We start from the raw sequence: 57,671 nt of genomic DNA on the forward strand, positions 1-57,671 counted from the left end.
GTCACACCCGTTCCCATACCGAACACGGAAGTTAAGCTCTTTAGCGCCGATGGTAGTTGGGGGCTTCCCCCTGTGAGAGTAGGACGTCGCTAGGCGCAAAAAGTCGCTGCTGATACACTCAGTAGTGGCTTTTTTTTATTTCTATAAAAACAATTTATCAGAATTTAATAGAACAAAAAAAAGAGACATTTCACCAAGGATAGGCGAAATGTCTCTTAATTATTTAAACAGTTATTGCGCGCAATTCCACACGTCGGATTTTACCTGATGTTGTTTTCGGTAGTTCATCAATAAAGACAATACTACGAGGGTATTTATAAGGCGCTGTTAAGGCTTTAACGTGCTCCTGCAGCTCTTTCGTTAATTCTTCCTCATCACGATCACGGAAGCTCTCACGTAGGATTACAAATGCTTTAACAATATGACCTCTAATTTCATCTGGTGCCGCGACAACAGCACATTCTTGTACAGCGTCATGCTTATTTAAAGCATCCTCTACTTCAAATGGACCAATTGTATAGCCGGATGAAATAATAATGTCATCTCCCCGTCCTTCAAACCAGAAGTAACCATCTTCATCACATTTTGCTTGGTCACCAGTAATATACCAATCACCTCTAAAAGCAGCTTGTGTGCGTTCAGGTTCACGATAATACTCCTTGAATAACGCTGGAGATGATTTATGGACAGCGATATCTCCAACTTCTCCTACAGGTGCCTCATTGCCCTCATGGTCAACAATACGCACAATATTTCCTGGAGTAGGAACACCCATGGAGCCAGGTCGTAATTCGGTGTTTTCAAGTGTACCAATTAATAATGTATTTTCCGTTTGTCCATAGCCATCGCGTACTTTAAGGCCAAAATTTTTCATAAATGTTTCGATTACTGGGCGATTTAACGGCTCACCTGCAGAAACGGCACTTCTTAATGCAGCTAAATTGTAATCTTTTAGATTATCAATCTTTGCCATAATACGATATTCAGTAGGTGTACAGCAAAGTACATTTACTTTTTCGTCCTGTAGAAGCTGAAGATAAGTATGAGGATCAAAACTACCATGATAGACGAAAGCAGTTGCCCCTAACATAATTGTCGATAAAAATGGACTCCAAATCCACTTTTGCCAACCTGGTGCTGCTGTAGCCCATACTAGGTCACCTTCACGTACGCACAGCCACTTGGAAGCTGCTGTTCGAATATGTGCATAACCCCAGCCATGAGAGTGAACTACTCCTTTAGGTTTGCCCGTTGTTCCTGAAGTATAAGAAAGAAACGCCATATCATCACGTTTAGTAGCAACAGCCTTAAAGCTTGTTGATTGCTTTTCAGCTAATGCATCTAAAGATACCCAATTGTTTGAAGCATTGCCAATGACTAATTTATTTGTTAAAGCCGTTACGGAAGAAGTAATTTGATCGACCTCGCCAGTAAAAGCCTCGTAGGCAATAACTGCCTTAGCAGAAGAGTGTTCCATACGATATTCTAAATCACTTGCACGTAACATCTCTGAACAAGAGATAGGAACGATACCCGCCTTTAAACAACCTAGGAAAACAAAATATGCTTCTGGTAGACGTGGAATAATGACTAAAACACGATCACCCTTTTGAAGTCCCTGTTCTGTAAAGGCATTCGCGTATTGATTCATTTTTTGAATAAGGTCGGCATAAGAAATTGTACGACGATTTTGCTTTGTATCTAACCATCTTATTGCTTGACGATCACTATCTTGAGAAAACTTCTCTAATTCCTCTGTGATGTTGTAAAGTTCTGGTGCAATTAAATCATTAGTTACCATATATGAACATTCCTCCCCAAAACAAATTTAATAGAAAATTCTTAAAACTATTTTTATTTTAGCAATTACAATAATATACAGCAAGAATATTTGGTGCACAAAATAGAAATATTAGATTTAATAGAGAACTATTGTGCTTTAGTACCTAAAAATTAAAAATTATGCAATAAATTAAATAATTTTTTCGAAAAAGTATTGCATAATTTAGAATGCTTGCTATAATAATAAATGTACTTAAGAGGTTGTTAAAACCGAATTGAATAGTATTGTTCCGAAGTAGCTCAGTTGGTAGTAGCACCTGACTGTTAATCAGGTTGTCGCAGGTTCGAGTCCTGCCTTCGGAGCCATTTTTTTGCCCTTTTTTAATTAAAAGTTTTTTTAAAAAAGAAATTATTAAAAAAGACTTGCATCATATTGAAAATGATGTTAATATAAATCTTGTCTTGTTTGAGACATAATAAATGGCCCCTTGGTCAAGCGGTTAAGACACCGCCCTTTCACGGCGGTAACACGGGTTCGAATCCCGTAGGGGTCACCATTTTCTAAGCATCGTAGTAATGCATAGGCTTAAAAAGATAAATAAACTGTGAAGAAATAAACACCTGTTTCTATGGAGGATTAGCTCAGCTGGGAGAGCATCTGCCTTACAAGCAGAGGGTCGGCGGTTCGAGCCCGTCATCCTCCACCATATAGTGTTTTTTCGGAGGGGTAGCGAAGTGGCTAAACGCGGCGGACTGTAAATCCGCTCCTTAGGGTTCGGCGGTTCGAATCCGTCCCCCTCCACCAGTTTTATTTATACAAATGAATGGGGTATAGCCAAGCGGTAAGGCAACGGATTTTGATTCCGTCATGCCCTGGTTCGAATCCAGGTACCCCAGCCATTCATTTCTTAATTTGAGCCATTAGCTCAGTTGGTAGAGCATCTGACTTTTAATCAGAGGGTCGAAGGTTCGAGTCCTTCATGGCTCACTTTTCTATAATTCAAATTCAAAAGTGTAACATTAACTACAGATACTAATCTCTTGCTGAAAACAGCAGGAGATTTTTTTTGCTATTTTAAAATGTATAAATATACAGTTTTTTGTTGGGTTGAGCCAAGTACATTGTAGGCTTTACAATAGTCTTATTAAAAAAAGGGGGTATAAAATAATGAATAAACATCAAGTATCAATTATTGGAGTTCCAACAGATTACGGACAAACACGAAGAGGAGTCGACATGGGGCCCAGCGCAATCCGTTATGCGGGCGTTGTCGATCGATTAGAAGCAATTGGTCACAAGGTAGAGGATCAGGGAGATATTCTTGTTAGCCAAGTACAAGAGAGTAATGAAATTGATAAGCAGCTATTAAATTTAGAAGAAGTTGTAGATGTTAGTACATCGTTAGCAAATCAAGTACATGAAGCATTAGAGCAAAATAAATTCCCACTTGTATTTGGTGGAGATCATAGTATTGCAATCGGTACACTTGCAGGACTAGGTGGGCATTTCAAAAACTTAGGCGTTATTTGGTTTGATGCACATGCGGATCTAAATACACCTGAAACTACACCATCAGGTAATATCCATGGTATGCCACTCGCTGTTAGTATTGGTTTAGGGCATGAACGCCTTGTGCAAATCCGTAACTATGCACCAAAGGTTAAACCTGAAAATGTAATTATTATTGGGGCACGTTCAGTAGATCCTGGTGAACGTGAGCTAATTCGCCAGCAAGGAATTAAAGTATATACAATGCATGAGGTAGATCGCCTTGGAATGACGCGAGTAATGGAAGATGCTATTGCTTATTTACAAGAACGTAAAGTAGATGGCTTACATTTATCGTTAGACTTAGATGGTCTAGATCCACTTTATACACCAGGAGTAGGTACGCCAGTGCCTGGAGGTATAACATATCGAGAAAGCCACTTAGCGATGGAAATGCTACAAGAATCAGGAATGCTAACATCTGCTGAGTTTGTTGAGGTAAATCCAATATTAGACGAAAAAAATAAAACTGCAGATGTGGCTGTGGCATTAATAGGTTCTTTATTTGGTGAGACACTAGTTTAATTCCAAATTGTGAAAATATTGTTTATCTCCACATTGAATAAAAATCTTTTGTTATAATTGAATATAAATTGAAACTTTTCTTATAGTCGGGCCGTATAGTATAAGACAGTTGTAAAGGTGGAGAAATAAACACAATGGATGCGTTAGTAAATAAGAGAATAAAACAAGTGCTTAAAGGCGATCAAAACGCATTTGCCGATATTGTGAGTCTCTATCAGCACAAACTGTACCAAGTATGCTACCGAATGTTAGGAAACAAGCAAGAATCTGAGGATATTGCACAAGAAGCGTTTGTTCGCGCTTATATGAATTTGCATACTTTTGATCAAAAAAGAAAATTTTCGACGTGGCTTTATCGAATTGCGACGAACCTCTGCATAGACCGTATTAGAAAGAAAAAGCCGGATTATTACTTAGATGCGGAGGTAGCTGGTACAGAAGGACTGGATATGTATTCTCAAATTGCAGCAGATGACCAGTTACCAGAAGATCAGTTAGAGCAGATGGAGCTACAAGATCGCATTCAATATGAGATTGGACGTTTGCCGGATAAATATCGTTCAGTTATAGTATTGAAATATATTGAAGAATTATCGTTACAAGAAATCAGTGAAATTTTGGATATGCCTCTTGGGACAGTGAAAACGAGAATTCACCGCGGACGTGAAGCATTACGAAAGCAATTAAACAATCTGTAGGAGGGGGAGCGTCATGAATATTTGTCCAAAGCATATCATAGATTATATGCATGATTATTTAGATGGTGACATTAGTCGTGAGCATGAACAAGAGTTGAAACAACATTTGCATTCATGCGGTGATTGCAAGCAATTGATGCAGGAATTGAGTGAAACGATTGCCTTTGTGAAGAGTGCTTCCCATATTACAGCACCTCCAGATTTTGAAGCTGCGGTGATGGCTCGTTTACCAAAACCCAAAAGTCGTGTAGGTATGCAAAAATGGATTCGCCGTCACCCGTTCTTTGTTGCGGCAGCAGTTTTCTGTTTATTTATGAGTGCTACTTTATTGGGTAACTTTATGGATGATCAGCATTTCTCTGTTACAAAACAACCAAACCTAGTTGTTGAAGGACAAACGGTTATAGTACCAAAAGGTGAAGTTGTAAAGGGCGATATTGTCGTTAAAAATGGCGACTTAATTGTTGAGGGTGAAGTAGATGGCAATGTAACGATTATTAACGGCCAGTATATGGCATCTTCTGCAGTCGTTTCAGGTAAAATAGAGGAAATAGACGAAGCGTTTGAATGGCTATGGTATACCATCAAAAATTCCGTTAAGACTGCAATGACATTTGAGGAAAAAGAAACTAAATAGAACTCTATACGTCCTACATGGTAGTGCACGGGAGAGGATGAAAAGTCTACTCATCTGGGTAGACTTTTCTTTTGAAAAAAGTTACATTTGAAAAGAATGTGCTATACTTAAATGTGTATGGATTCGCAATGAAAAGTGGGGGATGCCACGTGCAAATTATCGAACAATTCACGGATTTAACACCAGTGAATATTGTTATTAACTTCATAGATGTACTGCTCGTTTGGTACGTTGTTTATAAAATTTTAACCCTCATTAAAGGGACGAAGGCTGTCCAATTATTAAAAGGCATTTTCGTCATTATTATTGCACGCATTGCAACAGACTTTTTGGGGTTAGAAACATTAGGATGGATGCTGAAACAAGTAATCGAGTTTGGTTTCTTGGCCATCATAATCATCTTCCAGCCTGAAATCAGACGTGGTCTTGAGCAAATTGGCCGAGGCAAGCTGTTCCAACGTTCAACAAGTCAAGAAGAAGAAGAGCAAACTAGACTGATTGAGGCTATGAAGAAATCTGTTAGTTATATGGCTAAACGCCGTATTGGTGCGTTAATTTCTATTGAAAAAGACACAGGCCTAAATGAATATATTGAAACGGGAATCGCTTTAAACGCGGAGGTTTCATCTGAATTACTTATAAATATTTTCATACCGAATACACCACTTCATGATGGGGCTGTCATTATGCAGAAAGATAAGGTCACAGCAGCTGCTTGCTATTTACCGCTTTCTGAAAGTCCGTTTATTTCGAAAGAGCTTGGAACACGACATCGTGCAGCTCTTGGGCTCAGTGAAGTAACAGATGCCATTACGATTGTCGTATCTGAGGAAACTGGAGCAATTAGTATTACGTTAAATGGTAATCTACATCGCAATCTTTCTCTAGAGGAATTCGAAACACTATTACGTAAAATGTGGTTCGGCTCAGTACAAGAATCTAATGCAGCCTCTAAGTTGACTTGGAGGGGGAAAAAGAATGGATAAAATGATGGATAGCCCTTGGGTATTGCGAATCATTGCGCTTTTTCTAGCGTGCTTACTATTTTTCTCAGTTCGGACCGAATTATCTTCTACAGATAAGACGGCGATGAATGAACAGATGGAAGTGATTCAAGATGTTCCAGTTGAGGTTTATTATGATGACGATAATCTTATTGTAACGGGTATACCAAAAACAGTTAATGTTACGATTAAAGGACCAAAGCAAATTGCTTTAAATACAAAGCTAGTGAAGGATTTCTCAATATTTGTTGACCTAAATGATTTATTAATAGGTCAACATAACGTCAAACTACAATACGAGAATATTTCTGATAAATTGCAAGTGACACTCGACCCAGCGACAGTGAATGTGAATATTGAGGAAAAAGTCACGCAAGAATTTCGAGTGGATCCTGAAATGAATAACCGTTTAATTGATGAAGGATATTACCTAAAAGGAATGTCTGCCAACCCAGCGACTGTGTTTGTAACAGGGGCAAAAAGTGCTATTGAGAGCATTAGTTACGTGAAAGCAACTGTAACGGGTGAACAAGGTTTGAAACAATCCTTCTCTCAAGAAGCGGCAGTTAAAGTATTAGATCGCGATTTAAATAAATTAGATGTGACGATAGAACCGGAAAAAGTGAAAGTGCGGGTAGATATTGCAGAATATAGCAAAGAACTACCTGTCTCGATAAAGGAAACTGGTAAAGCAGCAGAAGGTATTACTATAAATCAATTAACCCTGGCAACGCATACGCTGAAGCTATTTGGGAAAAAATCGATTATTGATGTTTTAACCGAAGTACCTGTTGAAATCGATTTATCAAAAATTACCGAATCAAAAACGTATGAATTTGATGTCAAATTACCAGATGGTGCGACTAAAGTATCTGAACAAAAAATTAAAATTAAAGCAGATGTTACAAAGGTAGAGAAAGCCGACAAGGTAGAAAAGGTAGAAAAAGTAGAAAAAGAAACGCCTACAAATGCTGAAACGAAACCAGAAGAAATAAATCCTGATTCTGTCACAGAAGAAGATATTGATTCTTAAACAATAACTGACTATAATTTTAACTTGATTCATTAGAGATTCCTGTCTCAACAAATCGTGCTTTCTAGCATATATAAAAATGCTACGAACAAGTGAGGCTCAGGCTAGCATTAGTACAAGTGTGATTTAGTTAGATTAAACGTACAACGCCTGAGCGCTAATAACTTGGAGCTGTAGAGCCTCTGAAAGATAGTTAAGAGGCCTACTACTACATGAATGAAAAAAAGACTTTTCCAAAAGTAAGCAGACGAGCCGTCCGATTGTTCACAGGAAACAGCATGATGCGGTCGTCTTGCATTGAAGGAGAGAACAATTAAAATGGGTAAATATTTTGGAACAGATGGCGTCCGTGGCGTCGCGAATAGTGAATTAACACCGGAATTTGCATTTAAACTAGGCCGCGTAGGTGGCTATGTTTTAACGAAGGATGCAACAGGGCGTCCAAAGGTATTAATTGGTCGTGACACACGTATTTCAGGCGAAATGCTTGAAGGTGCATTGGTAGCCGGACTATTATCGATCGGCGTAGAGGTAATGCGTCTAGGTGTAATTTCTACACCAGGTGTTGCTTATCTTTCCCGAATTATGAGTGCAGATGCAGGCGTCATGATTTCAGCTTCACATAACCCAGTTGCCGACAATGGCATTAAATTTTTCGGTCCGGATGGTTTCAAACTAACTGATGCACAAGAAGCAGAAATCGAAGCAATTCTTGATGCACCAGAAGATACATTGCCACGTCCAATTGGTGCAGATTTAGGTATTGTAAGTGACTACTTCGAAGGCGGACAAAAGTATATTCAATACTTAAAGCAAACGGTAGATGAAGAATTTGATGGTATTCATGTAGCACTAGATTGCGCACATGGTGCAACATCATCACTAGCGACTCATTTATTTGCTGACTTAGAAGCAGACATTTCTACAATGGGTGCTTCACCAACAGGTCTTAACATTAATGACGGAGTTGGTTCAACACATCCAGAAGGTCTTGCTACATTTGTGACTGAAAAGGGTGCAGATGTTGGTTTAGCATTCGATGGTGATGGGGACCGCCTAATCGCAGTAGATGAAAAAGGTAAAATCGTTGATGGCGATCAAATTATGTTTATCATTGGTAAGCACTTAAATGCAGTCGGTCGTTTGAAAAAGCAAACGATTGTATCTACTGTGATGAGTAATATGGGCTTCTACAAGGCTGTTGAAGAAAACGATATGCACAGTGTACAAACTGCTGTAGGTGATCGTTACGTTGTAGAAGAAATGCGTACCAATGAATACAACCTAGGTGGCGAACAATCAGGTCATATTGTTTTCTTAGACTTCAATACAACAGGTGATGGCCTGTTAACAGGTATTCAACTTGTCAATATTATGAAGGCTACTGGGAAAAAACTATCTGAGCTTGCGGCAGAAATGACGATTTTTCCACAACGTTTAGTAAATGTACGTGTAACAGACAAGCATGCAGTGACGGAAAATGCAAAAGTTGCTGCCGTAATTGCGGAAGTGGAATCTGATATGGCTGGAAACGGTCGCATTTTAGTTCGCCCTTCAGGTACAGAACCACTAGTTCGTGTAATGGTAGAAGCTGCTACAGAAGCGGACTGTGAACGTTATGTAGAACGTATTGCAAATGTAGTACGTAGTGAAATGGGTTTAACAGAATAATTGTCATGTAACTCGATCTCTCATTATTGAGAGATTGAGTTTTTTATGTTTGAAATAGAGGGGAGAGGGAAGAATACTATTGAGTCACAATAACAAGGGGTGTTTTATTGATATGGCTAAAATTGCAACAGTAATAACAGATATGTTTGAAGATGTGGAGTATACAAGTCCAAAGGAAGCGTTAGAAGCAGCAGGTCATGAGCTAGTAACAATTGATACTGAGGCTGGAAAAGAAGTAAAAGGTAAACATGGGGAGAAAGTAAAAATCGATAAAGGTATTGATGAAGTCAAAGCGTCAGAATTTGATGCATTGTTCATTCCAGGTGGGTTTTCACCAGATATCTTACGTGCAGATGATCGTATTGTAGCTTTCGTCAAAACGTTTATGGATGACATGAAGCCAACCTTTGCGATTTGTCATGGGCCACAGCTTCTAATTACAGCGAAGACTTTAAACGGGCGTGATGCGACAGGCTATAAATCCATAAAGGTGGATTTAGAAAACGCAGGTGCTAATTTCCATGATGAAGAAGTATTTGTTTGTCAAAAGCAATTAGTAACAAGTCGTACGCCGAAAGACTTACCAGCTTTTAATCGAGAAATTGTGAAATTACTTGCAAGTAAAGAGAGCTAATTATAAGGCACTCTAAATAATCAAAACGTAAGATGCAACCTGTGTGAAACATGTTGCGTCTTACGTTTTGTATTGCTTCTAAAGAATCTTATTCATTAGTATGAGGTTTGTAATACTGATAGAATCTTGGCGAAGCCTATTTTTTACGTCTTTGCTCTAAAATCGCCTTAAAAAAGGAGAAAAAAAAAGAAGTTTTTATAACGAAAATTTGACGAATAGCATATGATTGAGTATTATGGAGAAGCTGACGGCTTGGCTAGAACTTGTCCGCTTAGCAAGTGCAAAAGGAGGAAAGACAGCACATAAATCGGAAAACAATTATAGCGCCTGAGCTGAGGAAATTGGACGAAGACATCTTCAGCAGACGAGGTGGAGGTTTATCGAAAATTCGGCGGATGCCTCCCGATCGACATACCCGATTGTCATTTTTCATTTTGAAAGCATTTAAGTGATTGAATGTACAGAAAATGGAGAAGGTATAAGTAAAGCAATAGATAAATAGGAAAACTTCACATATCGAAGCAAAGCACTATTTTAGATGGCTGAAATAGTACGAGGATGTGCGCGCATAAGTATGCTTATTTTTGAGATGAAAATAAGTAGTACGGTTTACGCCCACTGAAAAAATTTCGATAGGCTGAGGTCTAGTTTGTCATTGCGTTAATATGACAATATCGGAGGAAAAGTAATTATGTGTGGAATTGTAGGATATATTGGTGGATCAGATGCAAAGGAAATTTTATTAAAAGGGTTAGAAAAGCTTGAATACCGTGGCTATGACTCAGCAGGTATTGCTGTACGCAATGAAGAGGGCGTAACGATTTTCAAAGAAAAAGGACGTATCGCTGACTTACGTGAAGCAGTAGACGAGGACGTTGCTGCAAAAGTTGGCATCGGTCATACACGTTGGGCTACTCACGGTGTGCCAAACCGCTTAAACGCACACCCTCATCAAAGTGCATCAGGTCGTTTTACGATTGTGCATAATGGTGTAATCGAAAACTATCATTTATTACAAAAAACATATTTAAAAGGTATTCCAATGAAGTCTGACACAGATACAGAAGTTATCGTGCAGTTAGTTGAGCTATTTGTGAAGGATGGTCTGCAAACAGCAGAAGCATTCCGCAAAACATTATCACTATTACACGGCTCTTACGCACTTGCATTATTAGATGCTGAAGCGGCCGACACAATTTTTGTAGCGAAAAACAAATCACCACTTCTTGTAGGTGTAGGTGAGGGCTTTAACGTAGTTGCATCAGATGCGATGGCAATGCTACAAGTAACAGATCAATTTGTGGAATTACACGATAAAGAAGTTGTTATCGTACACAAAGGCAGTGTGGAAATTACAAAATTAGATGGCACAGTAGTAGAGCGTGCACCATACACAGCAGAGCTTGATATGAGCGATATTGAAAAAGGTACGTACCCTCACTATATGTTAAAAGAAATGGATGAACAGCCAACGGTAATCCGTAAAATCATTCAAGCATACGAAGGCGAAAATGGCGATTTAACAATTGATGCAGATATTTTACAAGCATTGCAAGCTGCAGACCGTTTATACATTATCGCTGCGGGCACAAGCTATCATGCAGGTTTAATAGGTAAACAATATTTCGAGAAAATGGCTGGCATTCCTGTTGAAGTGCATATTTCAAGTGAGTTTGGCTACAATATGCCATTACTATCAGAAAAGCCGCTATTCATCTTTATTACACAATCAGGTGAAACAGCGGATAGCCGCCAAGTACTTGTGAAAATTAAAGAGCTTGGTTACCCAACATTAACAATTACGAACGTACCAGGTTCGACGTTGTCACGTGAAGCAGACCATACGCTATTATTACATGCGGGTCCTGAAATCGCAGTAGCTTCTACAAAAGCATATGTAGCTCAAGTCGCAGTACTTGCAGTAACAGCATATGTGACAGCAAAAGCAAGCGGTAAAGGCTTAGAATTTGATTTGAAACAAGAGCTTGCGATTGCGGCAAACGGTATTCAAACAATCATCGATTCAAAAGATGTATTAGAAGATATCGCAGAAGACTATTTAAAAATTGCACGCAATGCATTCTTCATCGGTCGTAATATCGATTTCTGCGTAAGTCTTGAAGGAGCTTTAAAACTTAAAGAAATCTCATATATTCAAGCAGAAGGCTTTGCAGGTGGCGAACTAAAACACGGTACAATTGCCTTAATTGAAGAAGGGACACCAGTATTCGCCCTTGTAACACAGGAAGCGGTAGCATTGAATATTCGCGGCAATGTTAAAGAAGTAGCTGCACGTGGGGCTTATCCATGCATTATCGCAATGGCAGGCGTAGACGAAGACGGCGACCGTTTAATCATTCCGCATGTCAATGAATACTTAACACCACTCGTTTCAGTAGTACCTTTACAGTTAATTAGCTACTATGCCGCATTACACCGCCGCTGCGACGTTGATAAACCTCGTAACTTGGCTAAATCAGTAACAGTGGAGTAAGTCTGGAGAGCTGTTGTGTTGAGATGTAGACCTGAAAAAAAGATTGATAATACGTAAAAAAGATTGATAATAAGCGAAAGAGATTGATAATACGTAAAAAAGACTGATAAAAAACCTCCTGCCAATAAAATATTTGCAAGGGGTTTTTTAGTGTTTATGAATAAATTTGTGAGTTATAATTAACCTTGTCACAACTTATAATTAATTTAGTCACATAATTATAATTGAAAGTGTCATCAATTATTACCTTGATACAGCTAGAATGCTTGCTGTATCAAGGTTTTCTTTTTTCTTATTGACCTATTCATAATAGTCATAAATTATAAAAATAATTATAAAACTACATAAGCTATTTATAATTAATATTGACATAAATCCACATTCATTAGTTGGAAGAAATTTAGAAATTTTCATTAACAAAAAAATTGATAAATGTCATTGCTATACTTTTTTAATCATCCCTATATAAAGCAGAAACAAGCGTTCTTATTCAATTGATGATGAAACGGATATAAAAAGAAACCGAGATCGTGGTACGATTAAATGGACAGACAGCGGTGATGCTACCTGAATATGTGTAACCACTGCGTGAACGGCAGGCTGAAGATAATATTGTATCAGAGCTAAAACATGATGAATATGGCTATAAAGAATTCGAACATTAAATCCAAATGGCTGGACAAAGGCATAGTATTGTTAGAATTCAGTATTGGAAGAATGGCGATTCGTATAGGTTGATGGAACAATCAAGTAATTGACCATGAACAACACAGCCTATGTCACAGTTCTATCTCCACAAGGAATAAGCAGATTTATATCCCACACATCATGAAAATCCATTTATATGCCACGTAAGCCGAGAAAATATTAGCTGGTAATATTTTCCTAGCTTTATTCAACAAACGGTCCAAATTGTGGAATAATTTTTATGTGAAGGTAATCAGACTGAGTATAAAGAAGTGAATAAAATGTAAAACCGGCAGAAAAAATCTGCCGGATACAAAATTAATTTGAGTTATTACAATAATCTTTACTTGTATTTGTACTAGAAGCTTGACTTTTGTTAGCTTCAGCCTTTTCGATTTGTTGTCTTACTTGCTTCACGTCAGCTTCAGTTCTGAATTCTACGTTGTTAGTTGAGTTCATTAAACTTTGATTTAAAAAACGGCTTTTGTTAGTTTCAGCCTGCTGAATTTGTTGTTTTATTTGGTCAACTGATTGGTTCTTGTTTCGAATTTTTGGCATGGATTTCACCTCTTCAAATTAGTCTGTACAGAAGAGGTTTTATTCTTAAAAGCCGTGAATTTCATGCTTATTTCTGACATAGGTACATATTACAAAACCATAGTCATTTCAAACAATTCCCTCTTAAACAACCGTTTCTTTACTGCTTTGTCTGTTATAAACTATTAATCCCATTACGCCGCTGAGGAATAGTAAAGTGGAAGCCAAAACAAAAACAAACGCATAGGGAATGGTTTCCGACAGCCAGCCTGTCAACAACTGAGAAATTGGAACTGCCCCGAAAGCCGCTAGCGAAACGATACTCATCGTTCTGCCGAGCCTTGCCCTTGGAACATGGGCCTGAATCTTTGAAATGATGATGACACTTGATATACCATTCAAAATCCCTATGGCCGCTAAAGATAGCAACACGACCCATATGGAAGGAATAGCTACCAAAAACAAGAGCAGTCCCTGTATAAGTTCGAGCCAGTAAAACGAACGAAGTGTTTTATATTTTTGGTGTAATTTGGTAACAAACATCATGCCTATGACCGAACCAGCTCCAAAGGCAGCCAAGACGAATCCCATCTGTGAAGGTGCCAGATCGAAGCTTTCCTTTGAATATAGCGGTAATGCGATCTGCATTGGACCGACTACTACCAGTCCGCCCACTAAATCTACCAACAGTACTGTACGGAGCCACTTGGTTGTCCACACTTGCTGAAACCCATCGACGAAATCTTTCACAATACGCGAGTCTTCCACTTTAGGTGAGCTTTCCTTGTTAACGCTGACTTTAATCCCGGTGATAGCGCCAATCAAATAAGACATGGCATTTATGAGAAAACCAGCCTCTATTCCGTAGAGCCCCACCACTAATCCAGCAAGAGGAGGACCAATGAAGATGGCGGTTTGAGAGATTGATTGAACCCATGCATTGGCATTTTCTAAATCCCTTGTTTCTACGATGGAAGGAACGATGGTATTAAATGCCGGAAAGAAAAAGCCGCTTGCCACACCAGATAAAGAAAGTAAGAGGTAAAGCAGTGGAAATGACAAGGCATCAAAGAATAAAAATGAAATCAAAACGGTCAAAATCACAAACCGAGCGAAGTCTGAAATCCAAATAACGTGTTTCGCACTTAACCGATCAACTGCAACGCCTCCTACCAGCAATAGAAGAATACGGGGAAAGACCGAAAAAAATAGGGAAAGAGCCATTTGACTGCCGCTTCCACCCATCTCAAAAATCAAGTAAATCAGGGCGATCTGCTGGAATCCATCTCCTATTGTCGAGAAGGACTGTCCAAAGAAAAAATAGGCGAAATTCTTATTAGAGAATAGGCTGTTTTTAAATAGTCTTCTCATTGTTCTGTTTCTCTTTTCTTAGATTTTGGAGAAACTATATGAAAAAAACTGCTGAGCGTGTAGAATTTCCGATTATCTGTAGGTGTTTGTTTCATGGAAGAATTATTCATAATTTGATCGATAGCAGATAAATGCTCCTTAATAGAAGCTATTTCTTCGTCTGTTAACCACGCGTGTTCCTGAGTGATGAATGAGTTTGGAAGGAAACCTTCATGATAATCGACACTTTCGATGAGATTCCGGTAAGTTTCATGAAAAGTAGATTCGTAGAGCATATGTTCATCGGATTTGGCCAATTCAAGAGAAGGAGAAAGTCGGAATGAACGGGCTGAAGCCGTATAATATTTTTCGATGATGGATCCTTTTACTTCTTCTCTTGTAAGTCGAATAATGCCAGCGTTCTGGAGTTCCTTTACGTGAAAGTGCACTTTAGGTGCAGACTCTTTAAGGGCATTTGAAATTTCCTTATTTGTCATTTCATCAAACGTAAGAATGGTTAAAATACGCTGTCTTAGTGGATGGGATAGGGCATGCAGCTGCTCCGTTGTTTCAATAATCATTTCATAATTCATTTTATCGTCTCCTTTTGAATCTTTAATTAATATATTTTTATCGATAAATTATAATTTATAAACTAATTATATTTCCTTTTTTTAAAATTGCAACCTATAAATCTAAAGTTTCAGATTATTTCTATAGCTGGGTGAGGAATGTAAAAGATAAACTGAGTGAAACCACATTGGAATTTATAGCAAATATAGAATTAAAGGAGAGCATTCTGAACTTGCTTTTATTAGCATGTTCTAAAAAAGATAGTATGCATGGTTTTTTAGAGTGGATTTGGGATGTATCAGTTGGGAAGATATATTTGAGCAAGTTTCTACTTGGACTCATGAAGAGACAAATGACTTGCGTATATTAATGAATGGCGTTCAATATTGTTCAATTACTATCTTTACAGTATGGAGAAAAAAGTTTTAAAAGAGTTGTTTAATATATAGGATTAGCCAAAAGTACAGTTCATTATCATATGGTTAATCTTCGAACAGCTGGATTAGTCCGTGTACACGTCTATACCTAAGGCAGAGAAAGGTACAGCTTGAGAAATATAGCACTAAACAAATTTAACAGTGCTTTAACCAGCTACTTAAGTTTAGATAATTAAAGTTGGACTGAAGGTGATGAATGAGGGATTGAAAAATATGAAAGATTTATTTAGAAATCGTTCATTTGTCTTTATATTGCTGGGGTAAGCAGCAACCTCATATTATGTAATTTTATAACTAAACTACCATTTATTAACTCTTTAGGAAATAAAAATGATTGACCGAAACCTAAAACAATAGTACCTAATATCAGTAAATGAATCGGGGAGAACTTTTAAACAAGTAAGTGCCGATTTATATTTATAGTACTAGATATCAGCATAAATTAAGCCCAACACTTGCATGAAGTTCATTTTGAGCTCAAACTTGTTGGGCTTTATTTATATACTACTTATAGTAAAGACCGAATTGATTGCTCGATATCAATTATAGAAACATATGGCTCAAAACGAGCAACAACATTCCCTTTACGATCCACTAAAAACTTTGTAAAGTTCCAACGAATATTATTACCAATCAAATAATCTGGATAATGTTCTTGAATTCCATTGAATAACATTTTTTGTTGCATTGTATTTTTTTCAAATTCCGGTGCATCAACTTCATGTTTTAAATAATTAAATAAAGGATAAGTATTATCGCCATTCACATAGATTTTATCAAAAACCGGATAACTAACACCAAATTGTCCCTTACATTGGGCAGCTGTCTCTAAACCGTTTTCCGGATTCTGATTGCCAAATTGATCACATGGAAAAGAAAGAACTGTAAACCCATCTTGTAGGTACTTTTCATATAACTTCTGTAAGTCTTCGTACTGATATGTAAACTGACATTGACTTGCGGTGTTGCAAATTAGCATTACTTTATCTTTATAAGTTTGCATAGAGAGAATATCTCCGTTCGGCTTATGCATTAAATAATTATAAATACCCATTTAAATAATAACCTCCATTTATTGAAATAGTAGTATATAGGATTTACTATTGGTAATTAACATAGCGACTCTTCTTAGGACGTCATAGAACAATTATTATGATTTAGTGGAATAACATACACCACAATCAGGCCCAATTATGAATAAGTGTCTCTTTTCTTCACAACTTATGAGCGTTTTAATTAACAAGGAAAAAACCCACTCTTGGAGTGGTTTTTTTCTATTGCTTCTATTTCTCAGCTGTTCCCTTCAGCTGATGTAAAAGGTGCATAATTCTTTCGTTTATTTCATCCAATTCCTTTTTATTCATGCCAGTGGCGGCAAATAAGGAGTGCGGAACACACGATGCCTTCGCCTGTAGTGCTTTGCCAGCTTGTGTAATATGAATGTTCATGACTCGTTCGTCCACTGTGTCTCGGCGGCGCTCGATGAGACCGGCAGCTTCCATACGTTTGAGTAGCGGAGTCAGTGTACCTGTATCAAGATTAAGCACTTCACCCAACTCTTTAATTGTTCTTTGTGGCTTCTCCCACAGGGTAACTAGGACTAGATACTGAGGATAAGTGAGCTGAAGTTTATCTAGGTAAGGGCGATAAAGTCGTAAGATAGCCCGTGAACAGGCATACAATGAGAAACATAAGTGATCCTCTAATTCAAAATTATTCAGGTTATTCTCCATGGTTGCACCTCTAATGATTAGTATTTCTATCAATAATAATTTAACATACCTCCTAAATAATAAAAAGTATTTTGCAAAATTTAATTGTTGAAAATACTTTTAAACGAAGGTAAGATAAACTCGTAAAATAAGTTTTGCAAAATAAAATTTCGCAAAATATAAAATGAAAAAATGGAGGAATTTAAAGTGAGCAAAATTACAGTAGGATTTGAAAATGGTGCACCAATTGAGCTTCACATTGAGGATGTAGGATCTGGAAAACCAGTAGTGTTAATCCATGGTTGGCCACTTAGTGGGAGATCATGGGAAAAACAAGTACCAGCATTAATTGAGGCTGGTTACCGAGTAATTACGTATGATCGTCGTGGATTCGGGCAGTCTTCACAGCCATGGAATGGGTATGAATATGATACGTTTGCGGCAGACCTACACAAAATACTAGAACATCTTGATCTTCGTGACGTAACATTGGTTGGCTTCTCAATGGGAGGAGGAGAGGTTTCCCGTTATATCGGTACTTACGGAACAGAGCGTGTATCAAGAGCTGTACTAGCAGGGGCAGTACCTCCGTATCTTTACAAAACTGACGATAATCCGGACGGTGGATTTGATGATGCAATAATCAAAGGCTTACAAGATGGAGTAAAGGCAGATCGAATTGCATTCCTTGATAACTTTACGAAGAACTTCTTTGCATCTGGAGATAGAACGGATCTAGTAAGCGAAGAATTCCGATTATTTAATCGTGACATTGGAGCATTTGCTTCCCCAAAGGGTACAATAGACTGTATCGCAGCATTTAGTAAAACAGACTTCCGTGCTGACTTAGATAAGTTCAACGTACCAACATTAGTTATTCACGGTGATTCAGATGCCGTCGTTCCATTGGAAGTCAGCGGGCAAAAGGCGCATGAACGTATTCCGAGCAGTCAGCTTGTGGTAATTAAAGGTGGTCCTCATGGTTTCAATGTCACACATGCCGGAGAGTTCAACGCAGAACTCGTTCAATTCTTGAAAACTACTGAATCTGTTTCTCTATAACTACTATTCTTAAAGTAATCAATGAAGATACTAAATTACGAACCTTCATTGTTATTTTGAGATTTATATTTGAACCGTATGAGTACTAATGTAACCAATTATATTTGTTGATTGAAATTAATGGGTATAGCGTCGGAGAAAAAAAGCAGCTTTAGTTCAGGTGCTTTTAAGTATGTTAAATATCCTTAGGAAATGTAAAAAATTATGGCTCTGAATTTAAAAACGTTGGAAACGATGAGATATTAAGTGAATATACAATCGAACGTTCTTATAGTCATAAAGTTGTACCTTATAATAACGCGGGGGCAGAATGCATTTGAGACGGATTTAAAATATTTCATTTTACGTAACTGGTATTTCTTTGAATTACTTACAGTGCAGTGCCTTAATAAAAAAGACATTTCATTAACGGTTACTGCAAATGTTAAATGAGAAGGAAGGCATAGGTAAAGTAATTGGAGCCTATGCCTTTTTTTTGTTTTGAAAATGTATTGTATGTATTAATCATTTTTCCTTCCATTATTAAACGAATAAATTGCATTAGATTTTCCTTTTTATTTTTTAGCTCAAACATTGTGGGTTATTTAAAGTTAGAAAAAAGGATTTGACGCCTCCATCTTACAAGTATAATCTAAAATAGGATTACACTTGGAGGATGGAGGAGCAAGATGAAGAAAGTAGATTGTAAAATATCGGATGCAGAGTGGATCGTAATGAAGGTTTTGTGGGAAGAAGCTCCATTAACTTCTGCGAAGGTAATAGAGTTAGTAAGGCAGTAAGTTTTCATAAGTAATGGAGTCCGAAAACAATTCATTCATTAATAAATAGACTTGTAAAAAAAGGAGCCTTAGGTGTAAATAAGGAGAAGCCTCTTTATGAATATTATCCTTTGGTAGATAAAAGATACTGTATATTGGATGAAACAAGATCGTTTATTCAAAAGGTATTTGATGGTTCTATCGACCTTATGCTCGCCAATTTTATAAAGGAAGAGAAGATTTCTGAGAAGTAAATAAAAGAACTGGAACGATTGCTTAATAAAGAAAATAACAAGTAAAAGGCAGGGATTGATGTATAGATTTATCTGCAATATTTAAAGAAGTCTTATTACTTTCGATTATGGGTAGTATTTTATAATTGGTAATATTTTCTAATAATGATATTTTTATACAAAACTTAGTGCGAAGCTTCATTATAATATTTGGGTTCTGCTTGTACTTAGGCTAATATTGCCATTAGACATTCAAAGTCATTTTATCTTTATGAATTTTATTCCAATTGAACAGAAGGAACTTAATCCTCATTTTATAGCAGAACAATATGTTCCTAACATAATACTTGAAAAAGTGTGAAAAAAACTTCATAAAAGCTTATAACGAAAAGATAGAAAGGGAAAAGGGAGTATGAAAAGACAAAGAAAATCTCGAAATAAACTACTTATTTTTGCGATTCTATTTTTAATTTTTGCCTTAATCATTGGCGTTATTTATTATGCAATCAAAGAAAATAGAAGCGAACAGACGACGCAAGGTAAAGTAAGTCCAACTATTACTCAACCTTCAAATAAAAATACAGTGGATTCGAAGGATGATCAGAATTTAAATCTTGAGAAATTAGTAGCAGAAACTTTCTCTTTGTCTAAGGAATGTAAGGTTCCCAATATTCCTTTTGCTTCCGGTAAAACAGAACAGAAGGAAGTAAACAAAGAGTGGGGAAAATCAGACCATATTTCGGAAACTGCTAAAGGCAGGTATGAAGAATACAAAAGTCATCATTCTACAATCGGTTATACCGATCAGACTGTAAATGACATACGTTCTTATGATTCTGAACTACAAAATATTCCTTTTAATAAAATTACGAAAATTGGTGGAGAACCCGATGCGATTCGATACTATAAAGATTCAACTGTTGACCAAATGATCCTTGTCTATCATGCAACGGCCTCTACTGACTTATTGTGGGTTTTACCAGTAAAAACAGAACTGGAGCCAAATCCTAAAGTTCACCATATATCACTCTATAGTCAGGTTGAAAAAACACCAAAACAAGCCCAAGATGAAAAGAGCACAAATCAACAAGCAGGAGTAGGGAAACAAACGAATCTCCAAGAAAATCAAAGCATTTCAGAAGTAATATCTAAAATGAGCTTAGAAGATAAAATTGGGCAAATGATTCTTGCTGGGGTTTCCGGGACTACAATGGATGCAAACGCAAAACAATTAATAAACCAACTCCATGTCGGGGGAATTATTCTCTACAAATATAATTTTGACACACCTGCACAAACCATTAAACTTGTGAATCAGCTGAAAGCTAAAAATAGTTCGAATCTTCCGCTTATACTAGGTGTTGATCAAGAGGGTGGACGTGTGACAAGATTGCCAGGTGAACTTGAAAACTTTCCACCAAATAAACAGATTGGACAAGTAAACAATCCTGATTTTTCTTATAAAGTCGGAAAACTCTTAGGCCATGAATTAAAAGAATTTGGTTTAAATCTCGATTTTGCGCCTGTTCTTGATATTAACAGCAATCCAAATAACCCAGTAATCGGGGATCGATCATTTGGGAACAATCCAGAAATCGTAAGTAAACTTGGGATTCAAACAATGAAAGGGATACAGTCTCAAAACGTCATCACGACAATTAAGCATTTTCCTGGTCACGGAGATACATCAGTTGATTCTCATCTGGACATTCCAATTGTAAATAAAAGCCTAAATCAACTTAAAGAACTAGAGTTAATCCCGTTTGAACGTGCGATTAATCAAGGAGCAGATGTTGTGATGGTGGCTCATATCTTATTGCCTCAATTAGATAAAACGAATCCAGGGACCATGTCAAAAGCTGTAATGACGAATCTTCTTAGAAAACAACTAGGCTTTACAGGTGTAATCATGACTGACGATATGACAATGGGAGCCATAACGGGACATTTTGATATTGGTAAAGCATCTGTAGAATCAGTTAAGGCTGGAAGCGATATTATTTTAGTAGGGCATGACTATAATAATGTTGTAAAGATTATCTCCTCTTTAAAAGATGCTGTTAAAAATGGAGAAATTTCTGAACAAAAATTAAATGAAAGTATAGAAAGAATAATTCAACTAAAAAGGAAATATAGCATTAACGATACGAAAGTAGAAAACCCCAACATTAATGAAATAAATAAATCAATCAATAGTCTTTTAAATAATTATTTACATTAATTATTCATATTAGTTTGTGGTAAACTTTATAATATGAACGGGTGCTTTAGTTAAACATTCGCTTTATGAAGTATACATTCTTTTTTATAAAATGAACTGATATGAAAAATAGCCCCTTTTTTGACAAATATTTGTTCAAAAGAGGGGCTATGATTTTCTGTATGTTGGTTTATAACGAATTTAACAAGCCAATATGGTTGTTCTTCGGTGAATTGACCTCACTGGAAACAGGATATGCGCATCGACCAATGCAGCATCAAATGCATTAACATCCTCTTTAATATATCTTTCTGGTGCAAGTAAGGGTTTAACCATTCCTTTTAATCATATCTTGTTAATATGTCAGGCATCCTATTAAGATTTTCTCTTACTAATGAGTTCGCTTCAGTCGTAAGAATAGTACAGAATGAATTTTTTGCGATTTGAATTTTTCCATGCTTCCCACAGACCGGCAACTCAGTCAGTATGGTCAAATGAAAACGGTGAAACGGTTTATGTCGCGTAAGTGTGATATTAAAAGTTACTGCATTATTGGTAGCTTTTTTATTATGTCTAAAAAGGAGGAAGTTTAATGGAGCGTAAAAAATTAAAGGAAATTGCAGAGTTATATGGTGCAAGTCTTTCGTTGGAGCAGGCACTTAGCTCGTGCTTATTATTATTGATTTGGTGGTAAAGAAGGGAAAAAGGGGGCATAAAGTATGGATTTTTCAATTGGTGAATGGGTGAGCTTTCAGCATAAACTAGGCTTTGTTTTAGTGGGAGATATGAAGAAAGGAAAATGTCTCGTACAGTTTGGACTACAGGAAGAAGTCGAGATGAAGTGGATTCCTGTAGAACAGCTGTCGTCTCGCGAAAAGGTTCGTTTATTAGAAGAAGATATAGGGGATTTGCAAAACTTAGCGATTCAACTAGAAGATGAGGAGTGGTATCAGGAGCTTGAGAGTAGGGTGTATAAGTAAAAATAGCAAAATGAAAAGAAGCAGCCTGAATCTGCTTCTTTTTAGATAGCATAAATCGATAATTTTGAAATATAGGGAATATAGATTTGTTTGTTTCCTTTAGGAGATAGTAATGTTAAAAAGGATTATTACTGTGATTTGGTAGATATCGACAACGAGCACATTTTTGGCACATTGTTAGAAAGTGCTTTTAAATAGGTGAACAAGATGAAACAGGTACTTGATTACATTGTGCAGTTAAAGTCACCAGCGAAAAGCTTTGTGGAGCAGCGTACGTATTTTTCGTGTACGCCAGCTGCTGAAAAAGGTGTTGCTTATCAGGCAATGGACGTCGTGCAGGTAGAGCATTACTTTATTGTGTCCTTGTGAATGAAACGAAGAATGTACACGTTCCTGCAGCGGATCTGATTGGCTTTGAATTTGACCACGTATTATTAGTGACGGATGAAGCTGAACAGGCGATTGCTATTGCGAAAGAGCAATATATGAATGAGTAATTGCTACAACAGAGTGAGCGGTTTTAAAGCATACGTTCAACAGTTATCACCCGTAGAGCTAGAGCCTAAAAAAAAAGCGATTTTAACATGCAATGAGGAAAAGCAGCGTGCCTTGTATGATGGTGACCGTAAGTGTTGCTTCAGCCCGTTTTGCCCTTTATGTGAGGCGAGACGGCAGGTACTTGATGTAATCAGTTTACCGGAAATTACGTCTGAAAACTTTACCTTATTCAATAACAGCACCCTTCTCCAAAAGGTACTGAAGTCTTGCTAAATCGTTAGAAAGAAAAATAATTCAATTGCTTTATGTTTTAAGTGGTAGAACGTTACCAAACATGATTTGGGGACATTATTTTGTATGCGATTGTATGAAGATAATCACTCATAAAATTTATCATAAAGATTTGAGAAACAATTTTCCGCAGGTAATATTTAAGAGCGTTTTCCAGCTAAAGGGTGCTTAGTGTAACGAGGATTTAAAAAAGTATGCAATATAAACACCTGACAAACGTTCCAAAATACCCTCAAGTCCCGCACTGAATGGGATATGAGGGTATTAATATATATTTCTTTGTGTTGAATCTACATGGCGGGTTTAATGACCAGTTCACTTACATCGACATATTCAGGCTGTTCTAGTGCATAGACAATCGCACGAGCAATCGTCATGGCTGGCAGCGTGGTACGTCGGTATTCCCTCATCATTTCTTTTGCCTCTTGATCAGTAATGCTCTCAGCTAGTTCTGATTCCGTTACGCCCGGCGATACAAGGGTCACACGGATGCCTTGCCCTGCTGTCTCTTGCCGCAATCCATCTGTTATGGCACGTACGGCATACTTGGTTGCGCAGTAGACAGCTGCTGTCGGAGTTACTTCGTAGGCACCGGTGGAAGCGATATTGATAAAATGTCCGAAACCTTGCTTTTTCATGAGTGGAAGACCTGTGGCAATGCCATGAAGAACACCTCGAATATTGACATCAATCATTCGATTCCATTCCTCGATCTTCAATGCTTCCAGTGAAGAGAGGGGCATCACACCGGCATTGTTAATAACAGCGTCCACTCGGCCGAAATGACTTTGGGCTACTTCCATAATCGCCTCCATCTGTGTCAGTTCGGTTACATCGAGCTGTTGAACGACTACAGAACCACCATCCGACTGAATGTCAGATGCCAATGCCTCCAGTCTTTCTGTACGTCTTGCCCCGATGACCACATGAACACCCAAGCTTGCGAGCAGTCGAGCTGTTGTTTCACCAATTCCGCTGCTTGCTCCCGTAATCACCACTACTTTTCCATTAAGTATAGACATTATTCCTTGCTCCCTTCATGATCTTCTTCCAAATAAAGCACCATACCGGCATGATAAAGCACACCGTCGACAAAATCACCATCAGCTGTAAAGCCTGTATCATCGACATATTCGATATGGTTGCCTTCGATGGTATAGCTGCCTTGATAGGCGCTTTTGCGGTTTCCACGGGCCTCATCATATCGCCCGTTCGGTAGCAGCTCGTGTCGAATATAGCCGTCCGCGGTAACCCACATACCTGCGTATAGATGAGAATTAACATATTCTGATTTCATTTCATAATCTCCTTTCACAATTAAACAATGGATCGCACCTGGATTTGGGCAGGACTGAAATGTAAATAGAGTGAACAAAAGTGCCCATATTAGCTGATTAATCAATTCTATCCCTCCAATTGAAGTGTCTGACCATAAATTCATTATGAACCTTAAGGGCAAAGGGGAGGTAGTCGGTATTTATATAATAATTGCCTAATACTCCAATAAAATATAATATAGTGAATAAAGAACCCTTAAGTGTTACTGCAAAAAATGGAGGAACTGCCTATGGAGAAAATCACAGAATTAGCAGCGTTGATTGAGAGAAATGCAATGATGGATGGAACGTATGAAACAGCTATACCCGGCCTACGATTTATTCGTACTTCTCGGATTTCTGAGCCAGTTTACTCAGTTTATGAGCCTTCTTTATGCGTTGTAGCTCAGGGAACAAAATTGGTCATGCTCGGTGAAGATAGCTATCAGTACGATTCGGTCAGTTATTTGACAGCGTCTGTTCATTTGCCAATCACAGGGCAGGTTGTGATGGCTTCATCTGAAAAACCGTATTTATCTGTAAGTTTGCAGCTTGATATGCAGCAGATTTTCGAAGTCGTTCAATCTTCAAGCGAAGTGATTTCCGATGATTCCACAGTACGCGGACTCGTCATCAGTCATATCAATGATTCCCTCCTGGAAGCGGTATTACGGCTTATACGACTGCTGGAGACTCCACAGGATATACCAGTACTTGCCGCAAGTATAAAACGGGAGATTATTTACCGGATTTTACAAAATGATGATAACTATTCTTTAAAGCACTTTGCGCTTGTAGGGAGTCAGGCTCAGCGAATCGCAAAGGTAATTGGGTTATTGAAACGTGAATTCGCTAAGCCTTTAAAGGTGGACGACTTAGCGAAAGAGGCGAGGATGAGTGCGTCCTCCTTCTATAGCCATTTCAAGGAAATCACAGGTATGAGCCCCATCCAGTATCAAAAACAGCTTCGACTACAGGAAGCACGCCAATTACTTTTAACTGAAAGCTTGGAAGCGGCTGAAGCGGCATTCCAGGTAGGCTATGAAAGTCCATCGCATTTCAGCCGGGAATACAGCCGTAAGTTTGGCTTATCTCCAATGAAAGACATCCAACGTTTGCGGGAAAAGCTTTTGCATCAGAAGTTAGATGCTATGAGTTAATAGATAATTAAATATGAGGTGAATTTATTGGATAATTTATGGCGAAATGGTGTCCGGGAAACGATCATAAGTGCGCTTTAAAATTTGCCTCATAAATGATGAAGTTGTATATTTAAATTGTTAATAACAACACTGATTAACGATAATAGGAACAATCACGTTAAATTTGTGGTTTTTCTGAAAGGGAAACATTTAGTTGGAATTAAAAGACAAGGTAGTGATTATTACAGGTGGTGCTGACGGTATTGGCGCTGGTATGGGGCGTGCAATGGTAAAAGAGGGAGCAATTGTTGTGGCAGTTGACCGAAATCCGGAAGCCGGCGCAAACGTTTTGGCAGATTTACAGCAATACTCACCACAATCTAGCTTTATTGAATTTAATTTAACAAAGCATGATCAAATAAAAAATGTAGTGGAACAATTTGTCGAATAGTAAGGTCGTTTAGATGTGTTAGTGAATAATGCACACGCTTCTAAACAAATACCATTCCTTGAAACAACACCAGAACATTTGGCATTGTCAATGGATACAGGCTTCTACCCTACATGGTATTTAATGCAAGTAGCGATTCCACATCTAAAGAAAACACATGGTAATATTATTAACTTGTATTAGGGGCCGGGTTAAAAGGACATAAAACACAAGCTGCCTATGCAACAGCGAAAGAAGCGATTCATGTTATTACGCGCGTTGTTGCAAGTGAATTTGGTGCAGATGGCATTACAGTGAACTTGATTTCACCTATCGCCAATTCAGAGGGTGTACAGGCATGGGCAAAAGCACAGCCGGATTATTATCAAGGGGTACTTGCAGGTATTCCGATGGGTATATTCGTTGATCCAGAACAAGATATCGGACGTGCTGCAGTCTTTTTAGCTTCAGAAGACTCAAAATATATAACAGGTCAAACATTTTTGGTTGATGGCCGCTCGATCATGCTCCATTAATACCGTAAATTAAATAGATAACATATACAAAGAGCTACGCCTATCCTTCAATATATAGGCATAGCTCTTTTAGATTTATGCGAAGCAGTATCCGAAATAATTTATGCTAATTTAGCATGTTTACCATATAAGAAATGACGTAATAGAAAACAATAGTAAAAAGTCCGTGGATACCGATAGTGTGAAACTAGTGGAATAGGAAAAGAGGATTTCGGCGCTAAACCGGGTTCTCTTTTTTGCGGTTATAGGGGGCTTTACCTCCGACATTAATCAGGAATCACAAAATAGGGAATACCCGAGGAAAATAAAATTTAAAAAGTTTGTAACGAAATAAAAGGTCGCGGTATTAATACTACGAACAGTATGAAAGTGAGGGCAGCTATGAATAAGCTTGAGGAACAATATAAAGAAATCCATCCGAAACTCTATTCGTTTTTTTATTCCAGGACAGGTAATCGGATGACGGCTCAAGATCTTTGCCACGATACCTTGTATGAGGCATGTAAAAGTATCGGCTCTTTTAGCGGACAATCCACCTTGTCGACTTGGGTGTTCTCGATTGCGACGAATTTATTAAAAAAATATTACCGGAAAAACAAGTATCAGCAAAGCTTAATGCAAAAACTCGCAACGATTCCGGAGACTAACATCCATTCACTGGAAGAATTAGCTGAAATCCATGAAGACACAAGAATCCTTTTACACCATATTTCGAAACTGGATGATGCCTCAAGAGAAATCGTATTGCTGCGCATTTATGGAGAACTGAGTTTTGCAGAAATTGGTCTTTTGATCGGCAAGTCAGAAAACTATGCACGGGTGACGTTTCACCGGCTGAAATTAAAGATCCAAAAATTAATGGAGGTGACTTTATGAATAAAGAATGTGCGATTATACAAGACCTTTTACCTTTATATGAAGAAGATTTGCTTCAGCGAGAGACAGTTCAGTTTGTCGAGGAACACTTGAAAAGTTGCCGGCAATGCCGCCAGATTGCAGAACAGTCTCAAATTCCGCTGCCTGCCGAAGTAGCAGCACATAGCGGGGGTTCTAAAAATATGATTCGGAAAATCACGCTGAAGTTAACAACCATACAGATTTTCTTTGTCGCCATTGCCTTTATATTAGCAATGAGTACGACGATTACGAATGATAATAGTGGCTTTATCTTAACCTATGCTTTATTGGGCGCCATTACTTATCTGTTTTACCGTTCAATTGTTATTGTGGTCCTGCTTGCGGGCATACCGAATTTCATATGGAACTGTCTGCTGTATATGACGGACTGGTTCGGTAAATTTTATGCTCAAAGTTTTTCGGAAGCCCTTTCCATCGCACTTACAACTTTAATTATTCATTTAATATTTACCTTTATTGGAATTATGATCGGTTTTTGCATTCTTAAAATAAGAGAGGAAAATGATTGATGAAAAAGAAAATGCTATACAGCGGATTCGCTGTTTTACTAGTTGCAGCTCTCGTATTCGCTTACCTGCAAATGAGCGGAAATACAATGGATAAATACAAAGCAAAGGAGAGCCTGAAAACATTTCTGCAGCAAACATATCCCAATATGGACTATGAGATTAAGCGTTCGGTAGGGTATGGGTGGACGGATGGCACGTATCGTTTTGAAGTAGTGAAAAAGGACTTAATCGCAGTTGAAACTACCTATTCATTTTATGTCTCCGCTTTTGAACCATATGAAGTTTTTAGCGATACTATTCATGAAGCCAACATAGACAAGGAGGCTTCCCAAAAGTTAAACGAGGAGGCAGAACAGTATATTTTAACGCTGCTTCAGGGAAAAGTTCCGCAAGTTGATTCGGTGGCTACTAATGTGGAAGTATACAACAATGTTGCCGAGGCATGGACGCCGCAGTTCAAAACACCCAAGCCGATGCTCATTATACTGGAAATAAAAAAATGGAACCTGACAAAAGAACAAATGTTGAAGCAATGCAAGACCGTGCAGGATCTATTGAATAAGGCATCGATTGATTATTATCTAACAGAGGCGGGCTATCGAAGTGTAGTGAATGGAGAAGAAATTTATGAGTATGTCAGCTTTACTCCAGACCAGGAATTGACATTGGATGATGTAAATTAAAGCGAATCCACATAGCATTCAGTGTTTTTTGAAGGCTTGGTTCCAAAAGGTTGGTAGTTATTTAATTATCGGGCGTATTCCGGTAGGGCTGTTGTAAGTTCGATTTCATTTACCCACCTTGGATGTATCGCTTCCACATGTTGTTGAAAAGTATTGGCAATTCTTGGTGATGATACTTTGTCAATAAGCCCCAAAATATGAAGGGTCAAAGTCAATCCTTGGGTCAATGCCAAACTGTTTAAAAAACTGTTGAATTGCTGGAGTTTTATGAACAATTGCTTTTCATAGTAAGCACAATTTGAACAGCCACAATGTTCTTTTTCAGAAATTAGAGGAAGTTCCTTATATAATTCTTTTGTTTTCTGAATATCTACATTCACAATTTGCCCCTTTAAAATAAATTGTTTCATTTTTAACGCACTTTCCTTCTTTTAAAAATCCACTTTATTATACTAATTAAAGAATATTCCCAAACCGACGTTTGGGAATATCTTTTATAAAGCTCTTTTTCTTAAAAAATCTCTTATATACGGGGTACAGACAGCAAAAAGGAAAAATTGTACGTTAAGACCAGCAACCTTGATATAACAGCAAAAGTACCAATAATGTTCGTTTATGGTGCTTTATTGAATAACAGTTTAGATTTACAAAAATGGCTCACTTATAGCCCGAAAACCCATTCCCAAAAATAAAGTCCCTTAAATTAGGGAGAGATTCGTTTTTGGGAATATCTTAGCATACAAAATTACCGAAATGTTGGCGATACCCCATGCTGGGCGCACACAAAAAACACCTTACATATAAGGTGTTAAAAGGAAGCTTCTTCTGGTGGTACGATTTCGAATTCATCATCTGCATAAACTTGCTCCGCATTATGGGTTCCCCATTGACAGAGCTCCTGCAAGATAGGATTAAGAGATTCTCCAAGTTCAGTAAGTGAATATTCAACCTTCGGCGGTACTTGATTATACATTTTTCTGCTCACAAGTGCACTGGCTTCAAGCTCTCTAAGTGTTTGAATCAGCATTTTCTGAGTTATATTTGGGATAATGCGCTTTAATTCACTCGTTCTCTTTGGTCCACCCATTAAAAAGTATAATACAAGGCCTTTCCATTTTCCGCTAATAACTTCCATTGTCATTTCAAAACCACAACTAAATTTTTTCATGTCTAAACCCCTCTATTACGATATTGTTACTTTTTAGTTAGTATATAACGAAAAAGTGGGTACTTCCAATAATATATGTTATAGATGGATAATGATAATATACCTTGTAAGGTGCTTTTCAAGTACTTAAAGGTACTAGATACTAGACATAAAACAAAATTAACTCAAAAGGAGTGTTAAGTATGGGGAAATTTGAAGGTAAAATAGCGCTTGTAACAGGTGGAACAAGTGGGATTGGTCTTGCTACAGCACAAAAATTTGTAAACGAAGGTGCATATGTTTATATCACAGGACGTAGACAAAACGAACTTAATAAAGCTGTTAACCAAATTGGCAAGAATGTAACCGGTGTTCAAGGTGATATTTCTAAGCTTGAAGACTTAGACAAACTATATGACATTATAAAGCAGGAAAAAGGTAAGTTGGACATTCTTTTTGCTAATGCAGGCACCGGTTCCTTCCTTCCATTAGGTGAAATTACTGAAGAGCAGTTTGATAGAACGTTTGACATTAACGTTAAAGGAACCATCTTTACTGTTCAAAAAGCGTTATCACTATTCCCTGACAAAGTAGGTTCTATTATTGTAACGGGCTCTACTGCTGGATCAATTGGCAACCCAGCGTTTAGTGTATATGGAGCATCTAAAGCAGCATTAAGAGCACTAGTCCGCAACTGGATTCTTGACCTAAAAGGTACTGAAATCCGTGTAAATGTGGTTAGTCCAGGAGGTATTCTTACACCTGCATACGATGAGCTTTTTGGTGATGCACTTGAAGAGGTACTGGAAAATAGCAGAAATACTGTTCCAGCTGGAAAAGTAGGGACACCTGAAGAAGTAGCTAACGCTGTATCTTTCCTTGCTTCAGACGAAAGCAGTTACTTGACGGGTGTTGAATTGTTCGTAGACGGTGGGCTAGCACAGGTTTAATTTAACAGCAGAGATTACAAAGGGGGAATATTACGGATGACTAACAATACTAATCAAGTTGTTCTAAACATTCGTTTCAAAGTTAAACCAGGTAAAAAGGAAGTCTTTCGAAATTCACTTTATTCACTTGTTGAAGTGATGTCGAAAGAACCTACCTTTATAAATGCTATTATATGCGATGATATTGAAAAGCAGGATGATCTTGTGATTTATGAAATCTGGCAAGGTACAAAAGACAGTTGGTTACAGGAAGAATTGCCAAAGCCTTATCGGAAAAAATATGAGGAAATTCTTGGTGATCTACTTGAGGATAGAATTATAAGTTATTTAATCCCAAACGGAGAATGGGGAAGTAATTTAACGAATGGATCAAGAACAAGCTTAGCAAGCCTAAAAGCCTCTATATCAACGGTTTAAGTAACTTGTATAAAAAAGGCACAAACGCTGTTATAAAGTGTACCCTTTGTAAAGGACATTTTGAAAAAGGTTAAGCAACTTGTTGAAGTTGCTGTCTGTATTTTGCAGGTGGCAGCTTTTTTTAATTCCACTGGCCTCGATAATGATTATAGCACGTCATATAACTCTTAATCGCTTGTTTTACATCTTCTAATGTTTCACATCTTTTAAATTTGTTGCATCCTTAAAATGAACAAAGAATGATTCTTGAAGTTAATTATTCAAACAGTTTCCCATGACGTTGACTGACCTAAGCTCATTTTCTGTATGAGAGGCTTGTATAATGGAAGCTCTAATCGGAATGGATAAACGCATCCTTTGCTAAATGCACGGGGGCTCTTTACAGAAGAACAGATGAATAAGATGGGGCAGGATCCAAACGTATATTTATGTGGCTGAAGCGGCCATCACATATACACCTGCATTTAAGCTGGAGGGTATCATTGCCAATAGTCGACCTCTCAGTCGAGTAGCCAATGGGGTTTTCACCCAAAGGAAAGTTGATTCCAAAGAAAGGGCTGTTTTATAGTTAGTGGTGAACTTTGCTATGCTTCTAAAACTGATATGTAAATAGCCCTTTAATACTTAATTGGGTTGGAATAAAAATCCACTTCAAAATTAAAAGAAAAAAACAACACATCATCCCCAATACAAATTTTCTATTTGAGTAAACTAAACAAACAATTTAGCTCTAAACAGGAAAGAAAGATAGAAAATTTGTTGGAAAAACAAAAAAGGGCCTCTTTTCTTATAGGACCACATTTTGAGAAAAATAAATACTTATGCAACTGCGGTAGAGCACTAGTAAAAAAATACAAAGTCTCTAATTTAGTGACTTTGTATTATTCTATAATCGTATTTGACTCGAACATATTTTTTCGAATAGATATATATAGCCAAAGATCACCGAGTAATTATGCTTGATTCTAATGTTTTAAAGCAGAACTATAAGTTTGAATTTTATCCATTCTTTCTGGGCTGAGGAGGAAGATTTCTTCCCCCTATTTTACCAAGGCACAACTCCATGATCATCAAAAAAGCCACCAGTTGGACCATCACTATTTATTGTGGCAAGTTTCACAACAATGGAAGCTGCTTGTTCGACTGAACGATAGCCACTGTTACCGTTTAAATCGGTAGCTGTAAATCCAGGACAAACTGAGTTGATTTTAATAGGAGAACCACTTAATTCTTTAGCAAAGAAAACGGTTAAAGAGTTTATAGCCGTTTTGGAACTATTGTAGGCGAGCGAATTCACGTTATAAAATTCCGATGTTGGGTCAGAATTTAAGGATAAGGAACCTAATCCGCTAGAAAGATTAACAATTCTTCCTGCAGAAGAGTTTCTGAGCAATGGAAGCATAGCTTTAGTGATAGAGAATGCGCCGAAAACGTTCGTTTCATATGTACTCTTGAGAACGGCAAGTTCCAGTTCACTTGGGGGTATATTACCTTCTAAAAACACTCCGGCATTATTAATTAAGACATCAAGCAATCCATACTCTTGTTCAATTTGTTTTACAGCGGAGTCAACAGAAGTGAGGTTTGTAACGTCAAGAACCACTGTTTTAGCTTTAATCTCCTCCTTTTCCAATAACGTTACCGCCTCAAGTCCTTTTTTTCATTTCTTGATCCTAATAATATCTCATATCCCATTTTTCCTAATTGTCTAGCTGTCTCAAAACCAATACCTTTGTTACCACCTGTAATTAATACAATCTTTGATTTATCCATAAAATGTCCTCCCTCTTCATTTTCTTTAAACTATTCATGTACAACATGCATTAATATCTCATTATGACGATTAGGTTTTACATGTTACCCTGATATGGACTCCTTTCATTTCTGATATATTAAATATAGTGAAAATGATTGATACATGTAAGTACGCACATTTTTGTAACTTAATTAAGGGGTGGCAATATGGGATATGGGTTAAAAGGATATGGCGATTGCAGTGAAGAAGTTATAAAAGCTTGCCCAATTGAGATGGCTCTAAATCTGATAGGTGGAAAATGGAAAGGTATAATTATCGATATTTTATCCACTAAATCGGTCAGATTTAATGAACTTAAACGATTAATACCAGGGGTTTCACAAAGAATACTAACTTTGCAACTTAGGGAACTTGAAGCGGACGGAATAGTGAAAAGGACGGTAGATGATACTGTCCCACCAAGGGTAGAATACTTCTTAACCGAACAAGGAAATGAGTTATTATCTATTATTAATTCCTTAAGAGTATGGGTACAAAATCACCAATCTAAATCTTGATAACAATGACAAAAAGGGAGAGTTCCCCCACGTAATTTTATATAAAATTCAGACAGCATCTTTCTGTTGTTCACTTAATTGCTTAGCATGTATATTTTAAAGCTTCTAATTGTCTATAAATATAATTATAGTAATAATAAAAAATACTTAAATAAAAGGAACTATTCACTTGAGGTATAAGTAATCGAGAGTCGTGAGACATTGCGAGTGCCCGGAAACTGTCGTTGACAAGGTAGAACTTATACTTTCTACAATCATTAAAGTCCTATTAGAACCAGAACTCGTATGGAGAGTTTCATTATTAGCAGTGCTATCGAGCAGGTGCATTACAACTAAGAGCTGAAATGTTAAGTTGTATAGAGATAAGATTAAGATAGACGGTAAAGATATGTATAAAATTCGGAACTCTTAATAGTAGATAAAGTTATTCAACAATCTGACAATTTACCATAATAAGGAAAGTTCATTTTTCATTAAAGGGCCATTAATGGAATAAAAGTTGTAAAATAATCATGATCTAATACAATTAGGAGGGAGGCTATGATGATAAGACTTTTAAATCTACAAGATGTCGAGAACTCAAATAAGAGTCAGAAACCTCATTCGTTTAAACGTTCCGTATGGAAAAGCTTATGAGTGGGGAAATACCCGAAAAGGGTTCTTGCGTATCTCAAATAGCCCCATATTACACAAAACCCTCGGCAATTCCTATTGAAAAAGCCAAGGGCTGTAAAGTCAGCAAGTTCGATATGATACTTTGCGTTATTCAACTTAATTGAACTGCCGTATACAGAACCGTACTTACGGTGGTGCGAGAGGACGGGAGTCTTCGTACTCGATTGTCAAAGACTCCTAGAATCTTGATTTTCCAAAATAAAGAACTAAGTTCAAATATATCAATATTTACTTTAAAACGTTTAGAGCAATCTTGGCAGCCTGCTCAATTAGTGCATCATCAAATTTAGCATCCTCCGAATCATGGCGGGACATAATCGCAATGACGATGGGTTCTTTGTTTGGTGGCCAAACAACTGCGATATCATTTCTAGTTCCGTAATATCCAGCTCCACTCTTATCACCGACCTCCCAACCTTCAGGTGCGCCTTTACGAATGAGAGTATCCCCTGTAGCATTGCCCTTTAGCAAATCGATAAACATTTCACGCTTAACATCGGAAAGTAAGTCACTGAGTGCAAAAGCCTGTAGACTGGTAGCAAGAGCTTTTGGTGTGCTAGTGTCTCGAGAATCTCCTGGGGTGAATGCATTTAAATCTGGTTCAAAGCGATCAGCCTGGGTAACGGTATCACCTATTTGACTTAATGCTTGTTCAAAACCTTCTGGACCTCCGATTGCCTCAAACAAGAGGTTTCCTGCTGTGTTGTCACTGAATCGAACTGCCGCCTCACTTAATTCCAAAAGGGTCATTCCAGTATCCACGTGTTTCTCTGTAATCGGAGAATAGGGAACTAAATCATCCTCGGTATAGGTAATTACTTCCTTAAGATCTTCCAAAGAGTTTTGCTGCAGTAAGATGGCTGCAGCTAATGCTTTGTAAGTAGATGCAAAAGCAAAACGCTCTTCTGGTCGATATTCAATCGTCTGATTCGTGCCCGTATCAATCGCATAAATACCAATCTGAGCATCAAACTCATTCTCGAGTTCAGCAAATTTTTCATCTGTTTTTGTAATTTGTTTCACTTCGTCCTCCTCTTTTGACAGATTATTAGTCGAACTGTCTTTATCTACGCAAGCTGAAAGTGCCATCACTGCGACTAACAGCATCATAAGTCGTGTAAAGTAGTGCATGCTGCGTTTATGTTTATATGTTTTGTTCAAATTGAAAACCTCTTTCTAGTATTAATTCATCCAATATATAACTGGCCACTTTTTACCTAGCAATGATGAAGTAGTCTTAATAGCCAATCTATACCTCCCTCTAAATCATTAGACTACAACTGTAATCCAATATTACAATTGTAGTCTGTAAAATGTCAATCCTTTTAAACTAAAAAATATTTGCACTTCCTTTTAGGAAAGTTCATAAAGACCCTCCAGCACCAATGCTGTTTGATTCAACACTTTTTCAAAAATCAATAAATTGATAAACTAATAATGAGGTGTTAAAATGAAATGTCATAAAAATGTAAAGTGGATTAGGAAAATAAGTAAGTGATTATTTTTATTGAGGTAGTTGTAACTTACAGAGGGAAATCTAGGAGAGTAAATCATGACAATGATACTTCGGAAAATGGAGGTAAAGAAGTATGTTCTTAACACATTTTGTCACAAGTTTTATTGTATCCTCTATTACTATAGCAGTTATTTTGCTTATTAGGAGATTATTCTCTGAGCAACTTTCAGCAAAATGGCAATACAATCTATGGTTTTTATTGATAATCGCAATGACGCTTCCATTTATACCGAAGCAGTTGATTCATTTTGAAAATCATTTTAATTTATTCAATGTAAAACAAATCAATAGTGTTGGCGACTCTACTCTCAGGGCCACTGAAGTTTCTAGGCTCGATAATGTAAATTGGATGCAGGACTTTACGGTATCTGTTCATCATCTTGAACTGAATTTCTTGAATGTCGGATTAGCCAGTATTTGGATTGTAGGCATGCTTGTTATGGCTTTTCTGTTCCTACAGGCAGGGGTCAAAATAAGAAATATTAAAATAACGACTACAATCTTGAAAAACAGAGACATTTTACATGTATTTGAACGATGTAAGGATCAGCTAAAGATATCTAAACCTTTAATTGTAGGAGAATCACCACTTGCCATATCTCCAATGATATTCGGTCTGTTTAAAACATATGTTGTGCTGCCGCTGGATCTTGACGAAAGGATGTCTATAGAAGATATTAAATATATTTTGATGCATGAACTGCATCATTATAAATACAAAGATATAGCAACGAATTACCTTATGATCATTTATCAAATTTTGTATTGGTTTAACCCGCTTGTATGGTTTGCTTTTAAAAAGATGAGGACAGATCGTGAGATAGCTTGTGATATGGCTGTTTTAACATCTTTAGATGAGCATTGTTATGCAGATTATGGGAATGCTATTATTAATTTTGCAGATCTTTCATCACATTCAAAAGAGTTTACTTGGGTCAATCAGTTTAACGGCCCTAAGGAACAAATAAAAAAAAGAATTAAAAAAATTGCTTCCTATACAATAGAGTCGAAGTGGATGAAACTAAAGAGTATTTCAATCTTTACTCTTATTGGTGTATTTGTAGTAAGTCAGGTTCCATTTGTTACCGCCATGGCAACTACTAATAACCGTTATGATTTTAATAATGAACGCACGCTTTATGAGGATTTAAACAATTATTTTGATGGATACGATGGAAGCTTTGTTTTATATGATATGAAAGCTGATCAATATCGTATTTATAATAAAGATAAAAGCACGCTGAGAATTTCCCCAAATTCTACTTATAAAATTTATAGTGCCTTAATTGGACTAGAGTCACATGTAATAACAAATGAACATTCCAATATGAAATGGAATGGAGCAAGATATCCTTATGAATTATGGAATAAAGACCAAAACTTATCAACTGCTATAAGAAATTCAGTAACCTGGTATTTTCAGAAATTAGACCAAATTATCCCGGAAGAGACCATCAAAGGCTATCTGGAACAGATGAACTATGGAAATAATGATCTATCAGGAGGGGCAAACTATTGGCTGGAATCTTCTTTAAAGATTTCTCCAGTTGAACAGGTTCAATTAATTTCAGCGTTTTATACAAATCAGTTTGGATTCGAGGACACTAATATCGAAATTGTTAAAGATTCCCTTTCGTTAGAAAGATACAATGGTTCTCGTCTTTCGGGGAAAACGGGTACTGGAAATGTGAATGGCAAGAATATAAACGGTTGGTTCATTGGATATGTAGAAAACAAGGATAATACTTATTTCTTTGCAACAAATATACAAAATGTAGATAATAGTTATGGAAGCAAGGCTGCGGAAATCACGTTATCCATTTTGAGGGATAAAGGAATCTATAAAGGAAACATGTGAATGAGTTGAAGCATTTAAGGAGGAGGATAAGGTTGACAAAGGAAATCCCCAATATTTCAGAATCAGAATGGGAAGTAATGAATGTTCTATGGCAAAAGGCTCCACAAACGGCCAATGACGTAATATTATCCTTGCAGGAGCAAACGGATTGGAAGCCGAAAACCGTACGTACTCTTTTGGACCGTCTCGTTCATAAAAATGTAATAGGTGTCAATAAAGATTATAGGGTCTATACTTTTTTCCCACTTTATTCGCAAGATGAATGTCAACGCGCCGAAGCACAGTCTTTTATTAAGCGAATTTATGGTGGAACGCTAAAGTCGATGCTAGTTCAGTTCATCCAGGAAGATTCTTTATCGGAAGAGGATATTAGTGAATTACGTTCCATTTTGAAAGAAAAGCCTAAAAAGTAACCAAAAGTATTATAATACTTCTCAGAGTTGTGAAAGTGCTATTGAAATCATGTTTAGTTATTCCATAAAGCGATTATTAAGTTTATCAGTCTAATTCCTCGTAAAAATTGCGGAGGTATTAGACTTTTTTTATCTCTTAAAATTCTTATTTAGATTAGATTGTGAATCAATGCAACTAAACTAATGGAGTAGTTTTAATTCAATGATAGCTTTATTAAAAGGAGGCATTTAGATCGTGATTAAATTGCCTAATGACTTTGTGGAAAACTTTCCTTGCGACTAAAGGGGAGATATAGGTATTGAGGATTGTAAACAGTTTTGTGAAGGGATTCTCTGCAAAGTATTTAAAGATTCCAATGCTTATCCATTAAATTTTGTAACATTGGAAAAGGAGAACTACTTTGAACATTAAAAAAGATTGAGATAATTGGCCCATCAGGGTTGGATATAAAGTTTGTTTGCGTTGAAAATACCATTCTTAATTCCGTTATTACTTATTTGATTACTTTTTTTAAAAAAATATTCGGTAGTTCAAAATAATTTATAGGGCGAATTTTTTTGAATAAATAATATTTTAATTAAGTTATTTTATAGTTAATTTTTGAAAATAGTTATTTATTTGCAATAAACACTTGCTTATTTAATTTATTTAAGTTAATATTTGGTTAAATTTAAAAGGAAAGGGAGTATGTAAATGGGTTTATGGATGGTTCGTTCAAATCCAGGCAGTCAAGAAAGAATTACTGATTTTCTTATGGGGGGGATTATCGCCGTACATTGGGGTATTGGGGATTTAACTGGATGTAAGACTAAAGAGGATGTTGCAAAAGTGGTGGCGCAAAAAAAACTTGAGGCAAGAGACGCCAGTTTAAAAACAGGATTATTGTATAAGTTCGTTAACGAAATGAAAATTGGTGATTTATGCCTTGTTCCTAATGGAGATGAGGTATACGTAGGTGAAATAGTTAGTAATTACCATTTCGATTCAGGGTCAAAAGGTTTTGAACATCAGCGAAAAGTGAGATGGCATGGTGGAGAATTAATTTGGCGAGAGGATTTACCAGGGGAACTTCAAAAATCTTTAAGATCTCGATTAGCATTAGCAGATATTACTAAGCACGAAGAATTATTTAATAAGTACCTTAATAGCGAACCGATAATTGAGGTCGAATCGGATGATTTGTATCCGGATCTAGAACTAATAGCATTGTGGGATGAAGCCATCCAAATAATTAAAAATGAAATCAATAGTGATGATCCTGACAGACGTTTAAAGGCAGCTATTGCGGTTATTGGGTTAAATGGCAAAAAGAATTTAGATACTCTTTTAAACAAATAACGATATAAAAGAGAGCTTACCGAGGCTTTCTGTATTGAGAATTATTCTCATTCGACATCTAAGCTTTTTCTTTCATAAAGCTACACAAAAATTTGTTTTTTGAGAATACAGTCCAGTATAATAAGAAATTACAATCTACTATAATTTAGAACTTTAGTTTAAATTTTAATTTATGCAGAGTTGTTTGTGTACACTATATGTAGTATAATCTAAAAACGTAAAGCACTAAAAAATACTATATGTTGATTTATTTATTTTCTTACATACTTGTAGAAAAATAATAAAACAACTAATATAGAATATACGTTCCGTATAAGAGGTGATTTTATGGGGAAATAAAAAAGTTATAGCACATAGCACGCCAATGCAATTAGCTATAACTTAAAATTTTTCATTGGAAACGGAAATTTCCATCTGCCTACCATCGTTTCGCCAAAAACGATGTTAAACTAAAAAATAATAAAATTAATAAAAACATAGCATGATTTATGCTTTTTTTCAATAAAAGTATTAAAACTTTTAGTATAAAGGTTAGCGTAGGCAGTAACCCCATTAAAATTAGGATGAGAGGTTACGAACTTGAAAACATTAAATTTACCAACAGAATTACCGATTTTTAAAGAAATGATTGAAGAGTTAGATCTACCAAAGCATATTGAAGAAAAGGTTAATAAGCGTTACGAATCATTAAGTTCATGGTTTAATCGTGAAAATAGCATATTAAAAGATGTGGATATTGAAATTTTTGCTCAAGGATCATTTGCACTTGGAACTACGATTAAGCCTATAAATGAAAATGAAGAGTATGACTTAGACATGGGATGTAAACTAAATATCTCAAATTTCAAAACACTATATAGCCAAGAAAAGTTAATTAAGCTAGTTAAAAATGAAATTGAGGCTTATCGTAAAGCCAATAATATTCAAAACGATGTTGAAGAAAAAAGGCGATGTTTGCGTTTAGTTTACAAAGACGAAGTAGCCTTTCATCTAGATATAGTTCCATGTATTCCACTAAATCAAGAGAAAGAGACAGAATATCGAAATGTTTTACTAGAGAATTTTAGTGATCAAACTTTAGCGATAGATGTAGCAAAATATGCTGTTAACATTACAGATAATGAACGATATAACTTTGAAGAAATATCAGAGGATTGGCACATTAGCAACCCACAAGGTTATCTGCGATGGTTCCATGAAAGAATGAATCAGCAACTCTCTATAGTTTTGGAGCAACGAGCAACTGTAGAATCGATACCTTTCTATAATAAAAAAAGTGTTTTACAACGTTGTATTCAACTGTTAAAGCGTCATCGTGATAATATGTTCTTCCATCCTGATCAGCTTCAAAAAGCTGAAGGAAAGCCAATTTCAATCATACTTACTACACTTGCAGCACAAGCATATGATGGTGAAGCAAGTGTTGAAGAAGCTATTGTAAATATTTTAGATAAAATGCCAGGCTTAATCAAAACACAATCGCCTAGAATTCCGAATCCAGTTAAACCTGAAGAGGACTTTGCAGACAAATGGGCAGACCCACAATACGCTAGTCTGTATTTAGAAATGAACTTTAATACATGGATAATTCAAGCAAAACGTGATTTTTCTGAATTAATGAAAACAGATAACTTTGGACAAGTTAAGACTATTCTGACTGAAGGATTTAACATAGCGGTAGATGAAGCGAAATTACAACAGCATTATAAGTATCAAAGTGCAGTACCTAAGCCAATTGCTATTAGTACCCCTAGCGCAAAGCCATGGTGTAAATAATGAATTTAGGTTATATACAATATTTCCTAGAAACGTACACAGAATTTCGGATTCGTGAAATTACAACAGATGCTACACTGCTAGTTGGTCATTTTAAACGTGATTTAACACACGAAAAACATGGAGAAGTATCATTAGACTATTCACTTTTAATCTCTGTCCCCTTTGAGTATCCTAAATTAGCACCTCAAGTATTTGAAGAGTCTAAAAGAATAACTGTCTCGCCAGAGAATCATATTAATTACGATGGCTCTCTTTGTCTTGGCACTCCCTTTCGTATCAATGCTCTTTTGAAACGTAATCCAAGTTTAACTTACTTTTTTGATAACTGTATTCTTCCGTTTTTATACAGTGTTACATTGAAAAATAAAACGGGTAATGGTTTTGTGTTTGGGGAAACTGAACATGGTAATAAAGGAGTTATTTTAGACTTGCAAGAGCTATTTCATTTATCTGAGATAGCTCAAGTAGTTCAAATGTTAATGATACTTAGTAAACCTAAAAAAGAAGCAAATAAATTAATATGCCCTTGTGGCTGTTCTAGAAGAGTAACAACTTGTAGTTATTTTTATAGGGTACTTTCTATGAGAAAATACTTATCCAGAAGTGAATGGGAAGATCAATTTGATCAATTGAAAAGAGGTTAAGTAATTTATGAAGAAAAAGATATATATTCAATTATTTATAATTCTAATCCCTTTATTGTCTGGGATAATTTGGCCATTACAGGACTTATTTTATACATTCCTCTCTTTCTTTTTCAACATAGACCCATTAAAGATCTTCATAGCATCTATCTCAAACAATAACAAATTCAATTCCATTATATTAGGTGGTTTGCTTACGGGATCACTATGGACTTACCGTAATAATAAGAACAAAGATAAATTACTTAATACTGGAAATAATTATTTTAACTCTGCTTATTTTCATTTTTGGATAGGTTCAAAAATCTTAGGTTATGGTAAAGTTACGTTAATTAAAGTACCTATACAACTTCAATATAAATTAATTATCAATGATACATTTCAGGAGATTCTTGTGGATCCTGATGCTAGGGAAAAAGAAGAAGACGTAAATGTAACTACATCAAATTTTGAAGTTGAATCAGATACAATAAATTTTATTCTAAGTGACACATACCAAACTAAAATTGAAGAAATTCCTCAAGTAAAAAGAAATTTACCCACAATTATTATTGAAAGAAGCAGCGAATATAACGGTGTGAGGACATTTAATCCTAATTTTGTAAATGAAATACGAAATTATTCTAATTTATATAGTCGTAAATATACGCATATTAATATATTTGCTACAACAAATACCAATCATAACAAAGCTATTGTTGAACAGTGTTTTAAAAACGGTGGGAGAACAGGATTTAAAAAAATTTCTGTTTTTGATCAAAAGACTGAATCTATTAATAATAGTAGAAAGTATTATTTTTATAAAGAACATATTATTCTTTAGTAAGAAGAAGCACATATTAAAAGTGATTTAAAGGCACAAGTACTATCGGGATTTATATCCTATTTTACTTGTGTTTTTTTTATTTTCAAAAGAAAGGAAGAATACATGGAAAAGTAAGCAAAAGATGTTTTTGGATATACAATAAATTGTTTAAATATTTAAATAAATCTATAATTTATATTATAATATGAGTAATGTTATTATTATTCATTTTTACTTGAAATTTTTTGGATTAGATAAAATTCTTCGTATAAAAACTATGGAGGTTCTATGTTAAAAAAAGATATCCATAAAGACCCTTACACGGGTTTACGCCCCCCACTCACGCCATTACCTTTTACCAGCCGAAAGAATTGTTAATATACCAACTACAAGGAAGCAGAATCAACTGGGCTTTTGAAAGACAAAAAAGTCAGGAACTGAACATAAAGGTAGGGAACTAACATTCAACCATATGTTTGGCTATCGAACAAAATAAAATCATAATTAAAACTCGATCCATTCAGCATAGGTCGAGTTTTTTACGATTATTGTAAATGTAATTTAAAGGTTTTTGTGGAAATTCACTAATCAAGTTCTGTGTTAGAGATAAGAAGGAATGTGAGTTATTCAACTAACTCAAATGAGGTAAAAAGGACATTTCACTTAGGGTAAAAGAATATGAATCCATTAAAAATTGAGTTTAGAGAATAATTCTAGGCTCATCTTTAATATGGAGATAGAAAAAATTAAACTTATACTATATATTGTGTTTGATGTTTTTTGACTTTTCTATATGTAGTGCAATATAATCCGAGTAAGAACGTGTTTTCCTATTTTTACTCGGTTAAAAATTTAAAAAAGAAAGGAATTATCTATGGTTAAAAATTTTGGTAAAAATGATTTAGTAGATGATTTGTTACAACGTGTGGGTGAAAAATTGCAAATTAGTAAAACGCAGAGACAACTTGCAGAAGATCGTTATAAAGCAGTTGGAACTTGGCTTTCGAAAGATGGAGATTTATTTAATGGTGCAGAGATAAACATCTAACCTCAGATTAAGTATTAGTACAACGGTTAAACCACTAGCTAGGCAAGAATACGACCTAGATTTAGTATGTGAAATTGATGAGTCATACCATGGAAAGGACCCTATTACGTTGTTAAATACGATTGAACAAAGGTTAAAAGCTAATGAGATTTATAAGGATAAGGTAGAACGGAAAAATCGTTGTATTCGTCTTAATTACGCAAATGAATTTCACATGGATATCCTACCAGCACACCCCGCTAACCCAGGTCAAGATACATGCGTTAAGGTTCCTGATCAAAAAGCAGAAGATTGGAAAGATAGTAATCCGAAAGGCTTTACAGCTTGGTTAAATGATCGTTCTATTATAATTAAAAAATCCTTTGAGGTACGAGCTGATATTGAACCATTACCTAACGATGAAAGTGTTGAAAGAAAAGCACCGTTAAAAAGGGCTGTTCAATTAATCAAGCGATATCGAGATATTTATTTTAAAAAATACGCTGATTCAGCACCGATCAGTATCGTTTTAACAACGCTCGCTGGACAAGTATATGAAGGACAAGCTTCCGTTAATGAGACATTAACACACGTTTTAAATCAGATAACAGCCTTAATATCACAAAGTAATAAAAGATAAGTTGTATTGAATCCGAGTAATGAAAAAGAAGATTTGAGTGAAAGATGGGACGGAAAACCTGAATTATTTCGTTCATTTGTAACATTTATTCAAGCCTTTAAGATTAACTGGGAGCAATTGAACGAGTTACAGGGTTTGAATGAAATTGCTGACAAATTAAAGCAAATGTTTGGTGAGAATGTAACAAACCAAGCATTCAAAGAACAAGCTGCACATATAGAAAAATCAAGAAATAATAAAGGACTTGCAGTAATTGGCTCAGGTTTACTGGTTGCAGCAACAACAGAAAAAGCAATTGCTATGGAGAGAAACACGTTTTATGGCGATTAAGAAGATTCCATATAAAAAGTTGTTTTTACCACTAGCTGAACAAATTGTTGCAATGAAAAATGATTTTCCTGATTTTATTGCAGATTGGGATAAAAATGTTGTTACTTGGACAGGCGACCTTCAACCGACACCATTAAGTAAAAAATATACCGTTCGTATTTTTTATTCTTTCCTGCAATTGTTAGACTCTCTGGATTCATGCCGTTCTCATTACAATCTTTTTATTTACAATTATCTAAAAATTTGAAATAATAATAGCTGTAGTATAGATTCATAAATTCAATTGCTATTTCCGAACTTAATTAAATTGGTAAGTATAACCAAGACTATTAAGGGGCAATTAATAAGCTAATACGCTTATTTATTATGCCCTATTAGTTTTGGTTTTTTTGTTCTCTATAAAATTCAATAAATTATTAAAAATTTACTGGAAGATAAATGGGGGAAGTGAAAAGGTAGAAGAATACAGAAGAGAAAATGGGAGAATTCGAGTGAAATAGAAAATGAAAAGGAGATATTATTTATGTCAAAACGTCAACGTAAAAATAAAACTGAGAAAAAACTAAAAGATGGTTACGGTCAGGGCATAGGAACAGAATATAAGCCATGGATAACAATACAAGAAGTTCCTTCAACCGGACGCTCTACTAGATTAAAGGGTATAAAAATACCTAGGCAATTTGAGTTTTTATCAGATTTAGAAAGAAATTATTTTTATCTATTAGAATATTCCGATGTAGTGGTGGATATTCGTGAGCAATATCCATTACTACCAATAGAGGAGACAATTGTGATAGCTGAAGAATTAGGGATAAAGCATCCAATTCATCCAGAAACAAAAGAGCATATTGTAATGACAACTGACTTTTTAGTTACAGTAAATACGGGTGAAGGTGTAAAAAATCTAGCTCGGACACTAAAATATAAAGATGATTTGTTAGAAGAGAGAGTGCTTAAAAAATTTGAAATTGAGCGAGTTTATTGGGAAAAGCAAGGAATTGATTGGGGGATTGTTACGGATATAGAAGTTCCAAAAAATATTGCACATAATATTGCTTTTGTAAGGAGTTATTCTAATCTTGCTCATATAGAGGGCTTTAGAGAATGTTCAAATAGTGAAATTGAAGAAATGACTATTTATTTTGTTGGTCAGTTGTTAAAAAATCAATATCCACTGAAACAAATTGCAAAGAATCTAGAGAGAGATTTTGGCTTAATGGTGGGATGTGGACTTTCATTTTATAAACACTTAGTTTTTAATAAAGTAATAGAAATAGATATACAGAACAAAATTGATTTAAATCAGATTCAGTATATCAAGGCCGTGCATAGAGATTTCTCTGAGAATGTGAAGGCAATATGATTTTTTACAATCAAGTTTATCAATACACTCAAAAAGAGGAAAAGAGCCGTATTCGAATTATTGAATTGGAATCATCTATTGTATATTTTGTAGATTTACATGGCGATACATCTATGCCTAAAAGCATTCTTATTGAGGATTTAGAAAACGAAATTGATGGTGATTTCTTATTGCCAATCCCCGATCCGTTTTTAAAAAGTTATTCAGATAGGGATTTAACTGACAAGCAAATTCAAAAGCGTGAACAGGATTGGAAAGTAGCAACAGTCGGTTGGGAGAATTACAAAGATCAGTTGTTAAATAAGAAAACTCGTGAATCTACTTTGCAGCAATTAGCTGAGAAATTTGAAATACCTAGGATTAAGGTTAAGCGTATCTTCTCGCGTTTTTGGCAACGTGGATTAAATAAAAACGCATTACTACCAGACTATATGTATTCTGGTGGAAAAGGTAAAGAAAAGAAGTTAAGTGAACAATCAAATATTGGTCGAAAAAAGAAATATCATAGTTTCAAACAAGGGATTAGTATTACGGATTCTGTGAAAAAGCAGATTTTACATGTCATAAAAGCGTTTTATAGGAAAAAAAATCAGCCAACAATACAGGATACGTATGATCATTTATTAAAGGAATACTATTCAGATTCATTTTATGAAGGTAACGTATTGAAATATAGGATATGGGAGGAATCAAGGATACCTTCATACGATCAGTTTTATTATTGGTTTAAAAAATTAGAGGACCCTAAACTAGATATCCAACTACGGCATAGTGATAAGGAATTTAATTTAAATCACCGTCCATTATTAAGTAATTCAGCATTAGAAACTGATGGTCCGGGAACACGTTTCCAAGTGGATGCAACGATTGCTGATATTTATTTAGTAAGTTCATTCGATCGTAACTTAATAATCGGCCGTCCTGTTGTTTATGGTGTTGTCGATGTTTATTCACGGTTAATGACCGGAATTTATGTTGGATTAGAGGGTCCTTCTTGGATAGGGGCAATGATGGCATTAGATAATATGATAACTGAGAAGCAAGGGTTTTGTGCTCGTTATGGTATTGATATAGGTGAAGGACAATGGCCTGCTCATCACTTACCAGGAATTATTATTGCTGACCGAGGGGAATTTGAGGGTTATTCTGTAGAGAACCTTATAAACAATTCAAATTTAAAAATCGAAAATACTTCACCTTACCGAGGAGATTTAAAAGGGATTATTGAGAGACAGTTTAGAACAATAAACGCAAGGATAAAAAGACTGTCTCCGGGAGCAATTCAAAAGGAGTTTCGAGAACGAGGAGATCGAGATTACAGATTAGATGCGACATTAAACTTAAATGAATTTACCCAAGTTATTATTCATTTGATGCTTGAACATAATAATAAAATTGTTGATAAATATCCATTAGAAAAGAAAATGATAGTAGATAAATTAGTGGCTAAACCTCTTAATTTATGGAACTGGGGTATCGAAAACAAAAAGGGGCGTCTACAAGTAGTAGATAATCGAATTATATTTAGGTTAAATCTACTTCCTAAAGCTAAGGCACGAATTACTCGAGCAGGAATCCGATTTAAAGGATTATCTTATGGCTCAGAAAAAGCAATTAATGAGCAATGGTATTTAAAAAAACGGGGAGAAAGTTTAGAGATTGTTTATGATCCTCGACAGATTAATCAAATTTATATTCCATATGCAAATGGTTGCAATTATGAAACGTGTTATTTACTTGAAACAAGTGTTCAATATAAAGGTGACTTTTTAGAAGAGATTGAGTTTTATAAAGAACTTCAACAAGAAGCCAAAGCACAAGAAAAAAGTAAACAAATAGATAATCGGATTAATACTAATAGTGCTATCCAATCAATTATTAAACAAGCTACTAAAGAAAAGAAAGATTCGGAAGTTATTCATATAAGTAAGTCAGAATATTTAAAAGATATTCGAGCAAATAGACAAGCTGAAAAATTAATGAATCGGCAACGGGAGAATTTTGATTTAACGTCAGTGACTAATCAAATGAAGGCCAATGTGATTGATTCAAATGTAAAAGAAAATCCGCAAGAGGAAATTCCAATGAAACATGGCTCGCGTTTAATGGAGAAATTAAGGAGGAAGCGAGATGAAGAATATGAAAAATGATTGCAATTCAGTTCTTAAGGGAGGAGTTGAAGAAGCAATTTATAAGGATCAAATATTGTTAGAGTACAATAGAAATCCTTTCATTGAAGCTCTGCCCCCTATTTTCAGCGAAGATGATGTATTAGAAAGGTTTATGGTAAAACCACGTATTACGCAACAAGATAAGCAAAGTGAAACGAACATTCGGTACCATGTGCTGAAGCGTGTGAAAAATTTCATTCAGCCGTTACCAATCCACTTTGAAGTTGAGCGTCGTTTATCTACATTAATACGTAGAGGCTATTTAGCGCGAAATCCCTTAGATAAAACATTTTTAGAACGTATTCGAGTTTTACATGAACTAAGAGAAAACGAAATTGAGGCACATAAATATATTGATGAACGTCTTAATTATATTCGTTCAACAGCAGATAGCTTATCGATAATTGGAATTTCTGGTATCGGGAAGACGACCGCTATTGAACGATTACTATTAATGTATCCCCAAGTAATTAAACACCAGTTGTATGTAAAGCAACTCTTCAACCGTACACAGATTGTCTGGCTCAAAATTGATTGCCCTTATGATGGTAGCTTATCTACACTCTGTAAAAGCTTCTTCAAGGCTATTGATGACTTATTAGGAACACGTTATTTAGAGAAATACGGTTATTTAAATCGTGTGACTTCAACAATGCTATTACATATGACTTCATTAGCAAGTATGTATGGTATTGGTGTCCTTGTAATTGACGAGATTCAACATCTTTTAATCGCTAAAAATGACCAAGAAGAAATGCTTAATTTTTTTGTGACATTATCTAATACAGTTGGAATTCCAACCGTTTTAATCGGTACTTCAAAAGCACAACAATTATTTAAAGGGAACTTTCGTCAAGCTCGCCGTGCAGCAAGTGATGGTGCAATTATATGGGATCGTATGGCTCCAGATAGTGAGGAGTGGCAGTTTTTTTTAGAAACTTTGTGGGAATTACAATGTTTAAAGCAATCTTCAGAGCTCACGGAAGACATAAAAAAAACTTTTTATGATGAATGCCAGGGAATCACTTCTGTTGCTGTAAACTTATTTATTTTGGCTCAAGAAAGAGTTTTATTTGATGATTCAAATGAATCTGAAATTATAACATCTAGGGTTTTAAAAAAGACAGCAAAAGAAGACATGAAAATAATTCAACCAATGCTGAATGCTATTCGTAAAAACAATATGAAGGCTATGAACGAATTTGAAGATATTATGATTAATTTAGACGAACTTATGATAAGTCATAAGCAGAATACAGAATACGAAGGCAGGGTAAAGGATGCAATGAAGGAGCGCTTTAATACACTTCATTATAAGCGACAAGAGGTAATTGAAAGTCTCAGTTATGAAATTGCATCCCTAGGAATTTTTGAGAATTTAGTCCCTAATGATATTCGAAATTTAGTATCTAAAATCGTGGAGAATCAACCAATTGACAGTGAATACAACAGTTTAAAATTTGACGCTGTGGAGAATGCTATGGCTTTAAATCAAAGGAAAAAAGAACAGAAGTTTAAATCCATGTCTAAGGAAGAGTCTTTGCCGTTATTAACGTTAAGGAACAAAGCATTAGAAAAGAAAAAGCATCCATATGAATTATTAAAAGCGAAAGGATTTATAAAGCCAACTATTGAAGAGTTTTTGTAAATATATTAAAAAACTTTAGATATAATATAGGTTTATTTAAAAAAATGTACAGACAACAAATTAATGCGAGTTAATAGGAGGAAAAATGTTACCTTTTTTTACTGACCCATATCCTAATGAGCTAATTTATTCAGCAATTGCAAGATATCACTTTTATCATGGGAATATGAATTTTAAAGATACTCTAGAAGAATTGTTTCAAAGCAAAACTGTAGTCGCTAGCCTAGAGATAGGTAGTAGATTTGCTATTTTGGTTGAAAATATTGGACCAAATCATTCAGTCGAAAGCTTAATGGCTAATCATACAATTTATCCTTTCTATGCTCATTTTCTCCCGAAAACACGCCAGAAAGATATCTTAATAGATGTAAAAGGAATCGGAGGAAAAATACACGATAGGTTAGGTAGAGTCTCGGGAAGTATTTGTAGAAAAAGTGGAATTTATTATTGTTCAAATTGTGCTTCAAAAGACATTGAGAAATATGGAGAACCTTTTATACACCGTGAACACCAACTACAAGGAATTGATTATTGTGCAAATCATGAGTGTAAATTAAGAAAATATGCTATTGATTCATCAAAGCGGAGTCGTTTTGAATATATAAGGTTTGAGGAGCAGCTATTGGATTTAAGTGAGAGTGGAGAAGAGGATTCAACCGAATATAAGGAAATTCAAATAAAATTAGCTAAAATGGCTAATCAATTGTTTCAAATCCCACTTAATCAATTTTCAATAGAAGAAGTAAAATTAAAATACAGGGCACTTTTCCGTGAGTATAACTTAATAAGGTTTAGTAATCAGGTAAACCAAGAAAAGCTGCATAAGTCTTTTTTAAAAAGTTTTCCACAAGGGTTTTTAGAAAAGTATGAATCTAATGTAGATTATCAGGATCATGAAAATTGGCTTAAGCTTTTTATCCGAAATGGCGGGCCTACTGTCCATCCATTTCGGCATTTACTTGTACTTTACTTTTTAGGTGAAGATATAGAATCTTTTATGAAAGTAGAGGTTGATAATGGTCCATTTGGGAAGGGACCATGGCCATGCTTAAATAAGGTAGCTTCACATTATAGAGAAGAGATCATAACAAACATTTCACTCGAAGGCAGGATTGGAGGGTTCGTAGGTATTTTTTCTTGTTCATGTGGGTTTGTCTATTCAAGAAGAGGACCAGACATAAATGGAGTAGATAAGTATACGATATGCCATTATATAGATTTGGGGAAGTTTGGTTGAAAAAATTACATAAATTAAGAGAAGAAGGTTTAAATTTAAAAGAAATTGCTGAATTACTTTATGTAACTCCAAAAACTGTGAAAAATTATCTATTCATTCCAAGTGAAGTCAAAAAAGTAAATCCACGTATTAGTAAGTATAGAGCAGAAATTTTAGAAATAATAGATAAATTACCTAATAATAATAGAATTAATATCCACAAGGAATTACCTAGAGTATATGATTATTTAAGGCTAAATGATAAAGAATGGTTTAATACAAACATGCCACCTAGAAGATACAAAATACAACTGAAGGAAACAGTTAATTGGGAATCACGAGATCAAGAATACTATGAGAAAATAAAAAAATTTCATGAGGAATTTAAAGAACCTGAAAAGCCAATAAGATTTTCTATGGTATTTATCGGGAGGAGGTTAGAGATACTCAGTTGTCTTGAGAATTCCCTTCATAAGATGCCAAAAACAAATGAATTGCTAACGGAAATTACAGAGACAGTTAGAGAATTTCAATATCGACGTTGTAAAATATTGATAGATAAAATGTTATTAAATAATGAACCTGTTTCATTATCGAAGGTAAGAAATAAATGTAATATAACTAAAAAGGAACATTTTATTGAAATTAAGCCATGGTTGGAAGAATACATAAATTTAAAGAAAAAATAATGATTATGATTAGTTGGGCTTCTAATCTCTCCTTAATAGCCAGTTTAGATTGTGAAAAATAACTGTTCATTTTTAAAAAAACTCTTAGTAATTTAGAGTCTAAAAACCTAGTTATATTGACATCATATAAATGAGGTCATATAACTAGGAGGAATTAATATAATCCCATTTTTCACCAATCCTTATCCAAATGAGTTAATATATTCAGCGATTTCACGTTACCATTTTTACAGTGGAAATATCGATTATAAAGACACAATGGAGGAATTATTTCAAAATCGTTCTGTAATTCCAAGTATGGAGATTGGTAGTCATTTTAGTATATTGGCTGAGCATCTTGGCTCCAATTACACCGTTGAAAGTATCTTAGCTCAACATACGGTTTTCCCATACTACTCAAATTTCCTTACAAAACAACGCTATCATGAAATCATTAAAGATGTCACAGCAGGTGGACAAGGGCTTTATACTAGGCTGGGTATGGTTGCTGGAGGCATTTGTAGGAAAAATGGACTTTATTATTGTGCAGAATGCGCGAAAATAGATGTAGAGTACTACGGTGAGCCATATATCCATCGAGAGCATCAATTACAAGGAATTAACTATTGTCCTCATCATGAATTGCCTTTGCAAAAATATGAAGCAGGTATAATTAGCCGTATTGAATATATTCGTTTTAAGATAGACAAAATGAACCTCGCACCTGTTTATGAAGTAGATACTTATGCAGGAATATCGATTCATTTAGCTAAACAATCCTATAAACTTTTGCAACAGCCGTTACATCAACTCTCAATGGAGGAAGTAACTTTAAAGTATCGGACATTATTACGTGAAATAAATTTAGTTACAGTATTTAATCGGTTACGTCAAAAAGAACTATATCAAGCATTTCAAAGTAAGTTAACAACGACTTTTTTAGAAGAATTTGAGTGTAGTTTGGATATAGAAAATGAGTATAGTTGGCTCAAAGTTATTACACGTAATTCAAAAAGGCATGTACATCCATTTAGACATTTAATAATGCTTTACTTTCTAGAAATTGATATAGAAGACTTCATTCATCAAAACACTGATGAAGGTCCTTTTGGTGTTGGCCCATTCCCTTGTTTAAATATAGCTTCACCACATTACAAACAACGAGTAATTACAAAAGTAGCTGTAACAAGAGATTATAAAACGAAATATACTATTGGTACTTTTACGTGTGCATGTGGATTTATTTATGCAAGAAAAGGACCCGATATGTCAAAGGAAGATCAATATCGGATAGGCCGAGTAAAAGCATTTGGTGAAGTGTGGCAGGCAAATCTTGAAGAGTTAGCCAAAGAAAATATGAGCATAAGAGCAACAGCCAAAAAGCTAGGTGTGGATTCAAAGACTGTTAAAAAGTATATGAATACCGAGAAAACACAGCAAGAAATTAATACTCCAGATAAGACTGTACCTATTGAGAAATATAAATTAGAGATTTTACGCGGAATAAATGAATTTAAGCAGATTTCTAGGACAGAATTACGGGGGAAATTTAAAAAACAATATATGTTTTTATATAGACATGATAAAGAATGGCTAATGGATGTTTTGCCTTCTAAAATAAAGATGCAGCAACCTAATAAAAAAGTTGACTGGTCCAAAAGAGATCAAGATTATGTAAAAAAAATAAAAAGGCTAAATAGAGAATTATTAGAGTTAAAGGAGCCCATCCGAATCACAAAATCTTTAATTGGTAGATACCTGGGTATTTTAGCAAATTTAGAACGACATTTAGATAAACTGCCGCGAACTGAAAGGTTACTTTCTGTAATCACTGAAACTGTTCAAAAGTTTCAGCTTCGCCGTTGTTATATAATAATTGACGAAATGATAATTAGGAATGAACCAGTTCTTTTATGGAAGGTGCAGAGATTAGCGGCACTTAAATCACATCATTTCCATGATATTAAATCATATTTAGAGAACTATGTTCAACAGAGAAAGGTTGTTGAGGAGAAGTAAGAGTGGTAGAGGAGAGTAAGTTGGAAAGGAATCATTTTTATACAAGAGCGATTACTTTTTTGTAAACGCTCTTATCTTGTTAGAGAGCAGATAAAAAAAATCAACCTATTGCTTTTGACCTCGAGTCTAATTTAATCTACATGTAGGGGGTGGAAAGGAAAGTCATTACAGAGACAGTATAATAGAAGGAATTCACGAAAGGATAAAAGAGTGTCGTCCTTTTGCTAGCGAATGGGTGTTTCCTTCGCATACTGGCTGGTTAAAATGATTGACAACAATCAAACTTTTACGAAACTAAATTGGAAATAGCAAGACAGAATCTATTTTGAACAAACTTTTTTACAAAGTAGATTCCTTTTATATGCCGTTAAATACCGTTTTATAAGATATTTTAATTCAAACTTATTACAAACCTACACAAAATGTAGCTTTGTAAAATACATATATTGGTGGGATTCTACATCTTATTAAAAAAAGTGCGAGACTCTGTACAAATGTACTTTACAAGTCTGCACTCCTTTTTTACAATAAACACTTGTTTTATTTAAGTGTTTAAATCAAACAGCGTTTAATTATACTCGAAATTTTCTCCGCAACTGCTCATATGATTTATTATCAAAACCTATATATTTATCTTTCATCAATCTTCCTACTACAATTCCAATATTGATGTCCATTTGTTCTGAAAAAATTCTAATCATTTATTAAAAAGAATGATAATTTGTAAAATGTTTGTTCAACTTCCTGTATAGATATATAAGATATTTGCTTATTCCACAAACGGACGCCATTCTTCAATAAGAAGGTCGCTTTTTTCGTTATAGGGCTATTTTATGGAGTAAAACTTAAAAAACGGAATGGATATTTATGGTGCAATAGGCGATGGTTGAGAAGAAAATACTTAAATAAACGGGCAATTTACTTTGTAAAGATGTGAATTAATTAGCTGAACTGATGTGTAATTAAAAAGATGTCCCCAATTAACAGATATATCAGTGATAACTATACATATGTTTGTTATATATTATTAAGCGTGGTATAAGTGTAAAAGGAGCCCAATATTGGAGTTGTATTTTGACTGGGCATATATCTAGAAGAGCTGGAGGCTTTTCTAGAAAAAATAGATACTTTCATATCGGATGAATAAAGCAATTAGGTATCCAAAGGTTTTCCAAAGGAAGTGAAACTATGGCAAAAATTGTGATTATAGAAGATACGCAAAAGATAAGAGAGGAGCTTAAAACATTTTTAATCAGATATGGATATGAGGTTGTTGCGCCAACAAATTTTGAAAATATTATTAATGAGAGTTTAGGGAAAGAACCTAATCTAATACTTTTAGACATTAACTTACCCATATTTGACGGATACTATATTTGTAGAGAAATTAGAAAAATCTCCGATGTACCAATAATAGTGGTTACGAGCAGAGATCACGAGATGGACGAACTTATGAGTATGAATTTAGGTGCTGATGATTTTATTACAAAACCATACAATACTCAAATTCTATTGGCGAGGATTGAAACTATATTAAGAAGAGTTCAAGGGTCTGCTATTCGTGATACGCTTGTTTATAATGATTTAAAACTTAATTTATCCAATGGTTCTGTTACATATAAAGGGAAAATAGCAGAGCTAACTAAAAATGAAATCAAAATACTTTCTTGCTTATATAAAAATAAAGGAAAGATTGTATCTAGAGATGATTTAATGGACTTTATGTGGAACGCCGATGTTTTTGTAGATGATAATAACTTATCTGTGAATGTTACAAGGTTAAGAAAAAAACTTGAAGGGTTAGGTATGAAGAAAAATATAGAAACGAGACGTGGATTAGGATATATACTTCCATGAGTATAAAAGAGTATTTAAAAGACAGAGTTATATTCCTGCTGATCAATTTTACATTTTTTATCATCGTATGCGGCATTATGTTGCTTATTAACATCAATAGCAAAATAATTCTCCTGATTTTCTGTATTTGGTTCTTCCCTTTACTTGCGTATATAATTATAGAATTTGTTAAACAGAAAATTCTATATAACGAGTTAAATAGTATCATGGATAATTTGGATCAGAAGTATCTGCTGACTGAAATTATGAAGGAACCAGAAAATGTAGAAGGTAAGCTCTTATATGATGTATTGCGACAGGCAAATAAGGACATGCATGAGCATGTAAAAAGTTATAGAGATAGGGAAAATGAGTATAGAGAATATATAGAAACATGGGTACATGAGATAAAGACCCCGATTGCATCAACTCGATTAATAATAGAAAATAATCAAAACGACATTACTCGAAATATTAAAGATGAAATAAAAAAAATTGAAGAGTATATAGAACAGGTCTTATATTATTCAAGAAGTAATAATGTTAGTAAGGATTATCTTATTAAGGAGGTCTCTTTAGCGGACCTTGTCAGAAGTGTTATAAAGAGAAATTCGAGAGATTTTATTAGCAAAGGTATCAATATCGATATTGAAGCAGTAGAAGGGACAGTGTATAGTGATGCAAAATGGCTGGAGTTTGTAGTAAATCAATTGATCGGAAATGCAGTTAAATACAACAGACAAAATGGTGGAAGGGTAACCATTAATACGATTATAAATAAAAACAATATCGTACTAACCATAGAGGATAATGGCATCGGTATTCTAGAGAAGGATATAAATAATGTTTTTGAAAAAGGATTCACTGGAGAGAATGGGCGAAAGTTTGGAGGATCTACAGGCATAGGTCTTTACTTGTGTAAAAAACTTACGGAGCAGCTTGGATTAGGGCTTATCTTAACTTCAGAAACTGGAGAAGGAACAAAAGTTAGTATAATTTTTCCATTAGGAAGTGTTAACTTAATGCACTAATTATTTTGTAATAACGGTTTTATAGCTATTGTACATTACGGTAGCTATAAAACCGTTTTTTCTTTATGCCGCATTAAAAGGCAGTAATTTATAAGTACTGAAAGCGAAGCAGCGGGTATAATACTTTCCAGCTTAAAGTTAAGGGAATCGGGAAGTGTAGGCGGTAAATCAACAACTAAAAGCCCATTGGTTCAACCTAACAATCGGTGGGGTATGGGGAAATCGCCACTAATTGAAGTTCCATTTTGTAACCTTGCAGAAATGTAACTTTAATAAAATCTAAACAAATATGTCTCCCGAACAAGTACTGATAAGATGCATGTAGGTAATAAATTTAAGGAGGAATTAGAATTGAAAAAGGTATTAATCACAATACTCGTAGTATTTTGTTTAGGTGTTGGAGTTTTCTTTGGATATGAATACGTTACTGAACCAAAAATTGTCGATGGTGTTATGTCAAAAAAAATCGATGCTAGTGGGAGACCTGTAGAGGTAACCACTATGTTTGCACCGGAGGATACAGCTTATTTTTCTGCAAAGAGGAACCGATTCTGGATTAATAAAGCACAGATCGTATGGTATAAGGGTGAAATTGCAACAGAAAACAGGTTTTTAGTTGAGGAAGAAGTAATTGTTAACAAAGCGAAATATTTCTCTGCTAAACTGACAGTTCCAGAAGGGCTTGAAGAAGGTCATTACGGTGTCACTATTTATGTAAAAGGTTCAAAAGTTATTGAAACCAAAGCCGAATTCGATGTAAAAAAATAGAGGTTTATAAAATAAACAATTTAAGCTTGTAAAATAGAAAGTCGTGGAGGGATACAATGCAAAATATATTAAGCGTTGAAAAAATTGAAAAATATTATGGTAATAAAGGAAACGTTACAAAAGCAATCAATAATATCAGCTTCCGAGTGAATGAAGGGGAATTTGTAGGAATAATGGGCCCTTCAGGTAGTGGCAAGACTACCCTGTTGAATTGTATTT

Annotated in this window: 53 protein-coding genes, 6 tRNA genes, 1 rRNA gene and 4 pseudogenes (1 of these 64 running past the window's edge); 50 read left to right on the forward strand and 14 right to left on the reverse strand. The window is 35.4% G+C overall.

Annotated elements, in window-relative coordinates; genetic code table 11:
• Positions 1 to 95: ribosomal RNA gene (rrf, locus tag ACIQXJ_RS19005) — 5S ribosomal RNA — on the forward strand; the annotation flags it as partial.
• 128 nt (positions 96 to 223) lie between these two features.
• Here the strand turns inward: rrf and mbcS are convergent.
• Entirely contained in the window at positions 224 to 1,801 is a 1,578-nt protein-coding gene (mbcS, locus tag ACIQXJ_RS19010; protein ID WP_403056429.1) for an acyl-CoA synthetase MbcS, read from the reverse strand.
• Positions 1,802 to 2,071: 270 nt separating this feature from the next.
• Between mbcS and ACIQXJ_RS19015 the strand changes: the two genes are divergently transcribed.
• From ACIQXJ_RS19015 to glmS, 14 genes are all read left to right on the forward strand, one after another.
• Positions 2,072 to 2,148 (forward strand) — tRNA-Asn (locus ACIQXJ_RS19015).
• A gap of 116 nt (positions 2,149 to 2,264) precedes the next feature.
• Positions 2,265 to 2,339: transfer RNA gene (locus tag ACIQXJ_RS19020), tRNA-Glu, on the forward strand.
• Between the two features lie 74 nt (positions 2,340 to 2,413).
• A tRNA-Val gene (locus ACIQXJ_RS19025) sits at positions 2,414 to 2,489 on the forward strand.
• Between the two features lie 14 nt (positions 2,490 to 2,503).
• Positions 2,504 to 2,587: transfer RNA gene (locus ACIQXJ_RS19030), tRNA-Tyr, on the forward strand.
• Positions 2,588 to 2,607: 20 nt separating this feature from the next.
• A tRNA-Gln gene (locus ACIQXJ_RS19035) sits at positions 2,608 to 2,682 on the forward strand.
• A 15-nt stretch (positions 2,683 to 2,697) separates the two neighbouring features.
• Positions 2,698 to 2,770: transfer RNA gene (locus ACIQXJ_RS19040), tRNA-Lys, on the forward strand.
• Positions 2,771 to 2,950: 180 nt separating this feature from the next.
• On the forward strand, positions 2,951 to 3,856 hold the full coding sequence (gene rocF / locus ACIQXJ_RS19045; protein ID WP_403056432.1) for an arginase: 906 nt from the start codon (positions 2,951 to 2,953) through the stop codon (positions 3,854 to 3,856).
• Between the two features lie 134 nt (positions 3,857 to 3,990).
• Positions 3,991 to 4,554 carry an RNA polymerase sigma factor SigW gene (gene sigW, locus ACIQXJ_RS19050; protein WP_107897642.1) on the forward strand — a complete coding sequence of 188 codons (564 nt, stop codon included), beginning with the start codon at positions 3,991 to 3,993 and terminating at the stop codon, positions 4,552 to 4,554.
• A 13-nt stretch (positions 4,555 to 4,567) separates the two neighbouring features.
• Entirely contained in the window at positions 4,568 to 5,191 is a 624-nt protein-coding gene (locus tag ACIQXJ_RS19055) for a zf-HC2 domain-containing protein (protein ID WP_403056435.1), read from the forward strand.
• Between the two features lie 149 nt (positions 5,192 to 5,340).
• Positions 5,341 to 6,177, forward strand: a complete 837-nt coding sequence (gene cdaA, locus ACIQXJ_RS19060) for a diadenylate cyclase CdaA (protein ID WP_340821807.1) — start codon at positions 5,341 to 5,343, stop codon at positions 6,175 to 6,177.
• A complete protein-coding gene (locus tag ACIQXJ_RS19065) occupies positions 6,170 to 7,228 on the forward strand; it encodes a CdaR family protein (protein ID WP_403056438.1) in 1,059 nt (352 codons plus the stop codon). Before cdaA ends, ACIQXJ_RS19065 begins: the two co-directional genes overlap by 8 nt.
• A 318-nt stretch (positions 7,229 to 7,546) precedes the next feature.
• On the forward strand, positions 7,547 to 8,899 hold the full coding sequence (gene glmM, locus ACIQXJ_RS19070) for a phosphoglucosamine mutase (RefSeq protein ID WP_401013424.1): 1,353 nt from the start codon (positions 7,547 to 7,549) through the stop codon (positions 8,897 to 8,899).
• A 112-nt stretch (positions 8,900 to 9,011) separates the two neighbouring features.
• Positions 9,012 to 9,533, forward strand: a complete 522-nt coding sequence (locus ACIQXJ_RS19075; RefSeq protein ID WP_403056441.1) for a type 1 glutamine amidotransferase domain-containing protein — start codon at positions 9,012 to 9,014, stop codon at positions 9,531 to 9,533.
• Between the two features lie 691 nt (positions 9,534 to 10,224).
• Positions 10,225 to 12,027: a glutamine--fructose-6-phosphate transaminase (isomerizing) gene (gene glmS, locus ACIQXJ_RS19080; RefSeq protein ID WP_403056444.1), complete on the forward strand. Its 1,803-nt coding sequence runs from the start codon at positions 10,225 to 10,227 to the stop codon at positions 12,025 to 12,027.
• A gap of 1,005 nt (positions 12,028 to 13,032) precedes the next feature.
• Here the strand turns inward: glmS and ACIQXJ_RS19085 are convergent.
• From ACIQXJ_RS19085 to ACIQXJ_RS19105, 5 genes are all read right to left on the reverse strand, one after another.
• A complete protein-coding gene (locus ACIQXJ_RS19085) occupies positions 13,033 to 13,272 on the reverse strand; it encodes a gamma-type small acid-soluble spore protein (RefSeq protein WP_403056447.1) in 240 nt (79 codons plus the stop codon).
• A 123-nt stretch (positions 13,273 to 13,395) separates the two neighbouring features.
• A complete protein-coding gene (locus ACIQXJ_RS19090) occupies positions 13,396 to 14,622 on the reverse strand; it encodes an MFS transporter (RefSeq protein ID WP_403056450.1) in 1,227 nt (408 codons plus the stop codon).
• On the reverse strand, positions 14,619 to 15,194 hold the full coding sequence (locus ACIQXJ_RS19095; protein ID WP_403056453.1) for an ArsR/SmtB family transcription factor: 576 nt from the start codon (positions 15,192 to 15,194) through the stop codon (positions 14,619 to 14,621). The genes ACIQXJ_RS19090 and ACIQXJ_RS19095 overlap by 4 nt, the downstream gene beginning before the upstream one ends.
• A 925-nt stretch (positions 15,195 to 16,119) precedes the next feature.
• The gene (locus tag ACIQXJ_RS19100) at positions 16,120 to 16,665 is read right to left on the reverse strand and encodes a glutathione peroxidase (protein WP_403056456.1); all 546 of its coding nucleotides are present in this window, start codon (positions 16,663 to 16,665) and stop codon (positions 16,120 to 16,122) included.
• A 229-nt stretch (positions 16,666 to 16,894) separates the two neighbouring features.
• On the reverse strand, positions 16,895 to 17,344 hold the full coding sequence (locus ACIQXJ_RS19105; protein ID WP_403056459.1) for a MarR family winged helix-turn-helix transcriptional regulator: 450 nt from the start codon (positions 17,342 to 17,344) through the stop codon (positions 16,895 to 16,897).
• A 186-nt stretch (positions 17,345 to 17,530) separates the two neighbouring features.
• Here ACIQXJ_RS19105 and ACIQXJ_RS19110 point away from each other — a divergent pair, with 186 nt between their 5' ends.
• The 7 genes from ACIQXJ_RS19110 (at position 17,531) to ACIQXJ_RS19140 (ending at position 23,053) form a co-directional block, all read left to right on the forward strand.
• Positions 17,531 to 18,385 (forward strand): alpha/beta fold hydrolase, encoded by an 855-nt coding sequence (locus tag ACIQXJ_RS19110; RefSeq protein WP_403056462.1) that lies wholly within the window; start codon positions 17,531 to 17,533, stop codon positions 18,383 to 18,385.
• 668 nt (positions 18,386 to 19,053) lie between these two features.
• Positions 19,054 to 19,164, forward strand: coding sequence for a BlaI/MecI/CopY family transcriptional regulator (locus ACIQXJ_RS19115; RefSeq protein WP_403056465.1), 111 nt, complete (start codon positions 19,054 to 19,056; stop codon positions 19,162 to 19,164).
• A gap of 41 nt (positions 19,165 to 19,205) precedes the next feature.
• Positions 19,206 to 19,397 (forward strand): BlaI/MecI/CopY family transcriptional regulator, encoded by a 192-nt coding sequence (locus ACIQXJ_RS19120; protein ID WP_403057039.1) that lies wholly within the window; start codon positions 19,206 to 19,208, stop codon positions 19,395 to 19,397.
• A 391-nt stretch (positions 19,398 to 19,788) separates the two neighbouring features.
• Positions 19,789 to 21,597: a beta-N-acetylhexosaminidase gene (nagZ, locus tag ACIQXJ_RS19125; RefSeq protein ID WP_403056468.1), complete on the forward strand. Its 1,809-nt coding sequence runs from the start codon at positions 19,789 to 19,791 to the stop codon at positions 21,595 to 21,597.
• Positions 21,598 to 22,295: 698 nt separating this feature from the next.
• Positions 22,296 to 22,556: a hypothetical protein gene (locus ACIQXJ_RS19130; RefSeq protein ID WP_403056471.1), complete on the forward strand. Its 261-nt coding sequence runs from the start codon at positions 22,296 to 22,298 to the stop codon at positions 22,554 to 22,556.
• A gap of 207 nt (positions 22,557 to 22,763) precedes the next feature.
• The gene (locus ACIQXJ_RS19135) at positions 22,764 to 22,925 is read left to right on the forward strand and encodes a hypothetical protein (RefSeq protein WP_403056474.1); all 162 of its coding nucleotides are present in this window, start codon (positions 22,764 to 22,766) and stop codon (positions 22,923 to 22,925) included.
• The gene (locus ACIQXJ_RS19140; protein WP_403056477.1) at positions 22,922 to 23,053 is read left to right on the forward strand and encodes a hypothetical protein; all 132 of its coding nucleotides are present in this window, start codon (positions 22,922 to 22,924) and stop codon (positions 23,051 to 23,053) included. The genes ACIQXJ_RS19135 and ACIQXJ_RS19140 overlap by 4 nt, the downstream gene beginning before the upstream one ends.
• 582 nt (positions 23,054 to 23,635) lie before the next feature.
• Here ACIQXJ_RS19140 and ACIQXJ_RS19145 read toward each other — a convergent pair.
• Complete coding sequence (locus ACIQXJ_RS19145; protein WP_403056480.1) at positions 23,636 to 24,367, reverse strand: SDR family oxidoreductase; 732 nt, start codon at positions 24,365 to 24,367, stop codon at positions 23,636 to 23,638.
• Complete coding sequence (locus ACIQXJ_RS19150; protein ID WP_403057041.1) at positions 24,367 to 24,642, reverse strand: Atu4866 domain-containing protein; 276 nt, start codon at positions 24,640 to 24,642, stop codon at positions 24,367 to 24,369. The genes ACIQXJ_RS19145 and ACIQXJ_RS19150 overlap by 1 nt, the downstream gene beginning before the upstream one ends.
• Before the next feature lie 270 nt (positions 24,643 to 24,912).
• On the opposite strand from ACIQXJ_RS19150, the gene ACIQXJ_RS19155 reads away from it, so the two are divergent.
• From ACIQXJ_RS19155 to ACIQXJ_RS19175, 5 genes and pseudogenes are all read left to right on the forward strand, one after another.
• Positions 24,913 to 25,821, forward strand: coding sequence for an AraC family transcriptional regulator (locus tag ACIQXJ_RS19155; protein WP_403056483.1), 909 nt, complete (start codon positions 24,913 to 24,915; stop codon positions 25,819 to 25,821).
• 196 nt (positions 25,822 to 26,017) lie between these two features.
• A pseudogene (locus ACIQXJ_RS19160) lies at positions 26,018 to 26,769 on the forward strand (SDR family NAD(P)-dependent oxidoreductase).
• Between the two features lie 381 nt (positions 26,770 to 27,150).
• A complete protein-coding gene (locus ACIQXJ_RS19165; RefSeq protein ID WP_403056486.1) occupies positions 27,151 to 27,645 on the forward strand; it encodes an RNA polymerase sigma factor in 495 nt (164 codons plus the stop codon).
• Positions 27,642 to 28,196: a zf-HC2 domain-containing protein gene (locus tag ACIQXJ_RS19170; RefSeq protein WP_403056489.1), complete on the forward strand. Its 555-nt coding sequence runs from the start codon at positions 27,642 to 27,644 to the stop codon at positions 28,194 to 28,196. The genes ACIQXJ_RS19165 and ACIQXJ_RS19170 overlap by 4 nt, the downstream gene beginning before the upstream one ends.
• Entirely contained in the window at positions 28,196 to 28,879 is a 684-nt protein-coding gene (locus ACIQXJ_RS19175) for a YfjL-like protein (RefSeq protein ID WP_483869693.1), read from the forward strand. The genes ACIQXJ_RS19170 and ACIQXJ_RS19175 overlap by 1 nt, the downstream gene beginning before the upstream one ends.
• A 65-nt stretch (positions 28,880 to 28,944) precedes the next feature.
• Here the strand turns inward: ACIQXJ_RS19175 and ACIQXJ_RS19180 are convergent, their stop codons facing one another.
• Both ACIQXJ_RS19180 and ACIQXJ_RS19185 read right to left on the reverse strand, forming a co-directional pair.
• On the reverse strand, positions 28,945 to 29,289 hold the full coding sequence (locus ACIQXJ_RS19180; protein WP_403056495.1) for a hypothetical protein: 345 nt from the start codon (positions 29,287 to 29,289) through the stop codon (positions 28,945 to 28,947).
• A 398-nt stretch (positions 29,290 to 29,687) separates the two neighbouring features.
• Positions 29,688 to 30,047 carry a winged helix-turn-helix transcriptional regulator gene (locus ACIQXJ_RS19185; RefSeq protein WP_403056498.1) on the reverse strand — a complete coding sequence of 120 codons (360 nt, stop codon included), beginning with the start codon at positions 30,045 to 30,047 and terminating at the stop codon, positions 29,688 to 29,690.
• 182 nt (positions 30,048 to 30,229) lie between these two features.
• Between ACIQXJ_RS19185 and ACIQXJ_RS19190 the strand changes: the two genes are divergently transcribed.
• Both ACIQXJ_RS19190 and ACIQXJ_RS19195 read left to right on the forward strand, forming a co-directional pair.
• Positions 30,230 to 30,976, forward strand: a complete 747-nt coding sequence (locus tag ACIQXJ_RS19190) for an SDR family NAD(P)-dependent oxidoreductase (RefSeq protein WP_403056501.1) — start codon at positions 30,230 to 30,232, stop codon at positions 30,974 to 30,976.
• Between the two features lie 36 nt (positions 30,977 to 31,012).
• The gene (locus ACIQXJ_RS19195) at positions 31,013 to 31,393 is read left to right on the forward strand and encodes an antibiotic biosynthesis monooxygenase family protein (protein WP_403056504.1); all 381 of its coding nucleotides are present in this window, start codon (positions 31,013 to 31,015) and stop codon (positions 31,391 to 31,393) included.
• Between the two features lie 121 nt (positions 31,394 to 31,514).
• Here the strand turns inward: ACIQXJ_RS19195 and ACIQXJ_RS19200 are convergent.
• From ACIQXJ_RS19200 to ACIQXJ_RS19210, 3 genes and pseudogenes are all read right to left on the reverse strand, one after another.
• Positions 31,515 to 31,595: pseudogene (locus ACIQXJ_RS19200) on the reverse strand (hypothetical protein); the annotation flags it as partial.
• An 843-nt stretch (positions 31,596 to 32,438) separates the two neighbouring features.
• Positions 32,439 to 33,026 (reverse strand): SDR family NAD(P)-dependent oxidoreductase, encoded by a 588-nt coding sequence (locus ACIQXJ_RS19205; protein WP_403056507.1) that lies wholly within the window; start codon positions 33,024 to 33,026, stop codon positions 32,439 to 32,441.
• A 5-nt stretch (positions 33,027 to 33,031) separates the two neighbouring features.
• Entirely contained in the window at positions 33,032 to 33,166 is a 135-nt protein-coding gene (locus ACIQXJ_RS19210) for an SDR family NAD(P)-dependent oxidoreductase (RefSeq protein WP_403056510.1), read from the reverse strand.
• Between the two features lie 189 nt (positions 33,167 to 33,355).
• Between ACIQXJ_RS19210 and ACIQXJ_RS19215 the strand changes: the two genes are divergently transcribed.
• Both ACIQXJ_RS19215 and ACIQXJ_RS19220 read left to right on the forward strand, forming a co-directional pair.
• On the forward strand, positions 33,356 to 33,706 hold the full coding sequence (locus ACIQXJ_RS19215; protein ID WP_403056513.1) for a winged helix-turn-helix transcriptional regulator: 351 nt from the start codon (positions 33,356 to 33,358) through the stop codon (positions 33,704 to 33,706).
• Between the two features lie 562 nt (positions 33,707 to 34,268).
• Positions 34,269 to 34,421: pseudogene (locus tag ACIQXJ_RS19220) on the forward strand (group II intron reverse transcriptase/maturase); the annotation flags it as partial.
• Between the two features lie 188 nt (positions 34,422 to 34,609).
• Here the strand turns inward: ACIQXJ_RS19220 and bla are convergent.
• A complete protein-coding gene (bla, locus tag ACIQXJ_RS19225) occupies positions 34,610 to 35,542 on the reverse strand; it encodes a class A beta-lactamase (protein ID WP_403056516.1) in 933 nt (310 codons plus the stop codon).
• A 428-nt stretch (positions 35,543 to 35,970) separates the two neighbouring features.
• On the opposite strand from bla, the gene ACIQXJ_RS19230 reads away from it, so the two are divergent.
• The 19 genes and pseudogenes from ACIQXJ_RS19230 to ACIQXJ_RS19320 form a co-directional block, all read left to right on the forward strand.
• Positions 35,971 to 37,755, forward strand: a complete 1,785-nt coding sequence (locus tag ACIQXJ_RS19230) for a BlaR1 family beta-lactam sensor/signal transducer (protein ID WP_403056519.1) — start codon at positions 35,971 to 35,973, stop codon at positions 37,753 to 37,755.
• A 32-nt stretch (positions 37,756 to 37,787) separates the two neighbouring features.
• Entirely contained in the window at positions 37,788 to 38,168 is a 381-nt protein-coding gene (gene blaI / locus ACIQXJ_RS19235; RefSeq protein ID WP_403056522.1) for a penicillinase repressor BlaI, read from the forward strand.
• Between the two features lie 694 nt (positions 38,169 to 38,862).
• Positions 38,863 to 39,507 (forward strand): hypothetical protein, encoded by a 645-nt coding sequence (locus ACIQXJ_RS19240; protein WP_403056525.1) that lies wholly within the window; start codon positions 38,863 to 38,865, stop codon positions 39,505 to 39,507.
• 579 nt (positions 39,508 to 40,086) lie between these two features.
• Positions 40,087 to 41,283, forward strand: coding sequence for a nucleotidyltransferase domain-containing protein (locus ACIQXJ_RS19245; protein WP_403056528.1), 1,197 nt, complete (start codon positions 40,087 to 40,089; stop codon positions 41,281 to 41,283).
• Positions 41,283 to 41,930, forward strand: a complete 648-nt coding sequence (locus ACIQXJ_RS19250; RefSeq protein ID WP_403056531.1) for a hypothetical protein — start codon at positions 41,283 to 41,285, stop codon at positions 41,928 to 41,930. Before ACIQXJ_RS19245 ends, ACIQXJ_RS19250 begins: the two co-directional genes overlap by 1 nt.
• A gap of 7 nt (positions 41,931 to 41,937) precedes the next feature.
• The gene (locus tag ACIQXJ_RS19255; protein WP_403056534.1) at positions 41,938 to 42,753 is read left to right on the forward strand and encodes a hypothetical protein; all 816 of its coding nucleotides are present in this window, start codon (positions 41,938 to 41,940) and stop codon (positions 42,751 to 42,753) included.
• Positions 42,754 to 43,609: 856 nt separating this feature from the next.
• A complete protein-coding gene (locus ACIQXJ_RS19260; protein ID WP_403056537.1) occupies positions 43,610 to 43,783 on the forward strand; it encodes a hypothetical protein in 174 nt (57 codons plus the stop codon).
• A gap of 73 nt (positions 43,784 to 43,856) precedes the next feature.
• Complete coding sequence (locus ACIQXJ_RS19265) at positions 43,857 to 44,402, forward strand: nucleotidyltransferase domain-containing protein (RefSeq protein ID WP_403057044.1); 546 nt, start codon at positions 43,857 to 43,859, stop codon at positions 44,400 to 44,402.
• Positions 44,403 to 44,408: 6 nt separating this feature from the next.
• A complete protein-coding gene (locus tag ACIQXJ_RS19270; RefSeq protein ID WP_403056540.1) occupies positions 44,409 to 44,732 on the forward strand; it encodes a hypothetical protein in 324 nt (107 codons plus the stop codon).
• On the forward strand, positions 44,722 to 44,979 hold the full coding sequence (locus tag ACIQXJ_RS19275) for a type II CBASS E2 protein (protein WP_403056543.1): 258 nt from the start codon (positions 44,722 to 44,724) through the stop codon (positions 44,977 to 44,979). Before ACIQXJ_RS19270 ends, ACIQXJ_RS19275 begins: the two co-directional genes overlap by 11 nt.
• Positions 44,980 to 45,255: 276 nt before the next feature.
• A complete protein-coding gene (locus ACIQXJ_RS19280) occupies positions 45,256 to 46,095 on the forward strand; it encodes a TnsA endonuclease N-terminal domain-containing protein (protein WP_403056546.1) in 840 nt (279 codons plus the stop codon).
• Positions 46,092 to 48,245 (forward strand): Mu transposase C-terminal domain-containing protein, encoded by a 2,154-nt coding sequence (locus ACIQXJ_RS19285; RefSeq protein ID WP_403056549.1) that lies wholly within the window; start codon positions 46,092 to 46,094, stop codon positions 48,243 to 48,245. Before ACIQXJ_RS19280 ends, ACIQXJ_RS19285 begins: the two co-directional genes overlap by 4 nt.
• Positions 48,226 to 49,914 (forward strand): ATP-binding protein, encoded by a 1,689-nt coding sequence (locus ACIQXJ_RS19290; protein WP_483869691.1) that lies wholly within the window; start codon positions 48,226 to 48,228, stop codon positions 49,912 to 49,914. Before ACIQXJ_RS19285 ends, ACIQXJ_RS19290 begins: the two co-directional genes overlap by 20 nt.
• A gap of 85 nt (positions 49,915 to 49,999) precedes the next feature.
• A pseudogene (locus tag ACIQXJ_RS19295) lies at positions 50,000 to 51,819 on the forward strand (TnsD family Tn7-like transposition protein).
• A 162-nt stretch (positions 51,820 to 51,981) separates the two neighbouring features.
• Positions 51,982 to 53,817: a TnsD family Tn7-like transposition protein gene (locus tag ACIQXJ_RS19300; protein WP_403057049.1), complete on the forward strand. Its 1,836-nt coding sequence runs from the start codon at positions 51,982 to 51,984 to the stop codon at positions 53,815 to 53,817.
• Positions 53,818 to 55,005: 1,188 nt separating this feature from the next.
• Positions 55,006 to 55,674 (forward strand): response regulator transcription factor, encoded by a 669-nt coding sequence (locus tag ACIQXJ_RS19305; protein WP_403056552.1) that lies wholly within the window; start codon positions 55,006 to 55,008, stop codon positions 55,672 to 55,674.
• The gene (locus ACIQXJ_RS19310; RefSeq protein ID WP_403056555.1) at positions 55,671 to 56,684 is read left to right on the forward strand and encodes a sensor histidine kinase; all 1,014 of its coding nucleotides are present in this window, start codon (positions 55,671 to 55,673) and stop codon (positions 56,682 to 56,684) included. The genes ACIQXJ_RS19305 and ACIQXJ_RS19310 overlap by 4 nt, the downstream gene beginning before the upstream one ends.
• 351 nt (positions 56,685 to 57,035) lie before the next feature.
• Entirely contained in the window at positions 57,036 to 57,452 is a 417-nt protein-coding gene (locus ACIQXJ_RS19315; RefSeq protein ID WP_403056558.1) for a hypothetical protein, read from the forward strand.
• Between the two features lie 56 nt (positions 57,453 to 57,508).
• A protein-coding gene (locus ACIQXJ_RS19320) for an ABC transporter ATP-binding protein (protein ID WP_403056561.1) crosses the window boundary here: on the forward strand, positions 57,509 to 57,671 show its start. The gene runs 605 nt beyond the window's last position; 163 of the gene's 768 nt are visible here — the first part of the coding sequence; its start codon is at positions 57,509 to 57,511; its stop codon lies off the right edge, out of view.

Source organism: Lysinibacillus sp. NPDC097868, assembly GCF_044761135.1.
Lineage (GTDB): Bacteria > Bacillota > Bacilli > Bacillales_A > Planococcaceae > Lysinibacillus.

Coding starts and splice junctions, on each gene's coding strand:
- mbcS (WP_403056429.1), bottom strand. CDS start 1,801: ATGGTAACTAATGATTTAATTGCACCAGAACTTTACAACATCACAGAG.
- rocF (WP_403056432.1), top strand. CDS start 2,951: ATGAATAAACATCAAGTATCAATTATTGGAGTTCCAACAGATTACGGA.
- sigW (WP_107897642.1), top strand. CDS start 3,991: ATGGATGCGTTAGTAAATAAGAGAATAAAACAAGTGCTTAAAGGCGAT.
- ACIQXJ_RS19055 (WP_403056435.1), top strand. CDS start 4,568: ATGAATATTTGTCCAAAGCATATCATAGATTATATGCATGATTATTTA.
- ACIQXJ_RS19065 (WP_403056438.1), top strand. CDS start 6,170: ATGGATAAAATGATGGATAGCCCTTGGGTATTGCGAATCATTGCGCTT.
- glmM (WP_401013424.1), top strand. CDS start 7,547: ATGGGTAAATATTTTGGAACAGATGGCGTCCGTGGCGTCGCGAATAGT.
- ACIQXJ_RS19075 (WP_403056441.1), top strand. CDS start 9,012: ATGGCTAAAATTGCAACAGTAATAACAGATATGTTTGAAGATGTGGAG.
- glmS (WP_403056444.1), top strand. CDS start 10,225: ATGTGTGGAATTGTAGGATATATTGGTGGATCAGATGCAAAGGAAATT.
- ACIQXJ_RS19085 (WP_403056447.1), bottom strand. CDS start 13,272: ATGCCAAAAATTCGAAACAAGAACCAATCAGTTGACCAAATAAAACAA.
- ACIQXJ_RS19090 (WP_403056450.1), bottom strand. CDS start 14,622: ATGAGAAGACTATTTAAAAACAGCCTATTCTCTAATAAGAATTTCGCC.
- ACIQXJ_RS19095 (WP_403056453.1), bottom strand. CDS start 15,194: ATGAATTATGAAATGATTATTGAAACAACGGAGCAGCTGCATGCCCTA.
- ACIQXJ_RS19100 (WP_403056456.1), bottom strand. CDS start 16,665: ATGGGTATTTATAATTATTTAATGCATAAGCCGAACGGAGATATTCTC.
- ACIQXJ_RS19105 (WP_403056459.1), bottom strand. CDS start 17,344: ATGGAGAATAACCTGAATAATTTTGAATTAGAGGATCACTTATGTTTC.
- ACIQXJ_RS19115 (WP_403056465.1), top strand. CDS start 19,054: ATGAAGAAAGTAGATTGTAAAATATCGGATGCAGAGTGGATCGTAATG.
- nagZ (WP_403056468.1), top strand. CDS start 19,789: ATGAAAAGACAAAGAAAATCTCGAAATAAACTACTTATTTTTGCGATT.
- ACIQXJ_RS19130 (WP_403056471.1), top strand. CDS start 22,296: ATGGATTTTTCAATTGGTGAATGGGTGAGCTTTCAGCATAAACTAGGC.
- ACIQXJ_RS19135 (WP_403056474.1), top strand. CDS start 22,764: ATGAAACAGGTACTTGATTACATTGTGCAGTTAAAGTCACCAGCGAAA.
- ACIQXJ_RS19145 (WP_403056480.1), bottom strand. CDS start 24,367: ATGTCTATACTTAATGGAAAAGTAGTGGTGATTACGGGAGCAAGCAGC.
- ACIQXJ_RS19150 (WP_403057041.1), bottom strand. CDS start 24,642: ATGAAATCAGAATATGTTAATTCTCATCTATACGCAGGTATGTGGGTT.
- ACIQXJ_RS19155 (WP_403056483.1), top strand. CDS start 24,913: ATGGAGAAAATCACAGAATTAGCAGCGTTGATTGAGAGAAATGCAATG.
- ACIQXJ_RS19165 (WP_403056486.1), top strand. CDS start 27,151: ATGAATAAGCTTGAGGAACAATATAAAGAAATCCATCCGAAACTCTAT.
- ACIQXJ_RS19170 (WP_403056489.1), top strand. CDS start 27,642: ATGAATAAAGAATGTGCGATTATACAAGACCTTTTACCTTTATATGAA.
- ACIQXJ_RS19175 (WP_483869693.1), top strand. CDS start 28,196: ATGAAAAAGAAAATGCTATACAGCGGATTCGCTGTTTTACTAGTTGCA.
- ACIQXJ_RS19180 (WP_403056495.1), bottom strand. CDS start 29,289: ATGAAACAATTTATTTTAAAGGGGCAAATTGTGAATGTAGATATTCAG.
- ACIQXJ_RS19185 (WP_403056498.1), bottom strand. CDS start 30,047: ATGAAAAAATTTAGTTGTGGTTTTGAAATGACAATGGAAGTTATTAGC.
- ACIQXJ_RS19190 (WP_403056501.1), top strand. CDS start 30,230: ATGGGGAAATTTGAAGGTAAAATAGCGCTTGTAACAGGTGGAACAAGT.
- ACIQXJ_RS19195 (WP_403056504.1), top strand. CDS start 31,013: ATGACTAACAATACTAATCAAGTTGTTCTAAACATTCGTTTCAAAGTT.
- ACIQXJ_RS19210 (WP_403056510.1), bottom strand. CDS start 33,166: ATGGATAAATCAAAGATTGTATTAATTACAGGTGGTAACAAAGGTATT.
- ACIQXJ_RS19215 (WP_403056513.1), top strand. CDS start 33,356: ATGGGATATGGGTTAAAAGGATATGGCGATTGCAGTGAAGAAGTTATA.
- ACIQXJ_RS19230 (WP_403056519.1), top strand. CDS start 35,971: ATGTTCTTAACACATTTTGTCACAAGTTTTATTGTATCCTCTATTACT.
- ACIQXJ_RS19240 (WP_403056525.1), top strand. CDS start 38,863: ATGGGTTTATGGATGGTTCGTTCAAATCCAGGCAGTCAAGAAAGAATT.
- ACIQXJ_RS19250 (WP_403056531.1), top strand. CDS start 41,283: ATGAATTTAGGTTATATACAATATTTCCTAGAAACGTACACAGAATTT.
- ACIQXJ_RS19255 (WP_403056534.1), top strand. CDS start 41,938: ATGAAGAAAAAGATATATATTCAATTATTTATAATTCTAATCCCTTTA.
- ACIQXJ_RS19260 (WP_403056537.1), top strand. CDS start 43,610: ATGGTTAAAAATTTTGGTAAAAATGATTTAGTAGATGATTTGTTACAA.
- ACIQXJ_RS19275 (WP_403056543.1), top strand. CDS start 44,722: ATGGCGATTAAGAAGATTCCATATAAAAAGTTGTTTTTACCACTAGCT.
- ACIQXJ_RS19280 (WP_403056546.1), top strand. CDS start 45,256: ATGTCAAAACGTCAACGTAAAAATAAAACTGAGAAAAAACTAAAAGAT.
- ACIQXJ_RS19285 (WP_403056549.1), top strand. CDS start 46,092: ATGATTTTTTACAATCAAGTTTATCAATACACTCAAAAAGAGGAAAAG.
- ACIQXJ_RS19290 (WP_483869691.1), top strand. CDS start 48,226: ATGAAGAATATGAAAAATGATTGCAATTCAGTTCTTAAGGGAGGAGTT.
- ACIQXJ_RS19305 (WP_403056552.1), top strand. CDS start 55,006: ATGGCAAAAATTGTGATTATAGAAGATACGCAAAAGATAAGAGAGGAG.
- ACIQXJ_RS19310 (WP_403056555.1), top strand. CDS start 55,671: ATGAGTATAAAAGAGTATTTAAAAGACAGAGTTATATTCCTGCTGATC.